At 66.0% G+C, this 57,671-nt stretch carries 48 protein-coding genes (2 of these 48 running past the window's edge); 19 read left to right on the top strand and 29 right to left on the bottom strand.

The window, feature by feature from the left end; all coding sequences use genetic code 11:
* The 5 genes from phnC to NA2_RS05015 form a co-directional block, all read right to left on the bottom strand.
* Nucleotides 1-517: the 5' portion of a phosphonate ABC transporter ATP-binding protein gene (gene phnC, locus NA2_RS05035; RefSeq protein ID WP_008594892.1), read on the bottom strand. It extends 323 nt beyond the left edge of the window; the window shows 517 of its 840 coding nt (coding positions 1-517); its start codon is at nt 515-517; the stop codon falls past the left edge of the window.
* Between the two features lie 301 nt (nt 518-818).
* Nucleotides 819-1,301: a GlcG/HbpS family heme-binding protein gene (locus NA2_RS05030; protein WP_008594890.1), complete on the bottom strand. Its 483-nt coding sequence runs from the start codon at nt 1,299-1,301 to the stop codon at nt 819-821.
* An 87-nt stretch (nt 1,302-1,388) separates the two neighbouring features.
* Nucleotides 1,389-1,997 carry a response regulator transcription factor gene (locus tag NA2_RS05025; RefSeq protein WP_008594888.1) on the bottom strand — a complete coding sequence of 203 codons (609 nt, stop codon included), beginning with the start codon at nt 1,995-1,997 and terminating at the stop codon, nt 1,389-1,391.
* Nucleotides 1,994-3,535: a sensor histidine kinase gene (locus NA2_RS05020; protein ID WP_008594886.1), complete on the bottom strand. Its 1,542-nt coding sequence runs from the start codon at nt 3,533-3,535 to the stop codon at nt 1,994-1,996. The genes NA2_RS05025 and NA2_RS05020 overlap by 4 nt, the downstream gene beginning before the upstream one ends.
* A gap of 107 nt (nt 3,536-3,642) precedes the next feature.
* The gene (locus NA2_RS05015; RefSeq protein WP_008594885.1) at nt 3,643-4,593 is read right to left on the bottom strand and encodes an NAD(P)H-dependent flavin oxidoreductase; all 951 of its coding nucleotides are present in this window, start codon (nt 4,591-4,593) and stop codon (nt 3,643-3,645) included.
* A gap of 460 nt (nt 4,594-5,053) precedes the next feature.
* Here NA2_RS05015 and NA2_RS05010 point away from each other — a divergent pair, with 460 nt between their 5' ends.
* The gene (locus NA2_RS05010; RefSeq protein ID WP_008594883.1) at nt 5,054-6,031 is read left to right on the top strand and encodes an IS1595 family transposase; all 978 of its coding nucleotides are present in this window, start codon (nt 5,054-5,056) and stop codon (nt 6,029-6,031) included.
* 181 nt (nt 6,032-6,212) lie between these two features.
* Here the strand turns inward: NA2_RS05010 and NA2_RS05005 are convergent, their stop codons facing one another.
* On the bottom strand, nt 6,213-6,959 hold the full coding sequence (locus NA2_RS05005) for a DUF3800 domain-containing protein (RefSeq protein ID WP_081582610.1): 747 nt from the start codon (nt 6,957-6,959) through the stop codon (nt 6,213-6,215).
* On the opposite strand from NA2_RS05005, the gene NA2_RS22125 reads away from it, so the two are divergent.
* Complete coding sequence (locus NA2_RS22125; protein WP_192814161.1) at nt 6,958-7,116, top strand: hypothetical protein; 159 nt, start codon at nt 6,958-6,960, stop codon at nt 7,114-7,116. The two genes, NA2_RS05005 and NA2_RS22125, sit on opposite strands and share 2 nt — an antisense overlap.
* Nucleotides 7,117-7,434: 318 nt before the next feature.
* Here the strand turns inward: NA2_RS22125 and NA2_RS21880 are convergent, their stop codons facing one another.
* Entirely contained in the window at nt 7,435-7,704 is a 270-nt protein-coding gene (locus NA2_RS21880; protein ID WP_008594878.1) for a hypothetical protein, read from the bottom strand.
* A 211-nt stretch (nt 7,705-7,915) separates the two neighbouring features.
* Here NA2_RS21880 and NA2_RS04995 point away from each other — a divergent pair, with 211 nt between their 5' ends.
* Nucleotides 7,916-8,134 (top strand): DUF6500 family protein, encoded by a 219-nt coding sequence (locus NA2_RS04995; RefSeq protein WP_008594876.1) that lies wholly within the window; start codon nt 7,916-7,918, stop codon nt 8,132-8,134.
* Nucleotides 8,135-8,174: 40 nt separating this feature from the next.
* On the opposite strand, the gene NA2_RS04990 is transcribed toward NA2_RS04995, so the two are convergent.
* Nucleotides 8,175-9,317, bottom strand: coding sequence for an aminotransferase class I/II-fold pyridoxal phosphate-dependent enzyme (locus NA2_RS04990; protein ID WP_008594874.1), 1,143 nt, complete (start codon nt 9,315-9,317; stop codon nt 8,175-8,177).
* Between the two features lie 125 nt (nt 9,318-9,442).
* On the opposite strand from NA2_RS04990, the gene NA2_RS04985 reads away from it, so the two are divergent.
* Nucleotides 9,443-10,534 carry a hypothetical protein gene (locus tag NA2_RS04985; RefSeq protein ID WP_008594872.1) on the top strand — a complete coding sequence of 364 codons (1,092 nt, stop codon included), beginning with the start codon at nt 9,443-9,445 and terminating at the stop codon, nt 10,532-10,534.
* A 16-nt stretch (nt 10,535-10,550) separates the two neighbouring features.
* Here the strand turns inward: NA2_RS04985 and NA2_RS04980 are convergent, their stop codons facing one another.
* On the bottom strand, nt 10,551-12,152 hold the full coding sequence (locus NA2_RS04980) for a cisplatin damage response ATP-dependent DNA ligase (protein ID WP_008594870.1): 1,602 nt from the start codon (nt 12,150-12,152) through the stop codon (nt 10,551-10,553).
* Nucleotides 12,152-13,162 carry a ligase-associated DNA damage response exonuclease gene (locus NA2_RS04975; RefSeq protein WP_008594867.1) on the bottom strand — a complete coding sequence of 337 codons (1,011 nt, stop codon included), beginning with the start codon at nt 13,160-13,162 and terminating at the stop codon, nt 12,152-12,154. Before NA2_RS04975 ends, NA2_RS04980 begins: the two co-directional genes overlap by 1 nt.
* A gap of 113 nt (nt 13,163-13,275) precedes the next feature.
* On the opposite strand from NA2_RS04975, the gene NA2_RS04970 reads away from it, so the two are divergent.
* The 3 genes from NA2_RS04970 to pdeM all read left to right on the top strand — a co-directional run bounded on the left by NA2_RS04970 (nt 13,276) and on the right by pdeM (nt 17,652).
* The gene (locus NA2_RS04970; RefSeq protein ID WP_008594865.1) at nt 13,276-14,250 is read left to right on the top strand and encodes a methyltransferase domain-containing protein; all 975 of its coding nucleotides are present in this window, start codon (nt 13,276-13,278) and stop codon (nt 14,248-14,250) included.
* Nucleotides 14,251-14,416: 166 nt separating this feature from the next.
* Nucleotides 14,417-16,948, top strand: coding sequence for a ligase-associated DNA damage response DEXH box helicase (locus tag NA2_RS04965; RefSeq protein ID WP_008594864.1), 2,532 nt, complete (start codon nt 14,417-14,419; stop codon nt 16,946-16,948).
* Nucleotides 16,945-17,652, top strand: coding sequence for a ligase-associated DNA damage response endonuclease PdeM (gene pdeM, locus NA2_RS04960; protein ID WP_008594862.1), 708 nt, complete (start codon nt 16,945-16,947; stop codon nt 17,650-17,652). Before NA2_RS04965 ends, pdeM begins: the two co-directional genes overlap by 4 nt.
* Here pdeM and NA2_RS04955 read toward each other — a convergent pair.
* Entirely contained in the window at nt 17,649-18,191 is a 543-nt protein-coding gene (locus tag NA2_RS04955; RefSeq protein WP_008594861.1) for a CGNR zinc finger domain-containing protein, read from the bottom strand. The two genes, pdeM and NA2_RS04955, sit on opposite strands and share 4 nt — an antisense overlap.
* 97 nt (nt 18,192-18,288) lie before the next feature.
* Between NA2_RS04955 and NA2_RS04950 the strand changes: the two genes are divergently transcribed.
* Nucleotides 18,289-19,467, top strand: a complete 1,179-nt coding sequence (locus NA2_RS04950; protein WP_008594859.1) for an MFS transporter — start codon at nt 18,289-18,291, stop codon at nt 19,465-19,467.
* Between the two features lie 37 nt (nt 19,468-19,504).
* On the opposite strand, the gene NA2_RS04945 is transcribed toward NA2_RS04950, so the two are convergent.
* Nucleotides 19,505-20,056, bottom strand: a complete 552-nt coding sequence (locus NA2_RS04945) for a TetR/AcrR family transcriptional regulator (RefSeq protein ID WP_008594857.1) — start codon at nt 20,054-20,056, stop codon at nt 19,505-19,507.
* A 145-nt stretch (nt 20,057-20,201) separates the two neighbouring features.
* On the opposite strand from NA2_RS04945, the gene NA2_RS04940 reads away from it, so the two are divergent.
* A complete protein-coding gene (locus NA2_RS04940; protein ID WP_157188131.1) occupies nt 20,202-21,308 on the top strand; it encodes a hypothetical protein in 1,107 nt (368 codons plus the stop codon).
* Nucleotides 21,309-21,324: 16 nt separating this feature from the next.
* Here the strand turns inward: NA2_RS04940 and NA2_RS04935 are convergent, their stop codons facing one another.
* The 3 genes from NA2_RS04935 to NA2_RS04925 form a co-directional block, all read right to left on the bottom strand.
* Nucleotides 21,325-22,113 (bottom strand): TIGR02186 family protein, encoded by a 789-nt coding sequence (locus tag NA2_RS04935; protein ID WP_008594852.1) that lies wholly within the window; start codon nt 22,111-22,113, stop codon nt 21,325-21,327.
* A 1-nt stretch (nt 22,114) separates the two neighbouring features.
* Complete coding sequence (locus NA2_RS04930; RefSeq protein ID WP_008594850.1) at nt 22,115-23,035, bottom strand: sulfite exporter TauE/SafE family protein; 921 nt, start codon at nt 23,033-23,035, stop codon at nt 22,115-22,117.
* A 270-nt stretch (nt 23,036-23,305) separates the two neighbouring features.
* Nucleotides 23,306-27,040: a peptidoglycan-binding protein gene (locus NA2_RS04925; RefSeq protein ID WP_008594847.1), complete on the bottom strand. Its 3,735-nt coding sequence runs from the start codon at nt 27,038-27,040 to the stop codon at nt 23,306-23,308.
* Between the two features lie 434 nt (nt 27,041-27,474).
* On the opposite strand from NA2_RS04925, the gene NA2_RS04920 reads away from it, so the two are divergent.
* The 7 genes from NA2_RS04920 to NA2_RS04890 all read left to right on the top strand — a co-directional run bounded on the left by NA2_RS04920 (nt 27,475) and on the right by NA2_RS04890 (nt 35,899).
* Nucleotides 27,475-27,930 carry a MerR family transcriptional regulator gene (locus NA2_RS04920; RefSeq protein WP_008594844.1) on the top strand — a complete coding sequence of 152 codons (456 nt, stop codon included), beginning with the start codon at nt 27,475-27,477 and terminating at the stop codon, nt 27,928-27,930.
* A gap of 200 nt (nt 27,931-28,130) precedes the next feature.
* Nucleotides 28,131-29,927, top strand: a complete 1,797-nt coding sequence (locus NA2_RS04915) for an acyl-CoA dehydrogenase C-terminal domain-containing protein (protein WP_008594842.1) — start codon at nt 28,131-28,133, stop codon at nt 29,925-29,927.
* A gap of 70 nt (nt 29,928-29,997) precedes the next feature.
* Complete coding sequence (locus tag NA2_RS04910; protein WP_086005952.1) at nt 29,998-31,167, top strand: acyl-CoA dehydrogenase family protein; 1,170 nt, start codon at nt 29,998-30,000, stop codon at nt 31,165-31,167.
* Nucleotides 31,168-31,213: 46 nt separating this feature from the next.
* Nucleotides 31,214-32,422 (top strand): acetyl-CoA C-acetyltransferase, encoded by a 1,209-nt coding sequence (locus NA2_RS04905; RefSeq protein ID WP_008594838.1) that lies wholly within the window; start codon nt 31,214-31,216, stop codon nt 32,420-32,422.
* 23 nt (nt 32,423-32,445) lie between these two features.
* The gene (locus NA2_RS04900) at nt 32,446-34,668 is read left to right on the top strand and encodes an FAD-dependent oxidoreductase (protein WP_008594837.1); all 2,223 of its coding nucleotides are present in this window, start codon (nt 32,446-32,448) and stop codon (nt 34,666-34,668) included.
* Between the two features lie 6 nt (nt 34,669-34,674).
* Nucleotides 34,675-35,220 carry a thioesterase family protein gene (locus tag NA2_RS04895; RefSeq protein ID WP_008594835.1) on the top strand — a complete coding sequence of 182 codons (546 nt, stop codon included), beginning with the start codon at nt 34,675-34,677 and terminating at the stop codon, nt 35,218-35,220.
* A 61-nt stretch (nt 35,221-35,281) separates the two neighbouring features.
* Nucleotides 35,282-35,899: a 2-hydroxychromene-2-carboxylate isomerase gene (locus NA2_RS04890; RefSeq protein ID WP_008594832.1), complete on the top strand. Its 618-nt coding sequence runs from the start codon at nt 35,282-35,284 to the stop codon at nt 35,897-35,899.
* Nucleotides 35,900-35,902: 3 nt separating this feature from the next.
* Here the strand turns inward: NA2_RS04890 and NA2_RS04885 are convergent, their stop codons facing one another.
* Both NA2_RS04885 and cueR read right to left on the bottom strand, forming a co-directional pair.
* Nucleotides 35,903-36,403, bottom strand: a complete 501-nt coding sequence (locus NA2_RS04885; RefSeq protein WP_008594830.1) for an MmcB family DNA repair protein — start codon at nt 36,401-36,403, stop codon at nt 35,903-35,905.
* Nucleotides 36,404-36,474: 71 nt separating this feature from the next.
* Complete coding sequence (cueR, locus tag NA2_RS04880; RefSeq protein WP_008594827.1) at nt 36,475-36,870, bottom strand: Cu(I)-responsive transcriptional regulator; 396 nt, start codon at nt 36,868-36,870, stop codon at nt 36,475-36,477.
* A gap of 198 nt (nt 36,871-37,068) precedes the next feature.
* Here cueR and NA2_RS04875 point away from each other — a divergent pair, with 198 nt between their 5' ends.
* A complete protein-coding gene (locus NA2_RS04875; RefSeq protein WP_008594825.1) occupies nt 37,069-37,692 on the top strand; it encodes a L,D-transpeptidase in 624 nt (207 codons plus the stop codon).
* Between the two features lie 95 nt (nt 37,693-37,787).
* Here NA2_RS04875 and NA2_RS04870 read toward each other — a convergent pair whose 3' ends face one another.
* The 6 genes from NA2_RS04870 to NA2_RS04845 form a co-directional block, all read right to left on the bottom strand.
* Nucleotides 37,788-38,360 (bottom strand): NifU family protein, encoded by a 573-nt coding sequence (locus NA2_RS04870; protein WP_008594823.1) that lies wholly within the window; start codon nt 38,358-38,360, stop codon nt 37,788-37,790.
* Between the two features lie 126 nt (nt 38,361-38,486).
* Nucleotides 38,487-38,978, bottom strand: a complete 492-nt coding sequence (locus NA2_RS04865) for a universal stress protein (RefSeq protein WP_008594821.1) — start codon at nt 38,976-38,978, stop codon at nt 38,487-38,489.
* 94 nt (nt 38,979-39,072) lie between these two features.
* Nucleotides 39,073-40,140 carry a tryptophan--tRNA ligase gene (gene trpS, locus NA2_RS04860; RefSeq protein WP_008594818.1) on the bottom strand — a complete coding sequence of 356 codons (1,068 nt, stop codon included), beginning with the start codon at nt 40,138-40,140 and terminating at the stop codon, nt 39,073-39,075.
* A gap of 92 nt (nt 40,141-40,232) precedes the next feature.
* On the bottom strand, nt 40,233-41,432 hold the full coding sequence (locus NA2_RS04855; RefSeq protein ID WP_008594816.1) for an acyltransferase family protein: 1,200 nt from the start codon (nt 41,430-41,432) through the stop codon (nt 40,233-40,235).
* Between the two features lie 51 nt (nt 41,433-41,483).
* Nucleotides 41,484-43,058: a murein biosynthesis integral membrane protein MurJ gene (murJ, locus tag NA2_RS04850; protein ID WP_008594814.1), complete on the bottom strand. Its 1,575-nt coding sequence runs from the start codon at nt 43,056-43,058 to the stop codon at nt 41,484-41,486.
* 223 nt (nt 43,059-43,281) lie between these two features.
* Nucleotides 43,282-46,086, bottom strand: coding sequence for a [protein-PII] uridylyltransferase (locus NA2_RS04845; RefSeq protein ID WP_008594812.1), 2,805 nt, complete (start codon nt 46,084-46,086; stop codon nt 43,282-43,284).
* 167 nt (nt 46,087-46,253) lie between these two features.
* Here NA2_RS04845 and NA2_RS04840 point away from each other — a divergent pair, with 167 nt between their 5' ends.
* Nucleotides 46,254-47,219: a small ribosomal subunit Rsm22 family protein gene (locus NA2_RS04840; RefSeq protein ID WP_008594811.1), complete on the top strand. Its 966-nt coding sequence runs from the start codon at nt 46,254-46,256 to the stop codon at nt 47,217-47,219.
* A 167-nt stretch (nt 47,220-47,386) separates the two neighbouring features.
* Here NA2_RS04840 and mutS read toward each other — a convergent pair whose 3' ends face one another.
* Complete coding sequence (gene mutS, locus NA2_RS04835; RefSeq protein ID WP_051011546.1) at nt 47,387-50,077, bottom strand: DNA mismatch repair protein MutS; 2,691 nt, start codon at nt 50,075-50,077, stop codon at nt 47,387-47,389.
* Between the two features lie 174 nt (nt 50,078-50,251).
* Here mutS and NA2_RS04830 point away from each other — a divergent pair, with 174 nt between their 5' ends.
* The gene (locus tag NA2_RS04830) at nt 50,252-52,537 is read left to right on the top strand and encodes an NADP-dependent malic enzyme (RefSeq protein ID WP_008594807.1); all 2,286 of its coding nucleotides are present in this window, start codon (nt 50,252-50,254) and stop codon (nt 52,535-52,537) included.
* A gap of 69 nt (nt 52,538-52,606) precedes the next feature.
* Here the strand turns inward: NA2_RS04830 and olsB are convergent, their stop codons facing one another.
* The 5 genes from olsB to NA2_RS04805 form a co-directional block, all read right to left on the bottom strand.
* The gene (olsB, locus tag NA2_RS04825) at nt 52,607-53,494 is read right to left on the bottom strand and encodes a l-ornithine N(alpha)-acyltransferase (RefSeq protein ID WP_008594805.1); all 888 of its coding nucleotides are present in this window, start codon (nt 53,492-53,494) and stop codon (nt 52,607-52,609) included.
* A 98-nt stretch (nt 53,495-53,592) separates the two neighbouring features.
* Nucleotides 53,593-55,884, bottom strand: a complete 2,292-nt coding sequence (locus tag NA2_RS04820; RefSeq protein WP_008594803.1) for a PAS domain-containing hybrid sensor histidine kinase/response regulator — start codon at nt 55,882-55,884, stop codon at nt 53,593-53,595.
* 70 nt (nt 55,885-55,954) lie between these two features.
* Entirely contained in the window at nt 55,955-56,947 is a 993-nt protein-coding gene (gene acuI / locus NA2_RS04815) for an acrylyl-CoA reductase (NADPH) (protein WP_008594801.1), read from the bottom strand.
* A 62-nt stretch (nt 56,948-57,009) separates the two neighbouring features.
* On the bottom strand, nt 57,010-57,507 hold the full coding sequence (gene lspA, locus NA2_RS04810) for a signal peptidase II (RefSeq protein WP_008594798.1): 498 nt from the start codon (nt 57,505-57,507) through the stop codon (nt 57,010-57,012).
* Nucleotides 57,504-57,671: the 3' portion of a TrmH family RNA methyltransferase gene (locus tag NA2_RS04805; protein ID WP_040676773.1), read on the bottom strand. It continues 693 nt past the right edge of the window; 168 of the gene's 861 nt are visible here — the last part of the coding sequence; the start codon falls outside the window, past its right edge — the gene reads right to left on this strand; it ends in the stop codon at nt 57,504-57,506. Before NA2_RS04805 ends, lspA begins: the two co-directional genes overlap by 4 nt.

Here is a 57,671-nt window from a genome sequence, read left to right as displayed (position 1 = left end):
CGATCGGCTCGTCGGCGAGGATCACCTTCGGCTCCTGCATCAGGGCGCGGGCGATGGCGACGCGCTGCTGCTGGCCGCCGGACAGCGTGCCGGCACGCTGGAGCGCGGTCTGGGCGATGTCGAGCCGCTCCAGCGCGGCGATGGCGCCGATGCGCTCCTCGCGCGTGAACATGCTCATCAGGTTGAGGACGGTGGAGCGGCGGTTCAGCCGGCCGAGCAGGACGTTGGTCAACACGTCGAGGCGGGGCACGAGGTTGAACTGCTGGAAGATCATGGCGCAGTCGCGCTGCCAGCGGCGCAGCGGCGCGCCGCGCAGCGCGGACACCTCCTGGCCATGGAAGGAGATCGATCCCTCCGAGGGGTCGATCAGGCGGTTGATCATGCGCAGAAGCGTCGACTTGCCGGCGCCGGACCGTCCGATCACGCCGACCATTTCACCCTGTTCGATTTCCAGCGTCACATCGCGCACGGCCGTGTTCGGCCCGAAGCGTCGGGTGACTTGGCGGATTTCCAGCATCTGGCTTCCCCGTTAGACGCCATTTTTGGCTCACCAGGGCTTTGCGCCCTTCTCGCCAAACCGCCTAACGGGTGTGCATGAAGGCCAGATGTCGTTCACATGTCAGATTTCTGACAGTCCACAGAAGCGCCCCGACTTTCATCGTCCAGGAAACGGCCGATGGCGCCTCATGGCGCCCGGTGCGCGGGCGGCTTTACCTCACCGGGGACACCGCCGGAAGCGGGACCGGCCAGACACGAAAAGGGCCGGCTCGTGGCCGGCCCCTGTCGCGGGAGGAACTGACTTGCGCTTACTCGGCCGCTTACTCGGCGCCGATCTCGTCGAGACCGGCCCGGGCGCAGCCTGCGTCGATGTCGCCCGAGGGGGCGCCGCCGACGCCGATGCCGCCCACCAGCGCGCCGCCGATCCGGATCGGCAGGCCGCCGGCCTGGATGACGAGGCGCGGATCCATGTCGCGCAGGCCGGCATTCTGCTGGTTGTCGGTGATGAACTGGGCAAGCCCGGCCGTGTCGCGGCCCATGGCGGCAGAGGTGAAGGCCTTGCCCTCGGCGCTGCTCGCGGTGTGCGGTCCGGAATTGTCGGCCTTGAGCAGAACCTTGGTGGCGCCGTCGCGCCCAACGATGGCGACACTGACATTGTGGCTCGACGCGGCGCAGGACCGGAGCGCGGTCTGGGCCGCGGTCACGGCCATTTCCAGCGGCAGGTAGGGCGCCGACGGAAGCTCCTGAGCGGAAGCGGCGGCAGGCGCTGCGATGGACGCGGCAAGAATGAAGTTGCGGATCATTGCGGGTCTCCTTTTCTGTGATGAAAAGAAGCTAGCGCCGGCCGGGCGCGGGCGACATTCGTAGCGGTTGCGCGCCGATCCGTAGTTCTACGGAGCCTCGCGGCCCTCGAGCCAGATGCGGGTCAGCTCGGCCTGCGAGGTGGTGCCGAGCTTGGCGCCGATGGCGGCGCGGTGGCTTTCCACGGTGCGCGGCGAGAGGCCCAGCCCTTCGGCGATCTGGCGTGTGGTGAAACCCTCGCTGATGCGGTCGAGCACCTCGCGCTCGCGCGCCGTCAGCTTTTCGAGCAGGCCCAGCGCCTCCGCCTTCTCGGCGCGCAAACGCAACGTCTTCTCAAGGGCCTCCTGTCCCTTCTGGATCGCGTCGATCAGGTCCTGCTCGTCGACGGGCTTGGACAGGAAGTCCAGCGCGCCGTTGCGGAACGCCCGGCGGCAGGCTTCGATGTCGCCATGGCCGGAGATGACGATGGTCGGCCAGTCTATGCCGCGCTCGCCCAGCCGCTCCTGGAGCTTCAGGCCGGAGATCGCCGGCATGCGGATGTCGAGGATCAGGCAGCCGGGTTCGAGCTGGTCCACCCGCGCCAGGAACGCCTGCGGATCGGCAAAAGCCGTCGCCTCGATGCCCACGGTCGACAGGAGCAGGCAGAGCGCGCCGCGCACCGCCTCGTCGTCGTCCACCAGATAGACCGGCGCGCTCACTGGGCCGCCTCCCGCATCGCGCCGGCAAGCGGCAGGACGACGCGAAACGTCGCGCCGGCCGTGCCGTCCAGCAGGGATATCTCGCCGCCGGCCCGCTCAACGAGGCGCTGGCTGAGCGCGAGGCCGAGCCCGGTGCCGCCCGGCCGCGTCGTGGTGAAGGGCGCGAACAGACGCTCGCGCAGCGCCTGCGGCACGCCGGGACCGTTGTCGGCGATGTCCAGCGTCGCGATGGCAACGTCACAGGTCAGGCCAACCGTCACCCGGCGCGCGCCGTCCCGACCTTCCAGCGCCTCGATGGCGTTGCGCATGAGGTTGAAGACCACCTGCTCCATCTCCACCGCATCGGCGCTGACGATGACCGGCGCGTCCGGCAGATGCAGGTCGAAGCGGACCGCCTGCGCGGCACTTGCCTGTTCCAGAAGCGCGCGGACATTGCGGATCGCATCGCGCAGGTCGAACGGCGCCGCGGGCGCCTGCTGCGGGCGCGACCAGTCGCGGAAGCGCCGGAGGATATCGGAGGCGCGACGCGCCTGCGTCACCGTGTCGTCGAGCACGGGAACCAGCGCCGCATGATCGCCGCGCGACAGGAACCGGCGGCCGGCCTGCGCCTGCGCGAGGATCGCGGTCAGCGGCTGGGTCAGCTCGTGCACGAGACCGCTCGCCAGCTCGCCGAGCGCATTGACGCGCGAGGCATGGGTGAGGCGCGTCTCCATGGCGCTCAGCCGCACCTGCTGCATGGCGCTGCGCGCCCGCGCCCGCTGGCGCATCACGGCCAGCCCCGCCAGAAAGAGAAGGCTGACGCCGAGCAGCGTCAGCAAGACGCGCGGTGCCGGGAGGAGATCGGCGAGGCCGATGTCCATGCCCGTCTGCAGAAGAAGCGGCTGCGAGGCGCTGCCCAGCGTGTTCTCGTAGCGCGCCGAAACCGGCAGCGTCTCGGATCCGACGAGAATCCCGCCTTCCGGCAGCAGGAGGCGCATGTCGACCCCCGGCTGCGACCAGAACGGCCCGGCATCCGCCACCAGTTTTCCCGCATCGATCCGCAGGGTCAGGCCATAGCGCGCCGCGTCGTTGTTGGGGCTGCGCTTGATCATCCGGTAGTGATCGGGGAGGTCGCGGTCGGGCAGAAGGACGATGCCGCCATCGGCGGCACCCGCCGCCGCGCGGATCTCCTCGGCCAGCGCCGGGGCGAGCGGCCCGGTGCCGACCGTTTCGCTCTGCCCGTCCAGGGAGACGAGCTGCACCGCGACGATGCGCGGATAGAAGCGGGTGATCGTGGCCGCGACTTCCAGAAACAGATCGAAACTGCGTCCGTCACCGGCCACGGCAATGGCCGAAAGCGCGGTCATGTGGGCGTCGTGCTGGTCGGCCTGCTGCGAGGCAAGGCGATGCAGGGTCGCGCTCTGCCGCTCCAGCTCGGCGACCAGAACCATGCGCTGGTAAGCCGCCAGCGCCGCGCCGGCCAGAACCACCAGAACGCACCAGACCAGAAACGGTCTCAGCCAGCCATTGCCCCCGGATTTTGCGTCGCCGTTCGTCATGACCGGAAACTAGCAGGTTGACGGAGCATGACGATAGATGGCGCGCATTCGTGAGTGAGGAGCGAGATGCAGGCTGGAAACCGCTTCACGCCCAGCCTCAAGCGGGTCTAGCCGCAGAGCCTCTCCCTCGCCGCCGCATACTCGGCCGCGAGCCTGTCCACCAGCGCTCCGGTGCCGGTGATCTCGCTCACCGCGCCGACCCCCTGGCCGCTGCCCCAGATGTCGCGCCAGGCCTTGGCGTCGGCGCTGGCGAAATTCATCTTCGATGGATCGGCCTCCGGCAGGTTGTTCGGGTCCATGCCGGCCTTCTCGATGGAACCCTTCAGGTAATTGCCGTGCACGCCGGTGAAGAGGTTCGAATAGACGATGTCGGCGGCACGCGAGGAGACGATCATCTCCTTGTAGGCGTCGGGCGCGCGCGCCTCGTTCGTGGCGATGAAGGGCGAGCCGATATAGGCGAGGTCCGCGCCCATGGCTTCGGCCGCCAGCACCGCACCGCCATTGGCGATGGCGCCGGACAGAAGCAGCGGGCCATCGAACCACTGGCGAATTTCCTGAACCAGGGCGAAAGGCGACAGCGTGCCGGCATGGCCGCCCGCCCCAGCGGCGACCGCGATCAGTCCGTCCGCCCCCTTCTCGATCGCCTTGCGCGCATGGCGGTCGTGGATGATGTCGTGCAGCACGATGCCGCCATAGGAGTGCACGGCCTGATTGACCTCCTCCACCGCGCCCAGCGAGGTGATGACGATCGGCACCTTGTGCTTCACGCAGACGGCGAGATCGTGCTCCAGCCGGTCGTTCGAGCGGTGCACGATCTGGTTGACGGCGAAGGGAGCGGCGGGACGCCCGGGATTGGCGGCGTCGTGCGCGGCCAATCCCTCGGAGATTTCCGACAGCCAGTCGTCGAGCTGTTCCTTCGGTCGCGCGTTGAGCGCCGGAAACGATCCGACGACGCCCGCCTTGCACTGGGCCATGACCAGCGGAGGATGCGAGATGATGAAGAGCGGAGCCGCCACCACGGGCAGGCGCAAGCCATTCAGAACTGCCGGAAGCGCCATGGGACGGCCTTTCTTTCAATTGACGTTCTCGTAAACGTCAAACCTTCTACAGCAAGTGCCACCAAGGAGGAAAGCTCTCCCGTCATTTTTCGGCAATGCGCGGGCGAGCCTCGAGGCGTTCTGCCGTCAAGCGGCTCCATCCGGCATCCACGGTAATGCGGAAGACAACAAGATGGAACGGTCGGTTTATCGAAGGTTCAACCGCGCCAGGCCATGGCTTCATTAGCGCGGATTCACTGCCAAGCAGACCGGTTCATCTCCCTGTTTTTCGCGCTTACGCCGGTGCCGGATGAAGCGCCAGACTGCAAGATGCACTGCCGGCGCATCTGACGAATGCCGGATGTCGGCAAACACGATTGCCCAAATCATTTGTTCCCTTTATGTTCATACTAAAGTTCGGCGATTGTATATTTGACAAACCCACCCGAGATTCCTATATTGGGATCAAGGAGATGGGAAAATGTCTGTTCTGAACCGCCCTTATTTTTATGATGAAGCCGCAGCATTCGAGCATGTGGAGTCTATCCTGTGGCCCCAGGGTCCGGTTTGCCCGCATTGCGGTGGAATGGACAAGCACTACAAACTGGTAGGCGTTCGCACGAAGCCCTCCAAGAAGAACCCGGAAGGCATCGAACGCCACGGCCTGTACAAGTGTGGTGAGTGCCGCAAGCAGTACACCGTGCGCATTGGCACGATCTTCGAGGAAAGCCACCTGCCGCTCCACAAGTGGTTGCAGGCAATCCACCTGATGTGTTCCAGCAAGAAGGGCATCAGCGCCCATCAGCTCCACCGCACTCTGGAGGTGACCTACAAGACCGCTTGGTTTCTGGCGCACCGCATTCGTGAAGCCATGCGCTCGGATGATTTCACGCCTATGGGCGGCAATGGCATGACGGTAGAGGCTGATGAGACCTATATTGGTCGCCTAGCCGGCGTACCGAAGCAGATGGCTTCTGGCGCTCATAAGAACATCGTCATGACGCTGGTGGAGCGTGGTGGCCGTGCCCGTTCGTTCCATATCGACGCAACCACGGTTGCCCGCGTCATTCCTATCGTGCGCGAGAACATCGCCAAGGAAAGCCAGCTAATGACTGACGAGGCGGTCCACTACAAGCGCGTCGGCAAGGAATTCGCGTTTCATGGTCGCGTCGAGCATTCGGCTAAAGAATATGGCCGCACAGAATACGGCCACGATGGCGAACGCATCTTCTCCGTGAACATCAACACGAACACGGTGGAAGGCTACTACAGCATCTTCAAGCGTGGCATGAAGGGCGTATATCAGCATTGCGCCGAACACCACCTGCACCGCTATCTGGCGGAATTCGATTTCCGCTATTCCAACCGCTCTGCCCTTGGAGTTGAAGATAGCGCCCGCGCGGCTAAAGCACTGGAGGGCTTCCAGGGCCGCCGCCTCACCTATAGGCAACCTCATTGATGCGAAGAATGAGCACTATCGGAAGCCTGTTCAGATGAAGCTACCACTTTGGAGAGGGTTGTTTCGGAGGCGGAATGAACCTTGATTCTAAAGGGGAAACCCACTATATTTCTAATGGGTGGGAGTAGCCGAAAGGGATCATGCTTACTGGTCCTGAATCCTTCGGGATAGGTGCTCCTGCTCAAAGTCTGAAGTGCCAGATGTGAAAACCGAACTCAGGCCAAACTGTTTCGGCGCTCCAGTCTGGCCACGCGAAAACATGTTTCATATATCGATAAACCTCTGCTCGCGGCGTGCTTGGCTCGGACTCGAACTTCCCATTGCAGGCGTAGCCAACAGCACCGATGAGCAAATCTGCAACCTGCATACACCTCGTTTGTTTGACCGGCAGGAAGTCAACTTGGATGTAGGGTCGCCGCATCACCGGCAACGTTATCTTGATTGAATTGTTGAGGCACTTGTGGAGTTCGCTCAGATCGTATCCAGTTTCCATGTTGCCATGGAAGCAGCGAAACTTCGCTGACTTCCCATAGTGTCGCGACCACTTGAGATGATGCTGATATAGAAACTTGAAGAAGCCCTTCTCTGGGTCACTCTCGTTGTATTTGTCGTGGTCGATTTTTCGGCTATCGAAAACTATGCACCCGAAATCCAGGCGGCGCGCATAGCGCCACTCGGCAACCAGATCGATCACCGCTTTATAGGCCTCTACCTTGGCTTTGCTCGTAGACTTCCACTGGATCGATTCCGGCCACCGATACGGTTTGTAAATTTCGGAAACGGCGGATGAGAATTTGTGCGCATCGGCGCTGCGCAGTAGAATGCCGCCAATGACCATGTATGTGTTGCTACCATCGCTGTGGCTTTCGTCAGAGAAAGCCGCATAGTCGTGGCAACGGTCATCGCTAACAAGGGGTCCAGAAGGCATGTCAGCGAAGCTAGCCGATAAACCTAAAGAACAGATAGACAAATTCCGTGAAGCCGCCCGCGAACTGGAAACGGACGAGTCCGAGGAAGCCTTTGACCGGATCGTGAAGAAGGTCGCGAAGAAGCCGTCCGAAAATGACGGTAAGTCGAAGCAGTGAATGTTTGTGACGGCCCTACCAGCGCGTGGGGCTAAATCGGCTGCTCATCATCGCCTACGTCTACCGCAAACCATGGTGAATTGATGCCAAGGCGTCGGTCTAAATAACCCACCATCGACGGCACAAGGTACTCTGTCTGTTCAACGCCGACGACGACAACTGAATTGCCGGTGTCAGGGATTGTGATCTTCGTAACGGAGTGCGACTTGCCCGACTGGTCGGGGGCGCTACCACTTTGTGCGGTAGCGCCATGGTCTTTGCGAGCCTGTCCTATATAATCCGCGAGACGCGGGTGACCGCCAAACGGATATGCCATGTCTACGCAGCCAGCGCCATTTCGTAGTGGTCGCTATTTGCTGACATAGGTGTGTAGCTCCCCGCCTTTTTATCCCACATGCGCTGGAAGTGAGCGGGCGCAGGCGCGATATTGTCAAGGCCGCCACTCTCGCTCTCAAGGCGAACGGCAACTTCAAGACGACCATAAAGATCGTCAAGACTATCGGCCTGAACGCAGATATCGTGTTCGAGTGCCTGCGCAAGCCATACACCGTGATCCTGATAGCAGATCACGCGCAGTTTTTCACTCATGGCAAAACTCCAGTAAATTAGGACGGGTTAAGTCCAACATCACCATATATGCGAAATTCGCGAAGGCGCAATACGATCCATATCAAACGCGCCTTTCCCAACGCTTACCTGAAAGCGCAATCACCGATCCGCATGCCATGTCAGATAGGGTGTTCGGGTTTGTCAAATATACAATCGCCTAAAGTTCTGCAGCAGCAACCGATGGGGCAGCATGAGAGACAGCTTGAGAACAAAGGCCCTTGCAACCTGCGAGGAGAAGATCGCGAGGAAGGGAGAGGGCGTAGGTCTTTCCTTTTACGCGTTCTTCGCCAACAAGAACGATGATCCCGAACTGCTTATGGAAGCGGCGGAATGGTGGATCAGGACGCACACGTTGGATCACTTCGAGAAAGCCGCCAAAATTCGGGACATGATCCGATCGGGCGCCTAGGGTCAGGACACTGGTTGCGCAGCATCCATGAGCCCGCGCGCTAGGCAGCGGCAATGTCGTTGTGGTGGCGCTGCAGGAAACGGCGCATCGCCGCGAGCCCATCCTCGACGCCACGCCTGCCGAAGCCGATGCGGAAGCGATCCGCCGGCGCGGCGATCAGTTCGGAGCGATAGACGGAGGCGGGCAGCAGAAGGACACCCTCCTCCTCGACAATCTCGCGGCAGAATGCCTCCACACCATTGCGGCCCCGGTAGCGCGGATAGGCGATGCAGCCGCCGTCGGGATGCGCCCAGTCGAACAGGTGCGGGTAGTCGGCGAAGAACGCGTCGAGCCTCGCGAGGTTCTCCGTCATCAGCGCGCGGTTCCGGGCAAGGATCCGGTCGCGCACCGAAAGCGCCATGACGGCAAGCCGCTCGCTCGGCGCGGCGTTGCAGATCGAGAGGTAGTGCTTGTAGCGCTCGAGTTTCTGCAGCACGGCCCTGTCACGGCAGGCGATCCAGCCGATGCGCAGGCCCGGCAGGCCGTAGGCCTTCGACATGACGTTGAGCGACAGCGCCTTCTCATAGGCGTCGGCCGCCTGCGGCAGGCGCTTTTGCGGATCCTGCTCGAGCAGGTGGTAGACCTCGTCCGAGAACAGGTAGAGGCCATGCCCGCGGCAGATGGCGATCAGCGCGTCGAAATCGGCGCGCGGCATCAACGCGCCGGTGGGATTGTTGGGCAGGTTGATCGAGACAAGCCTGGTGTTCGGCCGGATCGCCGCCTGCAGCGCGTCGAGATCGAGCCGCCAGCGGTCGTCCTCCAGCAGGGGCACGCCGGTGACGGCGCAGATGCCGAGCGGAACGGTTTCCGCCGCCTGGTAGTTCGGCACGGCGACGATGGCGTGGTCGTCGGGACCGAGCAGGATGCGCATCGCCGCGTAGAGCCCCTCCTCCGCTCCCGCGAAGCAGAGAATATCGCCTGCCTCCAGCGTCTCGTATGTGCCGGCAATCGCGGCGCGCAGGTCCGGCGCCCCCCAGGTTTCCGTGTAGCCGAGCCACAGATCGTCAAGGCCGGCGCGCACATCGCCGCCCGCCATCGCCGCCAGTTCGCCCAGCGTCATGCTTTCCGCATCCGAGGCGGTCATGTGGTGTCTGGCGTTGAATTCCCAGCGCGAGAAATGGACTTCCAGGGCGAAATCGCGCATCGCGCTTCTCCTTGCGGCCGGCCCGGCACGGCAACGGCTTGTTCACAGCTTGTTATGACCGTTGATTGCATACTCACCAACGGTTAACCATGGAGCGGGGTTATGCGTAAAGAGGGCCGCCAGCCTTGGACGCGATAGAAAAAGCGATCAGAAGCGCGTTCGGCAAGGGCAATGCCCGGGATCGGGCCTTCCGCGAGAAAGTGTACCGTTCCGCCTTTGCGGCGCTGGAGCGTACGCTGCAAAGCCGCGACGACCTGCCGGAAGCGACGAAGCGCGCCCGGCGCGAGGCGCTGAAGGCGAAGATCACGGAGATCGAGACCGAGTTCATGCCGGCAGCGCGCGCTGCCGCGCCGCGGCCTGAAACCCGGCCGCAGCCCACTTCCGCCCCTGCCCGGCAGGAGCCCGCCGCGCCGCCCGTGGAGCCGGCCGCCCCCGCCCGGCAGCAACAGGGTCCGGGTAGCGGCCGCAACGTCGATGCCGCGCCGCGCATCGAGCGTGAGGACCGCAGATCGCCCGCCGCATCCGAGAGCGCACGGGAAACCGCGCGACGCATCCGGGAAGCCCTGCCCAGGCGCCGGCGGCCATTTGCCATGCTCTTCCTCGTCACGACGCTCGTCGCGTTTGTCGGAATCGGCATCTGGTGGACGATGAGCAGCGGCATCCTGATGTCCAGCGAGGAGCGCGACACGAGCGTCCGCAATCCGCCGATGCGGCTGCAGGAAGAAGACTTCAGCGCGGGCGAGAACGCCGACGGCGCGCAGCCCGGCAGCCGCGCCACGGAAAACTGGCTTACCGTGTTCACGCCGTCCGACCCGACGACCGTCGCCGCGCCGGGCAGCGCCAGCGCCGAGGTGATGCAGGACGACGAAAGACAGTTCCTGCGCATCAGCAGCAGCGCCGACGCCGGGGTCGTCTTCGATGTGGGCCGCGGCGTCCTCGAGGAACTTGCCGGACGGCGCGCCATCTTCGCCGTGGATGCGCGCACCGACGACGGCGCCGACACGCAGATTGCCATCTCCTGTCATTTCGGCACGCTGGGCGATTGTGGACGCAAGCGCTATGTGGTCGGCCCGTCGCAAACGGAATATCTGTTCGAGGTGGACTTCCCGGCGGCCACGCCCACTGGCGGCGGCACCATCGCCATCATCCCGGATGTCAGCGGCGAAGGCCGCGTGCTCGACGTCCTCTCCATCAGGGCCGCGGTCGCCGACCAGTAACCTCCGGCGCAGCGCTTCATTCTGCAAGAAGCGCCGTCAGCGTCTCGATGCGGTCGGCCTCGGCAGCGGGCTTATCCCAGCGCAGCCGGGAAATGCGCGGAAAGCGCATGGCGACGCCCGACTTGTGGCGTGTCGAACGGTTCAGACCCTCGAAGGCGACTTCGAGCACCAGCCCGTGGCCGGGTTCGGCGCGCACAGAACGGACCGGGCCGAAGCGCTCCACCGTGTTGTCGCGCACATATTTGTCGATCAGCTTCAACTCCTCGTCGGTGAAGCCGAAATAGGCCTTGCCGACCGGCACGAGCTGAAGATCGTCTTCCGCTCCCGCCCAGACGCCGAACGTGTAGTCGGAGTAGTAACTCGACCGCTTGCCGTGGCCGCGCTGCGCATACATCAGCACGGCATCGACGATGAACGGGTCGCGCTTCCACTTGAACCAAGGGCCTTTCGGCCGGCCCGGAGAATAGACGGCGTCGCGGCGCTTCAGCATGACGCCCTCGATGACCGGATGCGGCGGGTCGCGGCGCAGGCCGTCGAGCTCATCCCAGCGCGAGAAGGCGACCAGGGGCGAGAGGTCGAAGCGATGCCGATCGAGCGCCGGCACGACCTTCTCCAGGACCGCACGACGTTCCTCGAAGGCGCGCTGGCGCAGGTCCTCACCCTCCCAGTGCAGCAGATCGTAGCAGCGCATGAAGACGGGGTAGTCGGCCAGCATCCTCTTCGAAACGGTCTTCCGGTTCAGGCGCTGTTGCAGGTCGGAGAAGCTGCCGGTGCGCACGATGGGATCGCCGACAAGCAGTTCGCCGTCCAGCGCGACGTCGCCGCCAAAGGCGGCCACCAGATCGGGAAAGGCGCCGGAGATGTCATCGCCGGTGCGCGAATAGAGGCGCTTCACACCGCCTTCGCTAACGGCCTGGACGCGGATGCCGTCCCACTTCCACTCGGCCACGTATTCGGCGGGATCGAGCCTCTCCAGATCGCCCTCTCCCACCGGATGCGCCAGCATGACCGGGCGGAACAGCGCCCTCGCCGCGCTCTCGGGCTTTCCGGCGCGACCTTCCAGCCAGGCGAACAGCGTCTCGTAAGGCTGTTCCAGACCGTGCCAGAGTTCCTCGATTTCGCCGACATCCCTGCCGCCCAGCGCCGCGAGCGCCTGCTTGGCGAGCCGCGCCGAGACGCCGATCCGCATGCCGCCGGTGGCGAGCTTAATCAGCGCGAAGCGCGCCGACGGGTCCAGCCGGTCGAGAAGGCCGGCGATGACCGTCGGCGCATCGGAACGGCTGACCCGGCTCAAAGTCTCGACCACATGGCCGAGTGCCGGCGCCTCCACCTCATCCACGCTCTCCGGCGCGGGCCAGACCAGCGAGATGGTTTCGGCCAGGTCGCCGACATAGTCGTAGGAATAGGCGAACAGCACCTCGTCCATCCGCTCCATCACCAGCGCGCGCAGCATGGCGGGTTTCACGGAGGGGAAATCGAGCCCGCCGGTCAGCGCGGCCAGCGCATGGCCCCGGTCGGGATCGGGAACGCCTGCGAAATAATCCGTGAGGAGGCGCAGCTTCCCGTTGCGCGACGGGGTGAGAACCAGCCTGTCGAGGAGTTCGGAGAAGCGGCGCATCACTCCGCCTCGTCTTCGTAGCCGATCAGGTTGAGCGGACGCGCGGCGATGCCGTTCAGCTCGCACCAGCGCACCAGCGCTTCCTCGCGGCCATGCGTCACCCAGACCTCGCCGGCGCCGGTCTCGCGGATGGTCGCCGTCAGCTCGTTCCAGTCGGCATGGTCGGACAGGATCAGCGGCAGCTCGACGCCGCGCTGCCGGGCGCGCTGGCGGATGCGCATCCAGCCCGAGGCGAACACGCTGAGCGGGTCGGCGAAGCGACGTGTCCAGCGGTCGCCGAGCACGGAGGGAGGCGCAACGACGATCTGCCCCGCCGCGCGCGTCCCCGCGCCCTCTTCGACGGTTGCCGGCTCCAGCCGGCCGAGCCTGATGCCCTGCCCCTGATAATAGCGGCTGATCTTCGCCAGCGCGCCATGGATGAGGATCGGCGCGTCGTGCCCGCCGGCGCGCAGCAGGCTGATGATGCGCTGCGCCTTGCCCAGCGAATAGGCCCCGACGATGTGCGCGCGTTCGGGAAACTGCGCAAGCGAGGCGATCAGGCGCGCCGTCTCGGCCTCCGGCGCGGGATGCACGAAGACCGGCAGGCCGAACGTCGCCTCGGTGATGAAGACATCGCAGCGGACCGGCTCGAACGGCGCGCAGGTGGCGTCCAGATGCCGCTTGTAGTCGCCCGAGGCGACGATGCGCAGACCGTTCGCCTCGACGGCGATCTGCGCCGAGCCGAGCACATGCCCGGCCGGGTGAAACGACACGACCACACCGCCCAGATCGATCGTCTCGCCATAGGCGGCGGTCTGCCTGCTCTCGGCAAAGTCCTTGCCGTAGCGCAGGCGCATGATGTCGAGGGTTTCCCTGGTCGCCAGCACGGAGCTATGGCCGGCGCGGGCGTGATCGGCATGGGCATGGGTGATCAGCGCCCGGTCGACGGGGCGCACCGGGTCGATGAAGAAGTCGCCCGGCGGACAGTACAGGCCCTCGGGGCGCGGGTGGAGCAGGTCCTGCGGCTTCATGCGTCTGAAGGATAGGCTTTTTTTCCCGCTGCGAAAGACACGCTTGTCAGGAGTGTCGTTCTCGATCATAAGCCGCGAACGCCCGCCGAAGGGCTTTCCGGAAAACATGCTGCATGAACCTGCTTTCCTTCTCCTCGGGGAATCTCCTGGCCGACCGCCGGGCCGAATACGCCTGGATGCTGTTCGAAGCCGGTGACCTGAAGGCCGCCGCCGAGCTGATGGGCGAAGCGCTGGCGCTGACCCCGTCCTGGACGGCCGGGCATTTCTGCCTCGGCGAGATGCTGGCGGAGGCCGGCGAACATGCGGCCGCGATCGACGCCTGGCGTGCCGCGCTGCGCCTCGACCCGGAAGACCGGCTGGGCGCCAGCCTCAAGCTCGAACTCCACGGCGCGCTCGATGGCATGGAGGCCGCGCCCTCGGCCTTCGTCGAGACCTTGTTCGACCAGTATGCCGAGACGTTCGATACGGCGCTGGTGGAGAAGCTCGCCTACCGGGTTCCAGAACTGCTCACCGAGGCCATCGGGCGCCAGGCGCGCGACCGCTTCGCCCATGCGGTCGACCTCGGCTGCGGCACCGGCCTGATGGGCGAGCGCCTGCGCGCGTCGGTCAGCTTTCTCGAAGGCATGGACATCTCGGCCGAAATGCTGAAGCGCGCCGAGGCGAAGCATGTCTACGACCGGCTGGCGCGCGCCGACCTGATGACCCTGCCCGACCTGCCGCGCCAGGCCGATCTGGTCACGGCGGCCGACGTGTTCATGTATCTGGGGGCGCTGGAGCAATTGTTCGCGGTGATCGCCGCGGCGCTCGGCCCCGGTTCCCTGTTTGCCTTCTCCGTGGAGCATCATGCCGGGCCGGAGCCCATGGTGCTGCGCGATTCGCGCCGCTACGCCCACAGCGAGCCGCATCTGCGCGCGGCCCTCGCCGCCGCCGGTTTCGAAACCGCGTCGCTCGACAGGGCGGTGATCCGCATGGATCGCGGCGACCCGATCGAGGGGCTGATCGTCGTTGCCGTGCGGAAAGGCGCGGAAGCCGGCGTCGGGGATGCGGCCCCGACGGCTGCGAGCAAGGACAGGCCGCCGGCGCATTGACGCTGGACCCGTTCAACATTTCACAGGAACGCTGAACGGGGCCAGCTCCGAGTCCTTCCGCGCTTTGCGGGCATCAGGTGATTCCGCCCGACCGCAAAACACCAGGCGCCGTTTGCGGCTTCCGGCCCTTGGCGGACCGTCTGTTCTGGTTTAGTTCTAGCCGATCTTGGAACATCGGACGCCCCCTATCAGCGGCTTCGCCGCCCCCGACCTGCCCGCGCCCTTCGGCGAATGGTTCGCCACGCGCGGATGGCAGCCGCGCGCGCACCAGCTCGACCTCCTGGCGCGCACCCGGGCAGGCCGGTCGGCCCTGCTCATCGCGCCGACCGGTGCCGGCAAGACGCTGGCCGGCTTCCTGCCGGCCCTGACGGATCTCGCCGGACGGCCGAAGGCGAAACCGGGCGAAGCCAGGCGCGGCGTCCACACGCTCTACATCTCGCCGCTGAAGGCGCTGGCCGTCGACATCCAGCGCAATCTGGCCATGCCCGTCGCCGAGATGAGCCTGCCGATCACCATCGAGACGCGCACCGGCGACACGCCGTCCCACAAGCGCCAGCGGCAGAAACATGCGCCGCCGGACATCCTTTTGACGACGCCGGAACAGCTCGCCCTGCTGATCGCCTCCCCCGATGCCGACCGCTTCTTTTCCGACCTGCGTTTCGTCGTGCTCGACGAGCTTCATTCGCTGGTGATCTCCAAGCGGGGACATCTCCTGTCGCTCGGCCTGGCGCGGCTGCGCGCCCTGCGCCCGGCGCTGCAGGCCATCGGCCTCTCGGCGACCGTCGCGGAACCGGAAGCGCTGCGCCGCTGGCTGGTGCCGCAGGATCCGCCCGGGGCGATGGCCGACATCGTCACCGTCGCCGGCGGCGCCAAGCCGGACATCAGCATCCTCGAAACGGACGACCGGGTGCCCTGGTCCGGTCATTCGGCGCGCTATGCGATCCCCAAGGTCTACGAGGCGATCCGCGCGCATCGCACGACGCTCCTGTTCGTGAACACGCGCAGCCAGGCGGAGCTTCTGTTTCGCGAGCTGTGGCGGATCAACGACGACAATCTGCCGATCGCCCTGCACCATGGCTCGCTCGATGTCGGCCAGCGCCGCAAGGTGGAGAAGGCGATGGAGACGAACAGTCTCCGAGCCATCGTCGCCACCTCGACGCTTGATCTCGGCATTGACTGGGGCGACGTGGATCTGGTCGTGCATGTGGGCGCGCCGAAGGGGGCGAGCCGGCTCGCCCAGCGTATCGGCCGCTCGAACCACCGCATGGACGAGCCCAGCCGGGCGATCCTCGTGCCGGCCAACCGATTCGAGGTGATGGAGTGCCGGGCCGCGCTGGAAGCCAATTATCTCGGCGCGCAGGACACGCCGCCGCTGGTCGAGGGGGCGCTCGACGTGCTGGCGCAGCATGTGCTGGGGGCTGCCTGCGCCGCGCCCTTCGACGCCGACCGGCTGCACGCGGAGATCGTCAGCGCCGCGCCCTATGCGGCGCTCGACCGACCGACCTTCGACCGCATTGTCGATTTCGTCGCCACCGGCGGCTATGCGCTGAAAAGCTACGAGCGGTATGCGCGCATCCGCAGGACGAAGGAGGGGTTGTGGCGCGTCTCCAATCCGCGGGTCGCCCAGCAATACCGGCTCAATGTCGGCACCATCGTCGAGGCGCCTATGCTGAACATCCGCATGACGCGGCGCGGGCGCGGTGGCGCGGCGCGCGGCGGGCCGGTGCTCGGCAAGGTCGAGGAGTATTTTCTGGAAACGCTCAGCCCCGGCGACACGTTCCTGTTCTCCGGCCGGGTGCTGCGCTTCGAGGGCATCCGCGAGAACGAGTGCTACGTCTCGACCGGCACGGGCGAGGACGCGATGGTGCCTTCCTATGCCGGCGGCAAGTTTCCGCTCTCCACCTATCTGGCGGGCGAGGTCCGCGCCATGCTCGCCGATCCGAAGCGCTGGAAGACGCTGCCCTCGCAGGTCTCGGAATGGCTGGCGCTGCAGCGCGACAAATCCGTCCTGCCGCGCCGCGAGGACCTGCTGGTCGAGACGTTTCCGCGCGGCAACCGGCACTACATGGTGCTCTACCCGTTCGAGGGCCGGCTGGCGCACCAGACGCTCGGCATGCTCCTGACGCGGCGGCTCGAGCGCGCCGGAACGCACCCGCTGGGCTTCGTCGCCTCCGACTACGCCATCGCGGTCTGGAGCCTCAACGACATGAGCGCCATGCTGCGGGACGGCAGCCTCGGCCTCGCCGCACTGCTCGACGAGGACATGCTGGGCGACGACCTCGAAGCCTGGATCGCCGACAGCTGGCTCCTGAAACGCACCTTCCGCAACTGTGCGCTGATCTCCGGCCTGGTGGAGAAACGCCATCCCGGCCAGGAGAAATCGGGCCGGCAGGTGACCGTTTCCGCCGACCTGATCTACGATGTCCTGCGCGCCCACGAGCCGGACCACATCCTGCTGCGGGCCACCTGGGCGGACGCGGCGCTCGGCCTGCTCGATGTCAGGAGACTGGGCGAGATGCTGTCGCGCGTGCGGGGGCGAATCGTGCATAAATCGCTCGACCGGATCTCGCCGCTCGCCGTGCCGATCATGCTGGAGATCGGCAAGGAAGCGGTCGCCGGCGATGCGAACGAGGCGCTGCTCGGCGAGGCTTCGCGGCTTTCGGGCGAGGAACTGATGCAGGAGGCGATGGACGGATGAACAGCCTTGCGCCAGCAAACGACGCCAGCACCGCGCTGACCATCGCGTTCGGCGGCGCTCAGGCCGTGTGCGACCGGCGCGGCGTCCTGTTCTTTGCGGCCCTCGATCTTCTCGTCGTCTCGGACCTGCATCTGGAAAAGGGCGCGGCCTTCGCCCGGCGCGGACGCCTCCTGCCGCCTTACGACACCGCCGCCACGCTGAAGCGTCTCGCCGGCGTGATCGCCGATTACGATCCCGGCATCGTCATCAGCCTCGGCGACAGTTTCCACGATCATGACGGCGCGGCGGAGATGCCGGCGCCCTTCCGCGAAACGCTGGCCGGGCTGATGGCGAAACGCGACTGGTACTGGATCGCCGGCAATCACGACCCGGCGCCGCCCGCCGACCTGCCGGGGCATTCGGCGCAGGAGATCGCCATCGACGGCCTTGTCTTCCGGCACGAGCCCGTGCCCGGCGCGGCGCCGGGCGAGATCGCCGGGCACCTGCATCCCGGCGCGCGCATCGTGCGGCGCGGCCGGAGCGTGCGGCGCGCCTGTTTCGCCTGCGACGGCGACCGGCTGATCATGCCGGCCTTCGGCAGCCTGACCGGCACGCTGAACGTTCTGGACCGCGCCTTTGCGGGGCTGTTCGACCGCGAGCGGCTGACCGCCTACATGCTCGGCGGAAAGGGCATCTACGCCATCGCCGGCGGCATGCTGCGTTAGAGCGTCTTACGCTTCCCGCGCGACCGTGCGCGATACTCGGCCATCTTCATGCGCGCGGAGCAGGCGTCGGAACAATAGAGCCTCGACCCGTTGCGCGTGACGTCGACATAGACGCGATCACACGTCCTGGCGTGGCAGACCCCGAAGCGGCGGCGCGCGAAGGCATCCATCAGGAGCGCCAGGGACACGGCGAGCTCCGCCGCAAGCGCCTCCACATCGGTTTCGCCATCCCCAAGGAAGTGGAGATGATAGGGCTGCCCCGAATCCACGAAGAGACAGGGGCGGGCGGCATAGTCGCACATCAGCCGGTTGAGGATCGCCGCCGCCGCGCCGTCATCGTCGGCTTCGAAGACCGGGCGGAGCGCCCCTGCCACGGCAAAGAGCCGCGCGCCTGCGTCCTTCACCGAGAGAAGCCGCCGCCGCATGCCGTCTGAAAGATCGACGCAGAACGCTTCCGCGAGCGCATCGTCGCGGAGGCCCGCATAGGGACGCCCTCCCGCGCTGCCCTCCATCGCAAGGTTGACGAGGACGGCAGCCAAACCGGCTTGCCTCTGTGAGTTACTTTCAATTTGCATTTGACAGGTAACCAACCCCTCTTGCACTGTTACCACTTAAATCACAAACGAGGGTAATTCCATGGGTATCGGGGGAAGTTATGTCGCCGTGCTGCGCAACGATGGGGTCGTTCGTCTTGTCGGCGCGATGGCCACGAGCCGGCTGACGACGTCCATGCTGAGCCTCTCGCTCCTGCTGGCTGTCTCCGAGAGCAGGGATTCGTATGCCGAGGCCGGCGCCGTCCTGTTCGCGCACGCGCTGGCGCTTGCGGTCACCGCTCCGCTCGGCGGCCGGCTCGCGGACCGATACGGTGCGCGGCGGGTGCTCCTCGCGTTCATCGGCCTTCACGCGCTCGCCTATGCGGCGATGCTGGCCGCGCTCCTGCAGGACCTGCCGGCGGCGAGCCTCCTCGCGGCGGCGGCCCTGCTGGGCGGCTCGACACCGCCATCGGGCGCGATCGTGCGCAGCACATGGCCACGCCTCGTGCCGGAAAGAACGCTGCCCAGCGCCTACGCGCTGGACACGGCGATCAATTCCGGAACCTTCATCATCGGCCCCGCGCTTGTGGGCGGTCTCATCCTGATCATGCCGGCAGACATGGTCATCGGCCTCTGCGCGGTCGCGAAGATCGCCGGAGACCTGCTGATCGCGACCGGGCCCTCCGCGGCGAAGGTGCCGGAAGGGCATCGCGGGACGATGTGGGGAGCGCTCGCAAACCCCGCATTGATCCTGCTGTTCGCGATCATCGCCATCGACACGTTCACCATTGGAGCCCTGCAGGTCGGCGCGGCGGCAAGCACCGGGGCCGCGGCGACGGGCCTGCTGTTCAGCGCCTTCGCCATGGGAGAGGTTGCCGGCGGTCTGCTCTACGGAGCGCGCAAGGGACCGGCCAGCGTCAAGCCGCACATGATCTCCCTCCATCTGGTGACGGCCTGCTTCCTTCTCCTGATGAGCCAGGTGACGGGTCTCTGGGCGCTGCTTGCCCTTTATCTCGCGGCAGGCCTTTTCGGCGGCGCGCGCGACACGCTCGGCCAGCTCGCGGTCGGCCTCGGCGCCCAACCCGGGCACAGGACGGAAGCGTTCGGATGGCTCGCCAGCTTCATGTGGGCCGGCTACGGCCTCGGGACGCTCGTTTCCGGCCGTGTGGATGCGGAATGGGGCAGGGACAGCCTCTATCTCGTGGCCGGGGCCCTCTCCGTACTGGCGGCAGTGGCCGCCCTTGGCTTGCGGACGAGACGCGCACAGAGCCTTCCCGCCTGAAGCCGCACAGAGGATCGGACCGAACAGCGAATCCGGGTCAGCGGGGTTCGACCGCCCGCGTGAAAGTCTCCAGGAACATTCCGAGCGCCTCGTGCTTCGACATCCGGCTGGACGCGTTCATCAGCCAGGCCGCATAGAACAGGCTCCACAGAACCTGGGCGACCCATGCCGCCGGAAGCTCGCGGGCGATCGACCCATCACCCTGCCCCTTCAGGATCAGCGCGTTCAGAGCAGGGTCGGCGTTCTGCCCGTCCGCGATCTCGGTCTCCCGGCCAGGGTTTCCGTATGCCGCCACCAGAAGGTCACTCTTCTCGAAGAGTTCCTGGCCGAAGCGCAGGAGTGCGTCCAGAGCGGTTCCGCCGGCCGACGCGCTGCGCTCATGCGCCGAGACCAGTTCGCTGTTCGCATAATCCTCCAGCGCATCGACGAGATCGCCCCGCTCGGGAAAGTGGCGATGCACCGTGCTGCGGGCGACGCCTGCCGCGTCGGCCACCTCGGCCATGGTCGCATTCGCCTTTCGGGCAACCAGATGCGCCGCGGCGTCGAGAATGGCCAGCTTCGTCCGTCTACCGGCTGCGCCGCGGCTCATCTTCAATCCCCCAAGCCAGAAAGACCCGATTATAAATAGGACATCAATGTCCTATTTTAGGTCTATTGTGACCTGTCTGTGTCCGCCTGACAACCGGCTTGGCGCAGCGGGCCGACGCTTTCGAGAAGACAACGGGATCGGGACCATGGGTCAACCAACACGTCGCGGGGTGCTGAGCGGTGCGGCGGCACTTCTGCTTGCTCCATCGCTGCCCGCTTCCGCCACGCCACGGCGGAAGCCGATCGAGAACCATGGCGTCACCTACGACACCGGGACCGACTACGGGTCAATGATGTCGCGGGATTCCTGGCACGAGACCCAGGTCGCAGAAGAACTCCGGGCGCTGCGCGAGACCCTGAAATGCAACGCCGTCATCGTGACAGGCACGATCGAGAGCCGGCTCGAACATGCGGCACGCACGGCGCATTCCCTCGGCATGCGTCTGTGGCTCCAGCCCCGTCTCTATGAAGCCACCGCGGCGGAGCAGATCGAGCACATCGGAAGGGTGGCGAGGCTGGCGGAACGGCTGAGCGGGGAAGGGATCGACCTGACCTTCGTGGCCGGTTGCGAGGTCTCTCTTTTCCAGCGCGGACTGGTTCCGGGCACCGGCTTCGAGGATCGTCTGGGCGTGATCTTCGGCGGGGAGCGCGGCGGCCCGGGTCAGTACATGGCGGAGGTCAACGCGTTCCTGCGGCGGTGCCTCGCCGAGGTGCGGCGCCATTTCGGCGGGCGCGCCACCTATGCGGCCGGCGCCTGGGAGACGATCGACTGGGACATCTTCGACATCGTCGGGATCAATCTCTATCGCGACCGGAACAATCACGCCGTCTTCGGGGAAGAGCTGCGCCGCTACAAGGCGACCGGCAAACCCGTCGCGATAACGGAGTTCGGCTGCAGCACCTTCCGGGGTGCCGGAGCCTATGGCGGCGGCGGCTTCACCGTCGTGGACTATTCGGACGGAAGGGGTCGCATTCCCGAGGCATTCGAGCGCGACGAGGCCGAACAGGCGCGAGAGCTCACGGAGCAGCTCGCCATCTTCGAGAACGAGGGCGTTTTCGGCGCCTTCGTCTACACCTTCCTCTCCCAGTATCTCTGGCACGACGGGCAGGACCCGTCGCGCGATCTCGACATCGCCAGTCATGCCCTGGTCAAGGTTCAGCCTACCCGGGAGGGGACGGCCCCCCTTCGCTGGGCGCCCAAGCAGTCCTTTACGGCCGTGGCCGAGGTGTTCTCGCGCCTGTCCTCGACGTAAGGCGCGCCAGCGCCGGTCAGTCCTTGCGGAAGATCAGCCGTCCCAGCCATCCCGTGACGATCGCCACCAGGACGGCGAGGATGCCGTAGATCAGCCCGTGCCGCTGGGCGAACTCGAACAGGCGCTGTTCCAGGCCGGCCTTGCGGATGGTCAGCTGGGCGGAGGTTTCGCGCAGGAAGCTGCCGTTGCGGAACAGGAAGGCGCGGGCGCGGTGCGTGCCGACCGCCACGTTCGGCGCCAGGGTGAGCGTCGCCCGGAACAGGTTCTGCGACAGGAACCGCACGCCGCCGACGCGGGTCGAGTACAGGCCGGTGGCCTCCTTGCGATCGCGCAGCGCGGCGGTGAATTCCTCGATGGTCTTGGGATCGCCGTCGGCATCGAGCGGCTGGAGATGGATGTTCTCCGTGCCGAGCGCCAGCCGCCGGTAACCGTCGGGATCGGTGATGTCCTGCGGAGCCCGGGTCAGGGCCATCGAGTAGGAAGCGGGAACATCCCTGAAGACCTCCGACTGGGTGTTGATCCACATGCCGAGGACGCGGGTCTTCTTGCGCACCACGACCGGGCGCGCCGGTCCCTCCAGCACCACCACCACGTCGTAGCGCCCCTGCCGGCTGATCAGCGGATCGGCATTGTCGAGCGCGCCGAAGATCGTCAGCTCGGCGCCGGCGAAGTCGGACGTGATCGAAACCCGGTCCGTCGACAGGCCGATCTGGATGCCTTCGGGAATGCCGTTCTGCGCGGACGCGCCGAGGGGCAGGAATGCGGAGAGGAACGACACGAGACCGATGCAGCGCTTGAACCGCATGCTAAACGCCTCCCATCGACAGGGAGTAGACGCTCGCCGGCCTGACGAAGAGGTCGAACGCCAGGCGCAGCGCGACGGCGAGCACCAGAAGGGCGAGGAGGGCGCGCAACTGCTCGCCGCGCAGGCGCTGCCCGACGCGGGCACCGTACTGGGCGCCGGCCACGCCGCCAACCATCAGCAGGAAGGCCAGCACGACGTCCACCGTCTGGTTGGCGGTGGAATGGATGATGGTGGTAAAGGCGGCGACGAAGATGATCTGGAACAGCGAGGTGCCGATGACCACGTTGGTCGGCACCTTCAGGAGATAGATCAGCGCCGGCACCATGATGAAGCCGCCGCCGACGCCCATGATCGACGCCAGAAAGCCGATGAAGGCGCCGAGCACCAGGATGGGGATGACGCTGACGAACAGCTTCGACGCGCGAAAGCGCATCTTGAGCGGCAGGCGATGGATCCAGTTGTGCTGGCCGGGCTTTCTCAGCGAGACGGTCTGGCCGCTGCGCGCGCGGCGCAGGGCGCGGACGCTTTCCAGGAGCATCAGGCCGCCGACCACGCCGAGGAACAGCACGTAGAGCAGCGAGACGATCAGGTCGAGCTGACCGAGGCGGCGCAGATAGGCGAACGCCATCGCGCCCAGCGACGCGCCGACGATGCCGCCGGCCAGCAGCACCGTCCCCAGCTTGACGTCGAGCGTCTTGCGCTTGAAGTGCACCAGCGCGCCGGAGAAAGAAGAGGCGATCACCTGATTGGCGCCGGTCGCGACGGCGATGGCCGGCGGGATGTTGTAGAAGATCAGGAGTGGTGTAATCAGGAAGCCGCCGCCGACGCCGAACATTCCGGAGAGGAACCCGACCGCGCCGCCCATGGCAAGCAGCACGAACACGTTGACGGACATTTCGGCGATGGGGAGATAAATACCCACCCGCGGCACCCGAGTACTTGTAAGCTCCGCGGCGAGCGCGCCGAGCCATGTGTGGAAGCATTATGCGTCGTTTCGTTCTGCTCCCTGACGCAGGCGAAGTCAAACCGAGTCGGGGCAAAATACGGAAAACAATGAACGACTTGACGGAACAATCGCGTCCCGGACCGTGATTGTTCTGATGGCTGCGCCGCAACGCCGGAAATGGCGGCGGCGTCCGGCCGAACCTGTATCCTGGCTCAGGCCCTCAGTCGAGCGCCCAGGCCGGCCGTCTCAGTCGGCGGCCTTGGCGCTCTTGTTGCGCTCGAGCAGCGCCCGCACCAGAACCTCGTCCACCTCGCCCGTGGGCTGCATGCCATTGGCTTTCTGGAATGCGGCGATGGCGGTCTTGGTCTTCTGGCCCATCACGCCGTCCGCCGCGCCTGCATCGAACCCCTGCTGGTTGAGGATGAGCTGGATGTTGGTGATCGCCTTCTTCATGTCGATGCTCGCGGTGACCTCACCGCTCTCGCGCCAGCTTTCGGGGATGTCCACCAGGTTCGCTTCCGGATTGACGGGCTTCGCCTTCCACAGCTCGGTCTTGTCCTGCGCCTGCTTGAGCTGGTCCGGGCCGAGCGTCGCCGCGATCTCGTCGCGCTTGCCGAGCGCGTCCTTGTCGCCCGTCCTGGCGACCAGCGCGAACCACTTGTAGGCCTCGACCAGATCCTGCGGCATGCCCATACCCTTGGCCGTCAGGATGCCGAGATTGAACTGGCTGTCCTTGACACCGTGCTCGGCAGCCTTGATGAACCAGCGCGCCGCCGATTCATTGTCCGCGGGGCCGTCGGCGCCCATGGCGTAGAGCACGCCCAGATTGTGCATCGCGCTGGCATTGCCCTGCTGCGCGGCGAGCTGGAACCACATCTTCGCCTTCGCCGCGTCGCGCTCGACACCGCTGCCCTTCTGGTAGAGATCACCGATGCGGAACTGCGCGGGCGCGAAGCCTGTCTCTGCGGCCTTCATGTACCATGTCATCGCCTTCTCGGGATCGGCACTGGTGCCGCGGCCCTCGGCATAGCGGCTGCCGATCTCGTAGACCGCCTTCACCTCTCCGGCAGCGGCCGCTTCGCGCAGCGGCAGCGGACCCGCATCGAGCGGAATATCGTCGATCACGATCTCGGAAGACAGCGCTTCCGGTGTCGCGGAAGCTGCAGGTTCATCGCTGGCGCCCGGCAGCGTCTGCGCCAGCGGCGCGTCGTCCTTCGAGATGCCGCCCGTGACGATCTCGTCGCGCGCGTCGGGAATTGCCGCCAGCGTATCGACTGCCGCGTCGCTCACCGGATCGTTATCCACCACCCGCACGGGTCGGTTCGTCTGCGGTGCCGCGGCGGGGACGTCCTCGGGCACGACCTGTGCGAGCTTGGGCGCGGACACGATGGTCTGGCTGCTCTGCTGCGGCGGTATGGCGGTCGTTTCGGCGAGGTAGATCTTGCTTGCCTCAAGTCCGCCGACGACCAGAAGGCCGGCGCCGAGCGTCAGTGCCAGCGGCTTCCGCGCACGCTTGAAAATCTTGCCGATGCCGAAGCGCCCTGCCGTCTCCGCGGTATCGGACTGCCGCTTCTTCAGGATCTCCGCCTCGGCCGCGGCCGCTTGCGCGGCGCGGCGGGCGGCCGCGATGAAGTCCGATTTGGCGGCGTCGTTGCTCTCGCGGACGGGCGCCTTCTTCTCGTCGCGCACGCGGCGCATGATGGCGTTCAGATCGGGAGCGCCGGTGCCCGGCTCGAGCGGTTCGTTGATGCGCTCGGCATCGATCTCGACCGCCTCGGTGCTGAGGGCGACCTCCGGCTCGTCGCGCTCGTCGGCAACCACGTGCCGGTCGCGGCGGCTGGTGAGGGCGCGCGACAGACCGCCCAGCAGCGATGTCCTCGCGCCCTTGGCCTGCGCCTCCTCATTGTCCTCGTCGAGCGCCGCACGGGCTGCCGCTGCGGCGGCCTCGGCGGGCGAGCGGTTCTGCTGAACGTCGTCGGCCCCGTCATCCGCCAGCATCCCGCTGTCGTCGCCCGGCTCGATCGAAGGCGCCGCTTCGACGGCGATCTTTCCCGCGCGCATCTGCGGGGCGGACGTGGCCTTCGCGGTGCTCTCGACGGTTCCCAGACGGTCGACGATCTTCAGCAGCGTGTCGTGGATCGCCTCGAAGGTCTTGGTGTTGCGCTCGTCGGATTTGCGGGTCAGAACCTCGAGCGCCTTCAGTTCGTCGCGCAGGCCCTGGTCCGGCGCGTCGGAAGCGGTTTTGGCAAACGCGCCGATCGCCTGCTCGGCGGCCTGGCGGGCGGCGTCGAGCACGGCGGTGCGGTTCTCGCGCAGCGAGCGTTCGATGTTCTCCAGACGCGGCGTGATGTCCTCGAACTCAGGCACCTCGGCCGTCGGCCGGGCCAGGTGTTCGGACAGGCTGCGCACCTGTGCTTCCAGATTGTGAAGCACGTCCGGATCGATCGAGGATGCCTGCTGCGCGGTCGTCTGCAAGCGCCCCGAGATGTCGTCGAGGCGCATTTCGAGCGCGCGCAGCGTGCCGGCTTCCGCCGGCTCGCCAATGCTTGCCTGGAGGCGCGCGGCCAGTTCGTTGAACCGCGCATCGATGGTGGCCATGATTCCGTCGCCGGCCTGCATCGCATCGGCACGTTGGTCGATGCGCGCGGTGATCTCCTGCAGGCGCTGCTCCAGGTCGTGAACCAGGTTGCGGCCCTGCTCCAGCGCGTCGCCCTGCCGCTGCTCGATGAGTCGCGACAGATGCGCGAAACGGTCCTCCATGCCGCGCAGCACGACATCGGCTGCCTGCGGCGCGGGCACGGTATCCAGCTTCTGCGCAATGCCGGCGATCTGGTGCGCCAGACGCTCGACCATCTGGTCCGGGATGTCGATGCGGTTGGCGATCTCATCGACCCGCAGCGACAGGGAGCTCATCTGCTGGCTGAGATGATCGACCGCCTGCTCGCCGGAACGATCGGCCAGCACCTCGGCGACCTGATTGGCGAGCGACGAGATGCGCGCCTCGATGCGCTCGAACGGCTGGGGGTCGAAGTTCGCCACCGGGCTCTTCGGCGTGGATGCGACGATGGCCCGCGAGATCTCGTCGAGCCGCTCGTCGATCGCCGCGTAGAGTTCCGGATTGGCGGTCTTGCGGTTGACCAGCTGGTCGAGCGCCGATGCGAGCGAGCGCACCCGCTCCTCCAGCGAGCGCAATGACAGGGACTCGGGAAGCCGGTTGACAGCCTGGCCGATCTCCTCGATCCGCTGATGCAGGAGGTCGAGCGCTGGATCGGGGGCGCGCATGTCGCTCGACAGCCGGTCCTCGAAAGCGGTCCAGCGGGTGTCGAACGTGTCCCAGCGCCGATCGACCGCGCGCAGGGTTTCCTCCCGCGCCAGCGAAGCGATGGACGATTTCAGCTCCTCCATCTCGAGCCGCAGCATCTTGACGTTCTTGTCGTCGCTGCGGTCGGCAAGCTGCGCGATCGCATCGGACAGGCGCTCGAACTCCATCACCAGCTCGCCGTTCAGCGCCGAATTGGGCACCTCCGCGAGGATCGACGCCAGCTCGCGCCGCAGCATCTCGAACTCGTCATTCATTCCGGCGCGCATCGCATCGCGCAGCTCTTCGCGGAGGATCTTCAACTCAGCCGCGATCCCGCCGATCGACGAGACTTCGTGCTCCTGGCGCCGCGCGCGCTCCAGCTCGAAGGCGGCGCGCTCGAGCGAGGCGCGCGAGGACGAGGGGCGGACGGCTGGCTCCGCCCAGCGTCCCGCCTGACTGTCCGGCCGCTCATGCGGCCGGGAGACGGATTGCGAGAGCTTCTCGATGCGCCGGGTGATCTCGTTCTCATCGGATTTCGGCGCGCCCCGCTCGATGGCGCGGCCAAGCCGGCTTTCCAGCCGGTCGAGCGTCTTGCTGATCTCATCCAGCGAGGTGTCAGGCTCGGGACGGCGGCGTCGACCTTCATTGATGTTATCCAGATAAGAACGCTTGTTTTCCATCGGAACGCCCGCCTCTCCACCGTTTCCGGTTGGCCGTCGAGATTGCATGTAGCGCGGGGCCTGGCCTGCACCTGCCGAAGGGTGGCAAAGCAACGCCGAAGGGCGCCCGCTGCCAGAACCCCGTCGCCGGAAGAATTCCGCGAAAGCACGGTGCACTGACGGACTTACAATTCACCGTTCATGGTAAACAAGCGGTTAATAATGGTTATCTATGATTAAGCAGCGGAACGTAATTTCACGACAACCCTGTTGATGGAATGTTCACAATTCACTGCCTTGCCCTTGTAATGCCGCATTGTGCGCCTCATAAGCCGACCTTCAGCGAATCGTCCGGACCGGGCCGCCTCTTGCCGGGCAAGACTGACGGCCGCCGGACCCAACGTCCTGCCCTGGTCCCGTAGCCGGGGCGGACTATCCGATACGGAACAGTGATCATGATGAACATTGCTATGGCTGCTCGGCGAGCCGCCGCGGGAGATGATTTACCCGATGCCTCCGAAGACTACACGCGCATCGGCGACATGGCGCGGGAATTCAACGTCACGCTGCGCGCCCTGCGCTTCTACGAGGACAAGGGCCTGCTGACGCCGGCCCGCATGGGCACGACGCGGCTCTATGCCGCAAACGACAAGCGACGCCTCCAGCAGATCCTGCTCGGACGCAAGATCGGCTTCTCCCTGAGCGACATCAAGGAAGTGCTCGACCTGCAGGACCCGCGCGGCGCGAACGAACAGCAGCTCCGCCTGGTGCTGAAGAAGTCGCAGCGGCAGATGACGCGCCTCGAGAAGCAGCGGCAGGCCATCGGCGAAGCGATCGCCGACCTGAAGCAGCTCATGGCAACCGTGTCCGCCAAGCTCGACACCCTGCGCCCGGTCGGCAACGAGGGCTGACGCGCGCGTCGACGCAGCGCCGCTACGCCGCCTCCTCCCGTCACATGATTGAAACCCGGTCCGGCGATCACCGGACCGGCGATTTCGCGCGCCCAGCGTCAATTTTGACGTTTACGCAAACGTCAAAATTTGCTAGAGGCCGTTCGACACGGTGCGGCACCGGATGGCCGCGCCCCTGATCAGGGAATTGGAGGATCCTCATGCCGAGCTATCGGGCACCCGTACGCGACACGCTGTTCGTGCTGAATGACGTGATCGGCTATGGCAATCACGACAATCTGCCGGGCTTTGCCGACGCCTCCCCCGACATCATCGAGGCGATCCTGACGGAAGGCGCGAAGCTTGCCGAGAACGTCATGCAGCCGCTCAACCGCGTCGGCGACCAGCAGGGCTGCACGCGCCATGCGGATGGTTCGGTGACGACGCCGAAGGGCTTCGACGACGCCTACCGGCAATATTGCGAGGGCGGCTGGATGGGCCTTGCCGTTCCCGCCGAATTTGGCGGCCAGGGCCTGCCCTACACCGTGCATTCGGCGGTCGGCGAATATCTGGTCTCGGCCAATATGGCGCTGATGATGTATCCCGGCCTGACGCAGGGGGCGATCGCCGCGATCCTCGCCCACGGCACCGACGCGCAGAAGCGGAAATGGCTGCCGAAGATGGTCGAGGGCGCGTGGACTGGCACGATGAACCTGACGGAGCCGCATTGCGGCACCGATCTCGGCCTGCTCACCTCGAAGGCCGTGCCGAACGGCGACGGCAGCTACAAGATCTCCGGCCAGAAGATCTTCATCTCCGCCGGCGAACACGATCTCTCGGAAAACATCATCCATCTGGTTCTGGCACGCATCGAGGGGGCGCCGGCCGGCGTCAAGGGCATCTCGCTCTTCATCGTGCCAAAGGTCGCGGTCGACGATGACGGGGCACTCGGCGAGAGCAACGCCGTCTCCTGCGGCGCCATCGAGGAGAAGATGGGCATTCACGGCAACGCCACCTGCGTCATGAACTATGATGAGGCGACGGGCTATCTGCTCGGCGAGGAGAATGGCGGGCTGAAGGCCATGTTCACGATGATGAACGAGGCGCGCCTCGGTGTCGGCCTGCAGGGTCACGCCATGGGCGAGGCCGCCTATCAGGGTGCGGTGGACTATGCCCGCGAACGGCTGCAGGGCCGCTCCCTCTCCGGCCCCAAGGCGCCGGAGAAGAAGGCCGACCCGATCATCGTCCACCCGGACATCCGCCGCAATCTGATGAGCATGCGCGCCTTCAACGAGGGAGGCCGGGCGCTGATCCTGCTGACGGCGCTCAAGTCGGACATCGCGCATCTCTCCGAGGACGCGGCCGAGCGGCAGGCGGCCGAGGACCATCTGGCGCTGATGACGCCGGTGATCAAGGGCGTGCTGACGGACAAGGGTTTCGAGCATGCGGTGATGGCACAGCAGGTGTTCGGCGGCCATGGCTATGTCGAGGAACATGGCATGAGCCAGTTCGTGCGCGACGCGCGCATCGCCATGATCTACGAGGGCGCCAACGGCATCCAGGCGCTCGATCTCGTCGGGCGCAAGCTGCCGGCCAATGGCGGGCGGGCCGCGCAGGCCTTCTTCAGGGACGTGGCGGAGTTCTGCGAGGCGCATCGCGCCGACGAACAGATGGCGCCCTATACCAAGGCGCTGAAGAAGGGACTGAACGACCTGCAGGCCGCATCGCTGTGGCTGATGCAGAATGCGGTCCAGAAACCGGACAATGCGGGCGCGGCCTCCTACGACTACATGCATCTGTTCGGCCTGGTGGCGCTCGGACTGATGTGGGGCCGCATGATCAAGGCGGCGCAGGACAGGCTTGCCGGAGACGCCGATGGCGATGCATCCTTCCTCGAGGCGAAGATCGTCACAGGGCGGTATTTCATGGAGCGCATCATGCCGGAGACCGTGGCCCATCTGGCGCGCATTTCCACCGGCGCCGACACGATGATGGCGCTGCCAGCAGAAGCGTTTTGATTGGCGGAAGGGATCGGCCTGTTCTAGCTTGAACAAACTTTCCCATGGACGCCGGTGAGGAGACGTACAGGTGGCAGACCCTCAATCCATACTCGGTCTTCCCCGCCCCGACTGGGCGGGCGACGACGTGGCCATGCTCTACGACATGGCGAGCCGCTTCCTCGCAGAGGAGATCGGTCCGCGCTACGAGGAATTCGAGAAAGCGGAGATGTTCGACCGCGCGAGCTGGGAGAAGGCCGGCGCGGCCGGCCTGCTGTGCGCCTCGATGCCGGAAGAGTATGGCGGGGCCGGCGGCACCTTCGCCCATGAGAGCGCCATCGCCGAGGCGATCAGCCATGTCGGCGTCGACGGTTTCGGCATCGCACTGCACAACTCCATCGTCGCGCCCTACATCCTCCATTACGGTTCGGAGGAACAGAAGAAGCGCTGGCTGCCGAGGCTTGCGACGGGCGAGCTGATCGGCGCCATCGCCATGAGCGAGCCGGGCGCGGGATCCGACCTGCAGGGCGTGAAAACCCGCGCCGAGAAGGACGGCAACCAGTACCGGCTGAACGGCTCGAAGACCTTCATCACCAACGGGCAGCTCGCCAATCTCGTCATTGTCGTCGCCAAGACCGATCCCGCGCAGGGCGCCAAGGGCACGTCGCTGATCGTCGTCGAGACCGATGATGCCGAGGGTTTCGAGCGCGGGCGCAACCTCGACAAGATCGGGTTGAAGTCGAACGACACCTCGGAGCTCTTCTTCAACGATGTGCTTGTGCCGACGGCGAACCTCATCGGCCACGAGGAAGGCCAGGGCTTCGTCCAGCTCATGCAGCAATTGCCGCAGGAGCGGTTGCTGATCGCCGCCCAGGCGATCGCCATGATCGAGCGGGCGCTGGCGGTGACGATCGACTACGTGAAGGAGCGCAAGGCGTTCGGCGCGAAGGTGATCGACTTCCAGAACACGCAGTTCAAGCTCGCGGAGCTGAAAACCGAAGCCACCATCGGCCGCGTGTTCTATAATGACTGCGTTGCCCGTCACATTGCCGGCGGGCTCGACACCGTCACGGCCTCAATGGCCAAGTGCTGGCTGACGGACCTGCAATGCAAGCTGGTGGACGAGTGCCTGCAGCTGCATGGCGGCTACGGCTACATGAACGAATATCCGATTGCCCGTATGTATCGCGATGCCCGCGTGCAGCGCATCTATGGCGGCACCAACGAGATCATGAAGCTGGTGATCGCCAGAAGCCTTTGAACAAACCGCTCGGCCCGACGTTGGGTCGGGAAACAGGGAGACCGATATGGCTGACGCTTATGTTTACGACGCCGTGCGCACGCCGCGCGGCCGCGGCAAGAAGGACGGATCGCTGCACGAAGTGCCGGCGGTGCGCCTCGGCGCGAAGGTGCTGGAAGCCCTGCGCGACCGCAACGGGCTGGACACCGCGAAGGTCGACGACATCATCTTCGGCTGCGTCGATCCGGTCGGCGAGGCCGGCTCGGTGATCCCGCGCTCCTCGGCTTTCGAAGCGGGCTACCGGAACGAGGCGCCGGGCATGCAGATCTCGCGCTTCTGCGCCTCGGGCCTCGACGCCATCAATCTCGGCGCGGCGAAGATCGCCGGCGGCTCGGACGAGATCGTCATCGCCGGCGGCGTCGAATCCATGTCGCGCGTCGGCATGGGCATGTCGGGCGGTGCCTGGTTCATGGACCCCTCGGTCGGCCTGCCGTCCTATTTCATGCCGCAGGGCGTCTCCGCCGACCTGATCGCCACCAAATACGGCTTCTCGCGCGACGACGTGGACGCCTACGCCGTCGAGAGCCAGAAGCGCGCCAAGCATGCCTGGGACAAGGGCTACTTCAAGAACTCGGTCATCCCCGTCGAGGACCAGAACGGTCTCACCATCCTCGACCATGACGAACATATGCGCCCGGGCACCGACATGCAGTCTCTCGCCGCCCTCAACGCCTCCTTCGTCATGCCGGGCGAGATGGGCGGGTTCGACGCGGTCGCCGTGCAGCGCTATCCGGAGCTGGAAGGCGTCAACCACGTCCACCACGCCGGCAATTCGTCGGGCATCGTCGACGGCGCTTCGGCCGTCCTGCTCGGCTCGCGCAAGGCCGGCAAGTCGATGGACCTGAAGCCCCGCGCGCGCATCCACACCTTCACCAATATCGGCTCGGAACCGGCGATCATGCTGACGGGACCGGTGGACGTGACGGAGAAGCTTCTGAAGAAGGCGAAGATGAAGCTGTCGGACATCGACCTGTTCGAGCTCAACGAGGCCTTCGCCTCGGTGGTGCTGCGCTACATGCAGGCCTTCGACATCGACCATTCGAAGATCAACGCGAACGGCGGCGCCATAGCCATGGGGCATCCGCTGGGTGCCACCGGCGCGATGATCTTCGGCACGGTGCTGGACGAACTGGAACGGCGCGACCTCAACACCGCGCTCGTGACGCTGTGCATCGGCGCCGGCATGGGCACCGCCACCATCATCGAACGCGTCTGAACCGCCGGGAGAGGATCTGAACCATGACCGACTACAAGAACTTCACCGTCGACGTGGACAAGGACGGCATCGCGCTCGTCACCTGGGACATGCCCGACCGCTCGATGAACGTCTTCACCGAGGCGGTGATGGACGAGATCGAGGCGATCGTCGACCATGTGGCGGCGACCGACGGCATCAAGGGCGCGGTCTTCACCTCCGGCAAGGAGACCTTCTCCGGCGGCGCGGACCTGACCATGCTGCAGAAGATGCTGGGCCTGTTCGAGAAGGAGAAGGCCCGGGACCGCAAGAAGGCGGTCAAGCTGCTGTTCGACAATGCCGGTCGCATGAGCTGGCTGTGGCGCAAGCTCGAGACCTGCGGCAAGCCGTGGGTCTCGGCCATCAACGGCACCTGCATGGGCGGCGCGTTCGAGATCTCGCTCGCCTGCCATGGGCGCGTCGTCGCCGACAGCCCCTCCGTCAAGATGGCGCTGCCCGAGGTCAAGGTCGGCATCTTCCCGGGCGCCGGCGGCACCCAGCGCGTGCCGCGGCTCGCCAACACGCAGGAAGCGCTGCAGATGCTGACCACCGGCCAGACGCTCTCGCCGCAGAAGGCGAAGGCGATGGGCCTGGTGCATCACGTCGTGCCGCCGAAGAAGCTGATCGACGCCGCGAAGAAGATGATCCTCGACGGGCTGAAGCCCGTGCAGCCCTGGGACGAGAAGGGTTTCAAGCTGCCGGGCGGCCCGGTCTATTCGGCGGCGGGCGCCAATCTCTTCCCGCCGGCGATCGCCATCCTGCGCCGCGAGACCTACGGCAACTACCCGGCGGCGACGGCGATCGTGAAATGCGTCTATGAGGGCCTGCTGGTGCCGTTCGACACGGCGCTCACCATCGAGCAGCGCTACTTCACCGAGATCATGCAGACGACCGAAGCGAAGATGATGATCCGCTCGCTGTTCGTCTCTCTGCAGGAGCTCAACAAGGGCGCGCGCCGTCCCGAGGGCGTGCCGGCCAAGAAGTTCCGGAAGATCGGCGTCGTCGGCGCCGGCTTCATGGGCGCGGGCATCGCCTATGTGACGGCCAAGGCCGGCATCCCGGTGGTGCTGGTCGATCGCGACATGCCGGCGGCGGAGAAGGGCAAGGCCCATTCGGCGGGGCTGATGGATGGCCTCATCAAGAAGGGCCGCGCCAGCGCGGAGGACAAGGACGCGCTCCTGTCGCTGATCACGCCGGCCGACGACTACGCCGCTCTCGAGGGCTGCGACCTCGTGATCGAGGCGGTGTTCGAGGATTCGGCGATCAAGAAGGATGTGACGGAGAAGGTGGAGGCGGTGCTGAAGCCCTCCGCGGTCTTCGCCTCCAACACCTCGACCATCCCGATCACCGGCCTGGCCAAGAACTCGAAGCGCCCGAAGAACTTCATCGGCATCCATTTCTTCTCGCCGGTCGACAAGATGATGCTGGTCGAGATCATCATGGGCAGGAAGACCGAGGACAAGGCACTCGCCGTCGCCATGGACTATGTGCGCGCCATCAAGAAGACGCCCATCGTCGTCAACGACACGCGCGGCTTCTACGTCAACCGCTGCGTGCTGCGCTACATGCAGGAAGCCTTCTCGATGCTGATCGAGGGCGTGCCGGCACCGATGATCGAGAATGCGGCGAAGATGGCCGGCATGCCGGTCGGCCCGCTGGCGCTGACCGACGAGACGGCCATCGACCTGGCGCAAAAGATCATGAAGCAGACGATCCGCGATCTCGGCCCGAAGGCCGTCGAGCCGCGCCATGTGGAACTGATCGACACGCTGGTCGACAAGCACGGGCGGCTCGGGCGCAAAAACGGCAAGGGTTTTTACGACTATCCGGCGAAGCCAGCGAAGAAGCATCTCTGGGCCGGGCTGAAGGATCTCTATCCGCAGAAGAAGCCCGAGAAGGTGGATGTCGAGGAACTGAAGCAGCGCCTGCTCTCGACCATCGCCCTGGAAGCGGCGCGCGTGATGGAGGAAGGCATCGTCACCGACCCGCGCGAGGCGGATGTCGGCTCGATCCTCGCCTTCGGCTTCGCGCCGTATACGGGCGGCGCCCTGTCCTACATAGACGGGATGGGCGCGGAAAAATTCGTCGCCATGACCAGAGGCCTCGCCAAGAAATACGGCAAGCAGTTCAAGGCGCCAAAACTCCTGCTGGAGATGGCCGAGAGCGGCGAGACCTTCTACCAGCGCTTCGCGCCGGAGCGGGCAGCCGGAGCGAAGAAAGCCGCCTGAACCGCCATGTATGTCTGGATGCGCCTGTTACGCGTCGCGGCGACCCGCAGTCGCCGCGGCCCCTATCGGCTCGGCGAGGAAAGCCGGCTCGGCTTCCGCTGCCTGCCGACCGACATCGACATGAACATCCACCTGAACAACGCCCGCTACATGATGCTGGCGGATATGGGGCGGATCGACATCTTCCTGCGCTCGGGTCTGGTGAGCGCGGCCCGCAAGCGCGGCTGGGCGCCCATGCTGGGCGGCCTGCAGACCGTCTATGTCCGCGAGGTGCGGCTGTGGCAGCGCTTCGAGGTGGTCTCCACCATAGAGACCTGGAACGAGACGCAGATCCTCGGCAGGCATCGCTTCATGCTGGAGGACGGGCGCGTCGCGGCGATCATCCTGACGACGGGCGGCATCTACGATTCCCGCGGCAGGCGCTTCATCCAGGTGGACGAGGTGATGGGCGCGCTCGGCCATCAGGCCGCCCCGCGCCCGCTGGACCCCGAGGAAAGCGCCTTCATCGCCTCGCACCAGGGGCTGAGGGCTCGCGCAAAAGTGTTGTCCTGACGTCTTTGCCCGGCGGGCGCCTGCCGCTACGGTCCCGGTTCGATCCAGTCCGGAGAACCGCATGCCCGCCACCATCGACTACTATTTCACCTCCGCCTCGCCTTTCGTCTATCTCGGCCATCAGGCCCTGCGTGCCGCGGTTGCCCGCCATGGTGCGGTGGTCCGCGTGAAGCCGATCAACCTGATGGGTGTCTGGGAGGTTTCCGGGGCGGTGCCGCCGGCGAAACGTCCGCCCGTGCGCCAGCGCCTGCGGCTGGTCGAGATGCAGCGCATCGCCGACTACCGTGGCCTGCCGATCAACACGCAGCCAAAACACTGGCCAGTCGATCCGCAGCTTTCCGATCATGTCGCCGCCGCGCTGGTCGCCGCCGGACACGATCCGATGGGGTATATGGGCCGCGCCTTCGCGTCGGTCTGGGCGAACGAGGAAGACATCGCCGATCCGGCCACCCTGGCGCGGCATCTGGCGGCGGAAGGGTTTGACGCCGACGCCATTCTCGAAACCGCCGGGACCGATGCGATTGCCGAGATCCGCGCAGAGAATACGCGCGACGCTGTGGCCGCCGACGCGGTCGGCGTTCCGACCTATGTGCTCAACGGGGAAGCCTTTTTCGGCCAGGACCGCATCGAGTATCTGGAGCATGCGCTTGCCACGGGGCGCAAGCCGATCAGCGCGTAATCGTCAGGGCGCTTCGTCGTTTGCCAGCGGAACCTCGATGCCGGCCAGTTCGGCGGCGGTGATGCGTGCCGCGCCGGCGCGGGCGAAGCGCAGCATCATCGCCTTGCGCGTAGCGGCGGCCAGGCGATGCTCGTCCGCCTCGCGCAGGATTTCCGCGCCGTAGCCGTCCGACAGGATGAACCCGCACTCTTCCGGAAAGATCTCCGCCGGCACGTCCGGATGGGTGGCGAAGAAGAACCGGTCCGAATGCAGGCGGTATTCCGGCCATTTGCGGTCGACGCGGAAATCCTCCACCGAGGACTTGATCTCGATGATCCAGATGTCGCCCTTGCCCGTCAGCGCCACCAGATCGGCGCGCCGTCCCGTGGAAAGGGTCAGTTCCGGCAGCACCACCGCCCCCATCTGGAGGAGCAGGCGCTGCACGCCGCGGCGAATGACCATGGCGCGCTCGGACTGACGGCCATCGGCCAGGGGATTGATGGGAATCGGTGAGATGATCGGCATCGCGGGACTATGCCATCAACGGAACGAAACGTGAAGATCGCCCCGAAGTTGAGCCTCGGGAAAAAGCCCGTTCAAGCCTTCCGCGCGCCGGCGATGTCATCGAGGATCGGGCAATCGGGCCGCTGATCGCCGTGACAGGCGTCGATCAGATGGCTCAGCGTCGCGCGCATCGCCTCCAGCTCGGCGATCTTCGCATCGATGGCGGCCACATGAGACACGGTAATCTCGCGCACGTCCTGGCTGGCGCGCTGCTTGTCGCGATAGAGCGCCATCAGCTGGCGGCATTCCTCGATGGCGAAACCCAGCCCGCGCGCGCGGCGCAGGAAGATCAGGAAATGCACGTCGTCGTCGCTGTAGCTGCGATAGCCGTTGGCGCTGCGGTCGGGCGCGATCAGCCCGATCTCCTCATAATAGCGAATCGTCTTCGCCGGCAGGCCCGAGCGACGGGCCGCGTCTCCTACGTTCATGGCTCCCTCACAGGCGCATACATCAATTGTTGAATTGATATTCCTGTTGCCGTTTTGCAATGTTCAGGGTGAATAACAGCGGGAAACGACGGGCGACAAGGTCGAAGTCTTGGCAATTTGTTAACCAACAATTTAAGAATGATGACCAAAGTGTGGCGCAGTTCAGGAAGCGTCAAGCAATTGGGGGAACGAGACAGCATGAAATTCAGATCTTTTGTCATCGCCGCGGCATTGGGGCTTGCGACGGCTCTGGCAGGCTGTACCGCCGGAGGCCCCCTCAAGGTCTTCACCTCCGACTACGGAACGGTGAGAGACGCGGGCTACCAGCTGCCGCGCATTCCGATCAACCAGGTTCCCCGGCAGTATCACCGCCAGATCGTGACCTACGACACCAAGGAGAAGCCGGGCACCATCATCGTCGATACGGGGGCCAAGTTCCTGTATTTCGTGATGGAAGGCGGCAAGGCCATGCGCTACGGCATCGGCGTCGGCCGCGAGGGCTTCGAATGGGCGGGCACGGCGCGCGTCGCAATGAAGCGCGAATGGCCCACCTGGACGCCGCCGGCAGCAATGATCGGCCGCCAGCCCGAGCTTGCCAAGTGGCGCGGCGGCATGCCCCCCGGGCTGAAGAACCCGCTCGGCGCCCGCGCGCTCTACCTGTTCAACAAGGGTGGCGACACCGGCTACCGCCTGCACGGCACGCCCGAATGGGCTTCGATCGGCAAGGCGATGTCGTCCGGCTGCATCAGAATGATGAACCAGGACGTCATCGATCTTTACAACCGGACCGAGATCGGTGCTAAAGTGATCGTCAAGCGGTAGAACCGTCTCAGGAATATGCGCTGCGCAACGGCGCAACAAAAAACCGGGCCACCAGCCCGGTTTTTTTGTTGCTCTCTCCGCTGATGCGAAGGCCGTCAGGTGATCTGCTCGACCTGCTGGACCTCGGGCACGAAATGATGCAGCAGGTTCTGGATGCCATGCTTCAGCGTTGCCGTCGATGAGGGGCAGCCGGCGCAGGCGCCCTTCATGTGCAGGAAGACCGTGCCCTTCTCGTAACCGCGGAAGGTGATGTCGCCGCCATCCTGCGCGACGGCCGGACGAACGCGCGTCTCCAGAAGCTCCTTGATCGTCGACACGATCTCCTCGTCGGCCGCATCGTAGAATTCACCATCCTCGGAAGCGGGAACGGTGTTTCCAGCCGACGCCATGACCGGCTGGCCGGACATGAAATGCTCCATGATCGTACCGAGGATCGCCGGTTTCAGATGCTGCCAGTCCGGCCCGCCATCCTTGGTGACCGTGATGAAATCATATCCGAAGAAAACGCCGGTCACGCCCTGCACCTCGAACAGGCGCCCGGCGAGCGGCGAGGCCGCGCCGGCAGCTTCCGCATCACGGAAATCGGCGGTCCCGTCTTGCAGCACAACGCGGCCGGGCAGGAATTTCAGCGTCGCGGGATTGGGGGTCGCTTCGGTCTGAATGAACATCTTGGGCTTCCGTGTTGGCTTCGTAAGGCGTGTTTCTTGGAATAATTCTAAAATAGGCGGAAAGCGGCTGCTGTTCAAGCGGCGTTGTGCAGCCTTCCGCCGCGACATATGGGGGCGGCGGAGCCGCTATGCCAGGGTTTCGATCTCTTCGTCGCTGAGATTCTGAGGCACCACGGTGACGGGAATCGGAAAGGCGGCGCTCTTGCCGGCGATGGAGGACACGAGCGGACCCGGCCCCTCCTTGGCGTTGCCAGCCGCCAGCACCAGGATGGCGATGTCCTGGTCCTCCTCGATCAGCTTGTGGATTTCCTCGGCGGGCTTGCCCTCGCGCACCACTAGTTCCGGCTCGATGCCGATGGTTTCGCGGATCCTGGCTGCATGGGTGTCGAGCGTGGCGTTCGCCGTGGCGAGCGCCTCCTCGCGCATGATCTGCTCGACGCCCAGCCAGTGCTGGAAATCGCCCGGCTCGATCACGAACAGCAGGACCAGGCCGCCATTGGTCGCCTGCACGCGCCGCGCGGCATAGGCCGCAGCCCGCTCGCATTCGGGCGTGTCGTCCATGATGGCGAGGAATTTTCGGCGGTGCCCCGCTTCGCGGATCAGTCGCTTGGAAACCATTCAGACGTCCTGTTTCGCAGGCGAAGGAGCCGCCCCATCCGCTCGCAATCTGCCATCGCCGATGGCTTTGGGCAAGACGGGCGGCATCAAGCCATCAGCCGTTGATCAGCCCGATGATCTCGCGCACCATCTTCATGGTCGCCTCGGCCTTCTCCCGCGCGCGGCCCGCGCCATCGCGCAGGACGCCGTCGATATAGGCCGGATCGGCCGAGATGCGGCGCATCTCGCCGGCGATGGGCGAAAGCTTCTCGACGGCGAGTTCGGCGAGCGCCGGCTTGAAGTCGGAGAACTGGCGGCCGCCGAAATCGGCGAGCACCTCGGCGCGCGTGACCCCGGCCAGCGCCGAATAGATGCCGACGAGGTTCTGCGCCTCGGGCCGTCCCTCGAGACCGGCAACCTCGGAAGGCAGCGCCTCGGGATCGGTCTTCGCCTTCTTGATCTTGCGGGAGATCGCGTCGGCGTCGTCGGTCAGATTGATGCGCGACAGGTCGGAGGGATCCGATTTCGACATCTTCTTCGAACCGTCGCGCAGGCTCATGACGCGCGTCACGGGTCCTTCGATCAGCGGCTCGGTCAGCGGGAAGAAGCCGCTTACCTTCTCCTCGCCCACCTGCATGTCGATGCCGTGGCCGAGCGCGGCGATACGCCCGGAGAAGTCGTTGTTGAATTTCTGCGCGATGTCCCGCGTCAGCTCTAGATGCTGCTTCTGGTCGTCGCCGACCGGCACATGGGTGGCGCGGTAGACGAGGATGTCCGCGGCCATCAGGCTGGGATAGGCAAGCAGGCCGAGCGACGCGTTCTCGCGGTCCTTGCCGGCCTTGTCTTTGAACTGCGTCATGCGGTTCATCCAGCCGATGCGGGCGACGCAGTTGAACACCCACGCGAGTTCCGCGTGCTGCATCACCTGGCTCTGGTTGAACACGATGTGCTTCTTCGGGTCGATGCCGCTCGCCAGGAAGGCGGCGGTGATCGACCGCGTCTGCTCCGCCAGGTCGTCATGCACCAGTGTCGCCGTCAGCGAATGCAGGTCGACGACGCAGTAGATGCATTCATGGCTTTCCTGCAGCGCGACGAATTTCTGCAGCGCGCCCAGATAGTTGCCGAGGTGGAGATTGCCCGTCGGCTGGACGCCGGAGAAGACGAGCTCCTTGAATTCGCTCATGGATCATTCCCGAGTAATGGCCAGTCGGCCGGCGCGACGCCGGCCCGCGCGGTGCCGCGCGCCTTGGCTTATGAACGACGCGAAACCGGCAATCAAGCCCCATGGGGCGCGCGGGTTGCGACGCCCTCGTCGTCCGCCCGCGACCTGTGCCGTGGTGCGAGCCCCAGCAGGAGGCCGGCCCTGCCCGGCAAGAGCTCTGCGGCGATGGCGAACAGCAGCGAACCGGCGAAGGTGGCGAACAGCACCAGCGCGTATTCCTGCCAGACGCCGAGGCCGAGCGGCAGCACGTAATATAGGGCCGCGACGACGACGGTCTGATGCACGATGTAGAGCGGAAAGACCTTGCGGTTGAGCCAGGAAACGGTGGCGCTGGGAGCGTTCACATGGCGCGCGGCAAAGCCGGTCAGCGCCAGGATCATCATCCATGCAAGAGCAAGGATGCATGCCTTGAACAGCGGCGTCATGCGGTCGTAATCCCCGAGCGAGAACCCGCCGCGATCCGTCCACGAGAAGAGATAGAGCGCCGCCGACAGCGCGAGGGCGAGTGCCGCGCTCATCCAGCGCCGGGCGACGATGCCGTCGATCAGGGCGCGATGATGGCGGGCGAAGAGAAAGCCCAGGCCGAACCAGCTTGCCCAGACGGCGAACCATGCGCCGTCATTGTAGAGCGCATTGGTCTGGCGCGGAAAGAACGGCGAGAACACGAGATTGAGCACCAGCGGCAGGAGAAAGAAGAGGTAGACCCAGGAGGAGGAGGCCGTCCGCTCGAACCAGTCCGTCACGGGCTTCATGCGCGACTGGTTGAGCAGGGCGAACACCGGGTAGCAGACGAAGGTCATCACCAGGAGATAGGCGACGAACCACATATGCGCCCAGGTGAAGTTGCCGTCCGGGTATTTTCCTTCCGTGAAGTAGCGGGTGAGCCAGAAGGTGAGAAACGACCCCTGATAACCGTCCTCGAACATGCGCTCGTACCAGACCTGCGGCACGACGATGACGCACATGGCGAAGATGAGTGGCGGGAACAGGCGCATGAAGCGCCCCTTCAGGAAGGCGTAGCCGGAAACCCGGCGGAAGACGAACCATGTGCCCATGCCCGAGACGAAGAACAGCAATGCCAGCCGCCAGGCGCGCGGATGTTTCATCAGCAGCGACAGGGTGGCACTCCCCTCCGGCGCCTCGATCAGCCACTTCATGTCAGGGAAGAAGGCGACCGACGCGTGATAGGCGATCAGCAGGAGAAACGCCGAAACGCGCAGGAAATCGATGTAGTAAAGCCGTTGCCGTTGCATGCCGCTGCCCCCATCCACGGCGCAGTGTAGGTGCAACGGCTTCGCGATCGGTTAATCCGCAGCCGGTTTTTTCCCGCGGCGCATCGAACGGGTCAGTTCCCGGCGATCCACGGCGCCTGTGATCAAGACCGTCGCGAAATAGGCGCCCGCCGCCAGGGCGATGATCGCCATCACCCACAGGATCCGGACGACCAGCAGCGGGTGGGCGACGAGGCCGGCGGAGACCGAGAGCAGTGCCCAGACGACCAGCCCCATGACCATGCTCGCCAGCAGCATGAACAGGATGCGCCGCAGGGTCAGCGCCGAGGGGCGGAAGTCGCCGCGCCGCCACAGCGTCGAGGCGAGCAGCAGGACGTTGACCCAGGCAGAAAGCGCGGTCGCGCCTGCGATCGCCACATGGCCGTAGAGCGGGAACAGCGCCAGGCTGGCCGCTATGTTGACGATGACGGTGACCAGCGAGAACCACATCGGCGTCTTCATGTCCTCGCGGGCGAAGAAGCCCGGCTGGAAGACCTTGGTCAGCACATAGGCGGGCAGGCCGGAAGCGAAGGCGGCCAGCGCCGCCGCCGTCAGCGCGGTGTCCTGCGCCGTGAACTGGCCACGCTCATAGAGGATGGCGACGATGGGGGCCGGCATGATCATCAGGCCGACCGCAGCCGGCAAAGTCAGGCCGAGCGCGAACTCAAGCGAGCGATTCTGCAGGTGCTGCGCGTCGACGAAATCGCCCGCCTTCAACGCGCGCGACAGTTCCGGCAGCAGCACCACACCGACGGCGATGCCGATGACGCCGAGCGGGAGCTGGTTGATGCGGTCGGCGAAATTCAGGAGGCCGATGGCATTGTCCTGCGTCGAGGCGATGATCTGCCCGACCAGCAGGTTGATCTGCATGATGCCGCCCGTGACGAGGGCCGGCCCCATCAGGATCAGGAGACGCCTGACGCCCGGCGTCAGGCGCGGCCGGCGGATGCGCATCGAGAAGCCTTCGCGCCCCGCCCCGCGGATCAGGAAGAAAAGCTGCGCCAGGCCCGAGACGAAGACGCCCCAGGCAAGCCAGACGCCGGTTTCGCGCGGGTCGAGCCGGAGATGGAGCGCGGCCAGCAGGACGCCGATCAGGACGACATTCAGCAGGGTCGGCACCAGCGCCGCCAGGAAATAGCGCCGCATGGCGTTCAGGATGCCCGAGAACATCGCCACCAGCGACATGCAGAACAGGTAGGGGAACATGATGCGCGTCATGACCACGGTCAGGTCGAACTTCTCCGGAGAATCGGAGAAGCCAGGCGCGATGATGGTCGCGACCAGGACGGGCATGGCGATCATGGCAAGCGCCGACAGCGCCAGCAGCGCCGTCATGAGCACGGCCAGCACATCCTCGCCGAAGCGGCGCGCCGCGTCCACCCCGCCCGCCTCCAGTTCCTTGGAGAACAGCGGGATGAATGCCGTGTTGAAGGCGCCCTCCGCAAACAGCCTGCGGAACAGGTTCGGAAAGCGGAAGGCGGCGTAGAAGGCGTCCGTCACCGGCCCGACGCCGAGCGCCGCCGCGATCAGAGCCTCGCGCGCGAAGCCCAGGATGCGGCTTGCCATGGTGGCGCTGCCGACGCTGGCGAACTTTTTGATGAGGCTCATGGGTGACTAAGTCCAGATTTGCGGTGGCGCCCGGCATCACCCCCCTCTGCCCTGCCGGGCATCTCCCCCTCAAGGGGGGAGATTGGCCGAGACCGAGGTTTTCGCCAGTTCTCAACAAAAGAGGAAGCACAGGACATCGACGAAAGCCGATCTCCCCCCCTGAGGGGGAGATGCCCGGCAGGGCAGAGGGGGGCAGTCCCGCCGAAAGCGAATGGGCTGCCCCTCATTCCGCGGCCACCCTGGCCTTGGTCTTGCCCTTGGCGGGCCGCTCGACGCCGCTTTCCAGCGTTTGCAGCAGGGTCTTGCGGATGGTCTCCAGCCGGTCCGGACTGACGATCTTCTGGCCGGTCAGGTCGGTCACGTAGAACGTATCGATAACCTTCTCGCCGAAGGTGGTGATGTGCGCCGAGGCGATGTCGAGCGACAGGTCGGAAAGGGTCTCGGTCAGCTCCGAGAGCAGTCCTGGGCGATCCAGCCCGCGCACCTCGACGACCGAGAAACGGTTCGACAACGTGTTGCCGATCTCGACGCGCGGCACGACCCGGAAGGCCTTGGTGCCGCGGCGCGGCTTGGCGCGCTTCTCGATCATCTCCGGCAGGTAGGATTTGCCGGACAGGACGTCCTCGATCAGCTTGCCGATGCGCTCGGCGCGGCGGCGCTCGTCGGCGTCGAAGTCGAACTCGCGGCTGATCAGGATCGTGTCGAGCGCGCGGCCATGCGTGGTGGTGAAGATCTGCGCATCGACGATGTTCGCGCCGGCCGCCGAACAGGCCCCCGCGATGATCGACAGCAGGCGCGGGTGGTCGGGCGCGAAGACGGTGATCTCCGTCACTGCCTCGAAGGTGTGCGGTTTGACCATGGTGGCGAGCGCGCGGTCCTGCCCGTCCGCCTCGCGGATGAATTCGGCGTGGCGGAGCTGGTCCTCCAGATCGACGGCCAGCAGATAGGCGGTGTAGTGCAGGTCGAGATAGGCGTCGATGTCGGCCTGCGGCCACTGACGCTCGGCAAGCGCCTGCGCCAGCCGCTGGCGCGCCTCGTCGGCGCGGATCGCGCGCGAGGCTTCCGAGAAGCCGCCCGTCAGGAGAACTTCTGTTTCATAGTAGAGGGTTCGCAGGAGCTGCCCCTTCCAGCCGTTCCATACGCCCGGGCCGACGCCGCGAATGTCGCAGACCGTCAGCACCAGCAGCAGCTTCAGCCGCTCGACCGATTGCGCCGTGTCGGCGAAGTCCTGGATGGTCTTGCGGTCATTCAGGTCGCGGGTCTGGGCCACCATCGACATGTCGAGATGGTGCTCGACCAGCCAGGCGATCATCTCGGTTTCCTTGGCGTCGAAGCCCATGTGCGGGCACAGCCTGCGGGCGATCCTCGCGCCGGCGGTGGAATGATCCTCCGGCCGGCCCTTGGCGATGTCGTGCAGCAGGATCGCCGTGTAGAGCACGGGCCGCCATGCCTTCAGCGACGGCATCAGCGAATGCGACAGGGGATGCAGCTTCTCGCCGTCGCCGTGTTCGATCTCCGACAGGATGCCGATGCAGCGGATCAGGTGCTCGTCCACCGTGTAGTGGTGGTACATGTTGAACTGCATCATCGCCACGATCTTGTTGAAGTCGGGGATGAGCTTGCCGAGCACGCCGGCCTCGTTCATGCGGCGCATGTTGAGCGCCGGGTCGCGGTCGGACGTCAGGATGTCCATGAAGAGGCGGTTCGCCTCCCTGTCGCGGCGCAGATTGCGGTCGATCAGCTTCAGCGAGCGCGTGAGCAGCTTGAGCGCCTCGGGATGATATTCCAGCCCGTGCCTGTCGGCGAACCAGAACAGCCGGAGCAGGTTGACCGGATCGCGCTCGAAGACGCCCTCGTCGGCGACGTTGATGCGGTGGTTGTCGACGATGAAGTCGCTGGTGCCGGCAAGCTTCCTGCGGCGGCGCGAGAAGGTCATGAAGAAGCGGTTGAAGCCGGGCACGTGCTTGCCCTGCTCCTCCTCCAGCGCCGCGCAGAAAATGCGCGTCAGGTCGCCGACGGCCTTAGCGGTCAGGAAGTAGTGCTTCATGAAGCGCTCGACCGCTGAAAGGCCCGGATGGCTGGTGTAGCCTAGGCGCTCGGCGATGTCGCGCTGGATGTCGAAATGCAGGCGTTCCTCGGGCTTTCCGGTGAGGAAATGCATGTGGCAGCGCACCGCCCAGAGGAAATCCTCCGCCTTGCGGAACTGCAGATATTCCTTGCGGGTGAAGACACCCTTGCCGACCAGCTCGTCGGCCTCGCGCACGCGGTAGAAATACTTGCCGATCCAGAACAGCGTGTGCAGGTCGCGCAGGCCCCCCTTGCCGTCCTTGACGTTCGGCTCGACCAGATAGCGGCTCTCGCCCGCCTTGGCGTGGCGCAGGTCGCGCTCGGCGAGCTTCGCCTGGCTGTATTCGGCGCCCGTGTCCTTGACCACCTCCTCGTCGAAGCGCTCGACCAGCTCGTCGTACAGCGCCTCCTCGCCGCAGACGAAGCGGGCTTCCAGCACCGCCGTGCGGATCGTCATGTCGGTGCGCGCCTGGCGAATGCACTCGTCGATGTTGCGGGTGGCGTGGCCGACCTTCAGCCCCATGTCCCACAGCATGTAGAGCGCATATTCGACGATCTGCTCGCCCCAGGGGGTCTGTTTGTAGGGCAGCAGGAACAGGAGATCGATGTCGGAACCGGGCGCCAGCGTGCCGCGGCCATAGCCGCCGACCGCGACGATCGCCATGCGCTCGGCCGAGGAGGGGTTCTGCGAGGGATAGATATGGGTGGCGGCGAAGTGATGGAGGGCTCCGATCACCTCGTCCATCAGGTGCGACAGGCGCGCCGCGCAGGCCGTGCCGCCGCCATCGGCCATCAGCATGACCTCGGCGGCTTTGCGCCCCTCGGCGATGCGCGCCTTCAGAGCCGCCATCACCGCTTTGCGCAGCTCCGCACCGCTCACCTGTCCGGCCAGGGCGCCGAGCTCGGCACGCAGCGCCGCCCCGTCGATGATCTGGTCGAGCTTGAGAGGAATCTTGGCCATGTATTTCCCGTTCCGGCCGGCAAGCCTGCGGAGTGAACAGGGTCGCCGGCGGCGCTGTATAGCGTGTTTTGCCACGTCGCGGAACGGCTGCAAAGCACTCAGTGTTGCGCCGCACCCGCCTTGCGGTTAAGCCGGCGCGATCTCACACGGCAGGACACCGGTTTCCGATGGAGCTTCCCGCAACCCTTCGCCAGGCGGTCGACGCGATGCTTGAGGGAGCGCCGCTCGCCGACATCCAGCGCGCAGCCGACATCCTGTCGCGCCGCTATCGCAGCGAAACGCGCGACGGGCGGCTGCATGTGGGGGATGCGCTGGCGGCGAAAGCCTATCTGGCGACGCGCCTGCCCGCCACCTATGCAGCGGTACGCCGGGCGATGGACGATCTGGCAGAGCGCCGCGCTTCGTTCGCACCGCAGCGTCTGCTCGACATCGGTGCAGGCCCCGGCACCGCTTTCTGGGCCGCGCTCGACCGGTGGCCGGACCTGCGCGCGGCGGAAATGGTCGAGGCAAGCCCCGCCATGCGGCAGGCCGGCCAGAACCTCGCCGCCAGTGCGGGAGCAGCGCTTTCCTGGCGGGACGCCAGCGTCGAGGACGGGTTGCCGGGCGCCGGCGAGGCCGATCTCGTAACTCTGTGCTACGTGCTCGACGAACTCGCGCCGGCCACGCGCGCGGCACTGATCGACCGGCTCTGGCACTTGACCGGGGACACGCTGCTGATCGTCGAACCGGGCACGCCGACCGGCTGGCAACGGATCCTGGCGGCGCGCAGCCGCCTGATCGCGCTTGGCGCCCATGTCGTCGCGCCCTGCCCGCATCATGCCCCCTGCCCCGTCAGCCCACCCGACTGGTGCCACTTCTCACGCCGCGTCGCCCGCTCGCGCCTGCACCGCAGGGCGAAGGGCGGCGAGGTGCCATGGGAGGACGAGAAGTTCAGCTACATCGCGGTCTCGCGCCATCCTTCCGGGGGTGTCTACGCCCGGGTTCTCGCCCCGCCGAAGGCAGCGAGCGGCATGGTGCGGCTGAAGCTTTGCCGTGCGGACGGCAGCCTTGAGGATAGGCTGGTGACGCGGCGCGAAGGATCGGTGTTCAAGGCGGCACGCAAGGCTGATTGGGGGGATGCGCTGAACGATTGACGGGGCGCGCACGCCCCTCACCCTTACCCAACCGGGGTCGAGCCACGGGTCTCGACCCGTCCTTCGGACCCCCGCCTGTGGGGAGAGGGGGGCCTCGGCGTTGCGGTCATCCTCCTTCTCCCCGCGAGCGGGGAGAAGGTGCCGGCAGGCGGATGAGGGGCGTGGCGCTACCCCTTCGAAGCGATCCCCTTCAACCGGTAGAGCATGTCCAGCGCCTCGCGCGGGGTCAGCTCGTCCGGATTGACGGTCGCAAGTTCCTCGCCGAGCCGGTCCGGCGCCTTTGCTTTCGCCGGCTCCTTCTTCATCGCGATGGAGAACAGGGGCAGGTCGTCGATCAGCTTCGAGGCCTTGCCGGACATCTCGCCTTCCTCGAGCTGGTGCAGCACCTCGCGGGCGCGCTCAACGACCGCGTGCGGCAGGCCGGCAAGGCGCGCCACCTGCACGCCGTAGGAGCGATCCGCCGCGCCGCGTCCCACCTCGTGCAGGAACACCACCTCGCCGTCAAACTCCTTCACCCGCATGGTGACGTTGGCAAGGCGCGGCAGCTTCTCAGAAAGCGCCGTCATCTCGTGGAAATGCGTGGCGAACAGCGCGCGGCAACGGTTCTGCTCGTGCAGATACTCGACAGCCGCCCAGGCGATGGAGAGGCCGTCGAAGGTCGCCGTGCCGCGGCCGATCTCGTCGAGGATGACCAGCGCCCGCTCGCCGGCCTGATTGAGAATGGCGGCGGTCTCGACCATCTCGACCATGAAGGTCGAGCGGCCGCGCGCCAGATCGTCGGACGCGCCGACGCGGCTGAACAGCCGATCGACCATGCCGATGCGGGCCTCCGCCGCCGGCACGAAGGACCCCATCTGCGCCATCACGACGATCAACGCGTTCTGGCGCAGGAAGGTCGACTTACCACCCATGTTGGGGCCGGTGAGCAGCCAGATCGCGCCGGATTTCTCGTCCCCGACGGGCGAGAGGTCGCAGTCATTCGCAACGAAAGGCTCGGCAAGCTGCTTGCGCAGCGCCTGTTCCACCACCGGATGCCTGCCGCCCTCGATGTGGAAATCTAGGCTCTCGTCCACCTGCGGGCGGCAGTAATTTTCCGCCTCGGCGAGTGTGGCGAGCGCCGTCGACACATCGGCCATCGCCAGCGCATCGGCCGCGGCGCGGATGGCCGCGGCGGCATCGACCGCTTCCTTCTGCAGCGCGTCGAAGACCGCCAGCTCGATGGTCAGAGCGCGGGCGGCGGCGTTGGCGATCTTGGTCTCCATCTCCGCCAATTCGGTCGTCGTGAAGCGCATGGCGTTGGCCATGGTCTGGCGGTGGATGAAACGGGCCTTGGCCTCGTCGCTGCCGTTCAGCGCCTGGGCGTTGTTGGCCGTCACCTCGATGTAGTAGCCGAGCACGTTGTTATGGCGGATCTTCAGGGAGCGGATGCCCGTCTCCTCGATCAGGTCGCGCTCCATTCCAGCGATCACCCGTCGCGACTGGTCGCGCAGGGCGCGCATCTCGTCCAGCTCGGCATCGTAGCCCGCGCGGACGAAGCCGCCGTCGCGCTTGAGCAGCGGCAGCTCGTCGGCCAGCGCCCGCTCCAGATGCGCCGCGATCCCGTAGGGCAGCGCGCGCACCACGTCGCGAATCCCCGCAACCTCGGCGGGCAGGTCAGGCGTCTCGAAAAGATCGGCAATGCCGGCGGCAGCGGAGAAGCCCGCCGCCAGCGCGCCCAGGTCGCGCGGACCGCCACGGTTGAGCGCCAGGCGCGAGAGGGCACGGGCGAAATCGGGAACACCCTTCAGGAGCGCGCGCGCGGCCTCGCGCAGCGAAGGATCGGCGAGGAAGAAGGACACCGCGTCGAGCCGTTCCCGGATATGGCCCGGATCGGTCAGGGGCGACATCAGCCGTTCGGCCAGCAGGCGCTTGCCCGCGCCGGTGACGGTCCGGTCGATCGCCTTCAGGAGGCTGCCCTCGCGGTTGCCGGACAGCGTGCGGGCAAGCTCCAGATTGGCGCGCGTCGCAGCGTCGATGAAAAGGCTCGCCCCTTCCGCGTCGCGCTCTGGGCGGCCGAGCGGCGGGCGCTCCGCCTTCTGGGTCTTCTCCACATAGGCGATGATGCCCGAAACGGCCGACAGTTCGGCGCGCGAGAAATGGCCGAACCCTTCGAGGGTGGCGACCTCGTAGAAGCGCGTCAGGCGCATCTCCGCCGAGGCGGAATCGAACAGATTGGCCGGCTGCGGGCTGGCGGTGCGGCCAAGAACGTCGAAGACGGGACGCAGTCCGGCCTCATGATAGACCGGCTCGGCGACGATCAGTTCGCGCGGGTCGATGCGCAGTATGTCGGCCAGCAGGCGATCGGCGCCGGTCGCGGCGACACGGAAGGCGCCCGTGGAGATGTCGATCCAGGCGAGTGCCAGGCTTTCGCCCTCGCCGCCCTTCACGCGGCCGAGCGCCATAAGATAGTTGCTCTCGGCGGGATCGAGGAGCTTCTCCTCGGTGATGGTGCCCGGCGTGACGAGGCGGATCACGTCGCGCCGCACCACGGATTTGGAGCCGCGCTTCTTGGCTTCCGCCGGGTCCTCCATCTGCTCGCAGACGGCGACGCGATGGCCGAGACCGATCAGCTTCTGCAGATAGTCGTCGGCGGCATGCACCGGCACGCCGCACATGGGAATGTCGTCGCCCTGGTGCTTGCCGCGCTTGGTCAGGGTGATGCCGAGCGCGCGGCTCGCCACCTCTGCGTCGTCGAAGAACAGTTCGTAGAAATCGCCCATCCGGTAGAACAAGAGCGAATCGGGATTGGCCGTCTTGATCTCGATGTACTGCGCCATCATCGGCGTCGCGGCGGCGGCCTGCATTTCAGGACGGCGCATCGGCGTTTCGTCGTTCAAGGAGAGCTCCCGCCTGGTTGAATTCCTGCATCGAAGCAGCTTCAAACTGCTTGGCCATTTACTGGGCGAAAGTGTAGCGTTATGCACCGCTCACTTGCAAAACTCCACAGAAAGCACGAGCCACGCGCCGATCCCCGGGAGGAACGAGACAAAATCATGGCCGCCAAAGAAAAGTCCGAACGACAGGGTCCGTCCGTCAGCCCGCAGGAAGCGCTGGATTTCCATTCGATGGGCCGTCCCGGCAAGCTGGAGATCACGCCCACCAAGCCGATGGCGACGCAGCGCGATCTCTCGCTCGCCTATTCGCCCGGCGTCGCGGTGCCAGTCGTGGCCATTTCCGAGGATCCCAGCCGCGCCTTCGACTACACGACGCGCGGCAACATGGTGGCCGTCATCACCAACGGCACGGCGATCCTCGGCCTCGGCAATCTCGGCGCGCTGGCCTCCAAACCGGTGATGGAAGGCAAGTCGGTTCTGTTCAAGCGCTTCGCTGACGTGGATTCGATTGACCTCGAGGTCGATACCGAAGATGCCGACGCCTTCGTCGACTGCGTCAAGCTGCTCGGCCCGTCCTTCGGCGGCATCAATCTGGAAGACATCAAGGCGCCCGAGTGCTTCATCATCGAAAGCCGGCTGCGCGAGCTGATGGACATCCCCGTCTTCCATGACGACCAGCACGGCACGGCGATCATCGCCGTGGCCGGCTTGATCAACGCGCTGCACCTGACCGACCGCGACATGAAGACGGCGCGGCTCGTCTGCAACGGCGCGGGCGCCGCCGGCATCGCCTGTATCGAGCTTGCCAAGTCGCTCGGCTTCTCGCCGCAGAACGTCATCCTGTGCGACACCAAGGGCGTCGTCTACAAGGGCCGCAAGGAAGGGATGAACCAGTGGAAGTCGGCGCATGCGGTGGAGACCAAGCTGCGCACGCTGGCCGAGGCGCTGGACGGCGCGGACATCTTCTTCGGCCTTTCGGCCAAGGGGGCGCTGACGCCCGCCATGGTGCAGTCCATGGCCAAGAACCCGATCATCTTCGCCATGGCCAATCCCGATCCGGAGATCACGCCGGAGGAGGTGGCGGATATCCGCACCGACGCCATCATGGCGACCGGCCGCTCGGATTATCCGAACCAGGTCAACAACGTGCTCGGTTTCCCCTACATCTTCCGCGGCGCGCTCGACGTGCGCGCCACCACGATCAATGATGCGATGAAGGTGGCGGCCGCCGAGGCGCTCGCCGAACTCGCCCGCCAGGACGTGCCGGACGACGTGGCGGCGGCCTATCAGGGCAACCGGCCGAAATACGGTCCCAACTACATCATTCCCGTGCCGTTCGATCCGCGGCTGATCTCGGCGATCCCGGTGGCGGTTGCCAGGGCGGCGATGGATTCCGGCGTGGCGCGGCGGCCGATCCTCGACATGGAGAAATACGCCAACGAGCTTTCGGCCCGGCGCGACCCCATCGCCTCGACCCTGCAGCGCATCTACGACCGGGTGCGCCGCCAGCCGAAGCGCGTCGTCTTCGCCGAGGGCGAGGAAGAACAGGTGATGCGCGCGGCGGCATCCTATGTGAACCAGAAGCTCGGCACGGCGATCCTGCTCGGCCGCGAGGAGCAGATCAAGGAAACGGCGCGCAATGCCGGCGTCGACCTCTCCAAGCCCGGCATCGAGATCATCAATGCCCGCCTGTCGCGGCGCAACGGCATCTATGCCGACTATCTCTACGAACGCCTCCAGCGGAAGGGCTATCTCTTCCGCGACGCCCAGCGGCTGATCAACAACGACCGCAATCACTTCGCCGCAACCATGGTGGCGCTGGGCGATGCGGATGCGATGGTCAGCGGCGTGACGCGCAATTATTCGACCGTGCTCGACGACGTGTGCCGGGTGATTGACGCCAAGCCAGGGCACCGGGTGATCGGCGTTTCGCTGGCGCTGTGCCGGGGACGCACGGTTCTGGTCGCGGACACTGCCGTCCACGACATGCCCAATGCGGAGGAACTGGCCGACATCGCCGAGGAGGCCGCCGGCCAGGCGCGTCGCATGGGCTACGAGCCGCGCGTCGCCATGCTCGCCTACTCGACCTTCGGCCATCCGCCCGGCGAGCGCTCCGAGCGCGTCCAGGAAGCGGTGAAGATCCTCGACAAGCGGCGTGTCGATTTCGAGTATGACGGCGAGATGGCGGCGGACGTGGCGCTGAACGCGCGGCTGATGCAGCAATACCCGTTCTGCCGCCTGTCGGGACCGGCCAACGTGCTCGTCATGCCGGCGTTCCATTCGGCGTCGATCTCGACCAAGATGCTGCAGGAATTGGGCGGCTCGACCGTTATCGGGCCACTGCTCGTCGGCCTGAACAAGCCGGTGCAGATCGTCTCGCTGAACGCCAAGGATTCCGACATCGTCAACATGGCCGCCATCGCAGCCTACAACGCGGGGGCGTAAGGGCGACGTCGCCCACGCCTCATCCACCTGCCGGCATCTTCTCCCCGCAGGCGGGGAGAAGGAGGCTGATCACGCAGCGAAGCGCTGCGCGTCAGCACCGTAATAGTTGATATAGCGATCCGAGATCGCCTCCACCGGAAGCACGACGAACACATCCGTGGTGCCGAAGTCGTGGTCGATCACGCAGCCCTCGCCGAAGCGCGCGCCGAGCCGCAGATAGCCTTTCACCAGCGGGGGCATGGCCGTGAGGGCCGAGCGCGCCTGGACCGCCTCCTTCGGCATCAGGTCCATGGGCGCGAAGCGACTGGCGACCGCGCGCACGTGCCAGTCGCCCTCGGCCTGGCAGAAATGGCCCAGAAACGACAGGGCCTCCGCATGCGCCGCCGGCACAATTCCGGGGAAAGAAGCGCAGCCCATCATCACGTCGATACGCATCCGACGGCAATACGCCCAGATTCCCTGCCAGAGCAATTCGATGGTCCGCTTGGTGCGGTAGGGCGGCAGGACGCAGGAGCGCCCGAGTTCGAGGAACCGCCGTCCGGCATGCCTGGCCATCAGGCCCTCGATGGCGAATTCATCCTGGGAATAGAAGCGCCCCATCCGGCCGGCCCCTTCCGGCGTCAGCAGGCGGTAGGTGCCGACGATGCGGTCCATATCGTCGCCGGGAAGCGTGCTGTCGATCACGAGAAGATGGTCGCAGACGCTGTCGAAACCGTCCGAATCACGATCCTGCAGCGCGGCCTCGCCCGAGGGGCGCGCGCCCATCTCGTCGTAGAACACGCGGAAGCGAATCGTCTGGGCCGCGGCGATCTCGCGTTCGTCACGCGCCAGCCGCACCTGCAGCGGGCCGATGCGCCCCAGCAGACCATCCTCGGCGATTTCGCCGGGATTGCCGGAAAGCGGCGGCTGGCCGACATCTTCGAGGAAGGCGGTACCGTTCAGCGCCATGCCTTGCATTGCTGATTCTCCTCCGCATCAAACTGCCGCTGGAATAGTGGCCTGTTGCGACAGAACTATGACACTACAGGCGCCGGTCCCGAGCGGCAACTGCCGGCTCAACCGGCCGCGTGCATCTCCAGCGCGGAGAGAAGCTTGTCCGGGTCGAGCGGCTTGGTGACGAAGCCGTTCGCGCCGTGCGCGAGAACGCCGTGCCGGGTCTTTTCCTGGCCGTCGGCGGACAGGACGAGGATCGGAACGGGGGCGAGGCCTGTCTCCTCCTCATGCCGGCGGATGGCGTTGATCGCGTCCAGCCCATCCATCACGGGCATGTGCAGATCCATCAGCACCACGTCGTAGCGATGGCCGGCATCGCTCACCGCTTCCACGGCCGCACGCCCGTTCGATACCAGATCGACCCTGTGCCCGCCCTTGGTGAGCGCGGCGCGCGCCAGCATCGCGTTGATCTCGTTGTCCTCGGCGACCAGCACCCGAAGCCCCGCCTTGTCCTGCACCGGCGGAGCTTCCGGGACCGATCCGGCCTTGTCCGCTCCGACCACCGGAAGCGCGATCTCGCCATGTTCGCTCAGAAGCTGCCGCAGCAGGGTCTTGCCGCGCACCGGGCGCGCCAGGAAGGCGCCGTAGCCGCTGGCGCGAAACGCGGCGAGGCGACCGCGCTCCGACGGCGTGATCAGCGTCAGGGCGCGGCCCGCGCTGACGCCGGACTGATGCAGGCGCGCAATCAGGCTGCCATCGTCGCTCTCGAGCGCCGCATCGATCAGCATCGTGTCGAACGGCCTGCCTGCTTCCTCCGCCAGGCGCGCCGCGTCCTCGGCATTGGCGGCGATCGCCGCGCGCCCGCCATAAACACGGATGGTCATGGCGATGGTCTCGGCCTCCTCCACGTGCGGCGACAGGATGACGGCGTTCACATGGGCGAGGATCGGCTCGACCACGGCGCGCTCCGGCGCGCTTTCGAGCGGCAACAGGACGGCGAACTCGGATCCCTCGCCGGGCGTGCTGGCCACGGTGATCGATCCCTGCATGGCATCGACGATGCGCTTGGTGATGGCGAGGCCGAGTCCGGCGCCGCCGTGGCGGCGGGTGGAACTGCCGTCCACCTGCTCGAAATCCTTGAAGATGCGGGTGATGTCTTCCTTCTCGAGGCCCGGCCCCGAATCGGCAACGGCGATGCGCAGCGCGGGTGCGCCGTTCTTCTCGCCGCGCGTCAGCGACACGGCAACACCGCCCGCATCCGTGAACTTGACCGCATTGCCCAGAAGGTTCATCAGAACCTGGCGCAAGCGGCCCGGATCGGCGGTGATCGTCGACGGCACGTCGGGCGCGATATAGCAGCCGAGGCCGATGTTCTTGGCGAAGGCGCGCGCCGCCAGCAGCTCCACCACGTTCTCGGCCATGTCGTGCACGGATATCTGCTGCTGCTCGAGCTCGAGGCGTCCCGCCTCGATCTTCGAATAGTCGAGCAGGTCCTCGATCAGCGCCACCAGCGCGCTCGCCGAGGTCGAGACCGCGCCGACATAGGTGCGCTGCTCGGCGGTCAGGTTGGTGTCCGCCAGCAATGTCGCCATCCCCATGATGCCGTTCATGGGCGTGCGGATCTCGTGGCTGACAGTGGCGAGAAAACTGGATTTGGCGCGGCTTGCCTGCTCGGCGCGTTCGCGGGCGTTGATCAGCGCCGTTTCGGCGCGCTTGCGGGCGGTGATGTCGCGGGCAATGGCGCGATGCGAAACGGAACCCGCCTTCTCGTCGCGCACGGAATGCTCGATCCAGGAATACCAGCGCATGCCGTTACGGGTGTGGATCGCCACATCCGTAGAACTCAAACACTCGCCGCCCGAGAAGGCCGCATCCGGCACCAGGCCGATATCGATGCCGAGCTGGCTGAGCGTGCGGCCGATGAGCGTGTCGGATTCGCGGTCGAGAAGTTCGGCGAAGATCCGGTTCACATAGACGATGCGCCCGTTGCGGTCGCGGTGGACGATCAGGTCGCCGAGCGCATCGACCAGACCGTGAAAGCGCTCCTCGCTCTCGCGCAGCTCCCACATGCGGTCGGCGAGGTCTTCCAGCTCGCCCCGGCTGTCCGCTTCCTTGCGGGCGAGCGTGGTCACGAGGTGTTCGTCGGCGGCCGCCGTGTGCAGCGCGATGGCCAGGCCGATGGCGCCAAGCGCCGCCAGAAACAGGCTGATCAGCGGGGCAGCGCCCGTCAGATGGGCAAGACCCGCGATCAGCATGACCGCGATCCCGACGATCATTTCGGCGTAGCGGCGCGGCGGGCGGACGAGCTGCGGCACCAGCGCCGGCGGATCGATGCGCAGCCGTTCGCTCCGATGCGCCTTTGGCGCAGCCGTATCGCCGTCCGTTTCCAGAAGTTGGTGTTCCGCCCCGTTCATGACGAAGACGATAACGGACGAGAATTACAGAAGCTTTTGGCGGGTCTCTACAATTTTAACGACCCGCCACTCAGGGCATCTCGACCACGACGCGGCCGCGAATCCTGCCTTCCACGATGTCGGCCGCAGCGGAAATGACGTCCCCGAAGGGCACGAGCGTAGACAGGGCCGCGAGCTTGGCATGGTCGAGTTCCGTGGCGATCCGACGCCAGGCCTCCAGCCGCAGTTCCTTCGGCGCCATGACGGAATCGACGCCGAGCAGCGAGACGCCGCGCAGGATGAACGGGGCGACGCTCGCCGGCAGGTCCATGCCCTGCGCCAGGCCGCAGGCCGCCACAGCCCCGCCATAGGAGGTCATCGACAGCACGTTCGCCAGCGTGTGGCTGCCCACCGCGTCGACGCCGCCCGCCCAGCGCTCCTTGCCGAGCGGCTTCGCCGGACCGGACAGCTCGTCGCGGGCGATGATCTCGGCCGCGCCCAGCCCCTTCAGATAGTCGGCCTCGGCGGGACGGCCGGTCGAGGCGATGACGTGATGGCCGAGGCCGGCGAGCAGGGCCACCGCCACGGAGCCGACGCCGCCGGCGGCTCCGGTGACCACGACGGGTCCGCGTGCCGACGTAATGCCGTGGCGCTCGAGCGCCATGACGCACAGCATGGCCGTGTAGCCCGCCGTGCCGACCGCCATTGCATCGCGCGCGCTCATGCCCTCGGGCAGCGGCACCAGCCAGTCGCCATTGACCCGGGCGCGGGCCGCATAGGCGCCGTAATGGGTCTCGCCGACGCCCCAGCCATTGAGGATGACCCTGTCGCCTTCCTTCCAGCCCGCATGGCTGGTGCGGGTGACCGTGCCGGCGAAGTCGATGCCCGGAACCAGCGGGAAGCGGCGGACGACGGGCGCCTTTCCGGTGATGGCGAGCCCGTCCTTGTAGTTCACCGTGGTGGCCTCGACGGCAACGGTGACATCGCCCTCCATCAGGTCGTCCTCGGTCAGCTCGACCATGTCGACGGACTGGTTCTTGTCCTCGTCGCGCGAAATCAGAACCGCCTGAAACCTATCCGTCATCGCTTACCTCGGCTTGCCGTTGAATGATACCGGACGGACTTTGCGGCGATGGCGGCGCGCGGTCAATCCGTCTGCTTGCCGCGCGCGGCGCGGGCGCGCCGCCAGTCGAGCAGCTCGTCGAGGATCACCAGCCCCGCGCCGACCGTGATGAAGGCGTCCGCCAGGTTGAAGATGGCGAAGGACCAGACCGGCGTGTGGAAGTAGATGTAGTCGGTCACGTAGCCGTTGGTCAGCCGGTCGATCAGGTTGCCAAAGGCGCCGCCCAGGATGAGCGCGAAGCCGAGCCTGGCCCAGTGCTGCGCGGCGCCCGTGCGCATCGCCAGATAGCCGATGAAAACGATCACCCCCGCCATGACGATGCTCAGGCCGGTGCCGCTCATGCCGGAGAACATCGAGAAGGCGATGCCGGTGTTGCGCGCGTGGAGCAGCGCCAGGAAGGGCAGGACGTCGATCTTCTCGTGCAGCGGCAGCGTCGTCTCGACCAGTTCCTTGACGAGCTGGTCGGCCAGCGCGAAGGCCAGCGTCAGGAGACCGTAGAGCGCGATGGCGCGCGGGTTCATGCCTTGCTCCTGTCTTCGAGCGGCAGTGCGTGGCGGCGAATCTCGTAGAGCATCACGCCGGTGGCGACCGCCAGGTTGAGCGAATCGGCGCGCCCGGCCTGCGGGATGCGCACCAGCGTGTCGCAGGCCGACGCCAGGTTTTCGGGCAGGCCCTGCTGCTCGTT

Source organism: Nitratireductor pacificus pht-3B, assembly GCF_000300335.1.
GTDB lineage: Bacteria > Pseudomonadota > Alphaproteobacteria > Rhizobiales > Rhizobiaceae > Nitratireductor > Nitratireductor pacificus.
This window is presented reverse-complemented; position numbering and strand designations above follow the sequence as displayed.

Coding starts and splice junctions, on each gene's coding strand:
- NA2_RS05030 (WP_008594890.1), bottom strand. CDS start 1,301: ATGATCCGCAACTTCATTCTTGCCGCGTCCATCGCAGCGCCTGCCGCC.
- NA2_RS05020 (WP_008594886.1), bottom strand. CDS start 3,535: ATGACGAACGGCGACGCAAAATCCGGGGGCAATGGCTGGCTGAGACCG.
- NA2_RS05015 (WP_008594885.1), bottom strand. CDS start 4,593: ATGGCGCTTCCGGCAGTTCTGAATGGCTTGCGCCTGCCCGTGGTGGCG.
- NA2_RS05010 (WP_008594883.1), top strand. CDS start 5,054: ATGTCTGTTCTGAACCGCCCTTATTTTTATGATGAAGCCGCAGCATTC.
- NA2_RS22125 (WP_192814161.1), top strand. CDS start 6,958: ATGTCAGCGAAGCTAGCCGATAAACCTAAAGAACAGATAGACAAATTC.
- NA2_RS05005 (WP_081582610.1), bottom strand. CDS start 6,959: ATGCCTTCTGGACCCCTTGTTAGCGATGACCGTTGCCACGACTATGCG.
- NA2_RS21880 (WP_008594878.1), bottom strand. CDS start 7,704: ATGAGTGAAAAACTGCGCGTGATCTGCTATCAGGATCACGGTGTATGG.
- NA2_RS04995 (WP_008594876.1), top strand. CDS start 7,916: ATGAGAGACAGCTTGAGAACAAAGGCCCTTGCAACCTGCGAGGAGAAG.
- NA2_RS04990 (WP_008594874.1), bottom strand. CDS start 9,317: ATGCGCGATTTCGCCCTGGAAGTCCATTTCTCGCGCTGGGAATTCAAC.
- NA2_RS04980 (WP_008594870.1), bottom strand. CDS start 12,152: ATGCGCCGCTTCTCCGAACTCCTCGACAGGCTGGTTCTCACCCCGTCG.
- NA2_RS04975 (WP_008594867.1), bottom strand. CDS start 13,162: ATGAAGCCGCAGGACCTGCTCCACCCGCGCCCCGAGGGCCTGTACTGT.
- NA2_RS04970 (WP_008594865.1), top strand. CDS start 13,276: ATGAACCTGCTTTCCTTCTCCTCGGGGAATCTCCTGGCCGACCGCCGG.
- pdeM (WP_008594862.1), top strand. CDS start 16,945: ATGAACAGCCTTGCGCCAGCAAACGACGCCAGCACCGCGCTGACCATC.
- NA2_RS04950 (WP_008594859.1), top strand. CDS start 18,289: ATGGGTATCGGGGGAAGTTATGTCGCCGTGCTGCGCAACGATGGGGTC.
- NA2_RS04945 (WP_008594857.1), bottom strand. CDS start 20,056: ATGAGCCGCGGCGCAGCCGGTAGACGGACGAAGCTGGCCATTCTCGAC.
- NA2_RS04940 (WP_157188131.1), top strand. CDS start 20,202: ATGGGTCAACCAACACGTCGCGGGGTGCTGAGCGGTGCGGCGGCACTT.
- NA2_RS04935 (WP_008594852.1), bottom strand. CDS start 22,113: ATGCGGTTCAAGCGCTGCATCGGTCTCGTGTCGTTCCTCTCCGCATTC.
- NA2_RS04925 (WP_008594847.1), bottom strand. CDS start 27,040: ATGGAAAACAAGCGTTCTTATCTGGATAACATCAATGAAGGTCGACGC.
- NA2_RS04920 (WP_008594844.1), top strand. CDS start 27,475: ATGATGAACATTGCTATGGCTGCTCGGCGAGCCGCCGCGGGAGATGAT.
- NA2_RS04915 (WP_008594842.1), top strand. CDS start 28,131: ATGCCGAGCTATCGGGCACCCGTACGCGACACGCTGTTCGTGCTGAAT.
- NA2_RS04905 (WP_008594838.1), top strand. CDS start 31,214: ATGGCTGACGCTTATGTTTACGACGCCGTGCGCACGCCGCGCGGCCGC.
- NA2_RS04900 (WP_008594837.1), top strand. CDS start 32,446: ATGACCGACTACAAGAACTTCACCGTCGACGTGGACAAGGACGGCATC.
- NA2_RS04895 (WP_008594835.1), top strand. CDS start 34,675: ATGTATGTCTGGATGCGCCTGTTACGCGTCGCGGCGACCCGCAGTCGC.
- NA2_RS04890 (WP_008594832.1), top strand. CDS start 35,282: ATGCCCGCCACCATCGACTACTATTTCACCTCCGCCTCGCCTTTCGTC.
- NA2_RS04885 (WP_008594830.1), bottom strand. CDS start 36,403: ATGCCGATCATCTCACCGATTCCCATCAATCCCCTGGCCGATGGCCGT.
- cueR (WP_008594827.1), bottom strand. CDS start 36,870: ATGAACGTAGGAGACGCGGCCCGTCGCTCGGGCCTGCCGGCGAAGACG.
- NA2_RS04875 (WP_008594825.1), top strand. CDS start 37,069: ATGAAATTCAGATCTTTTGTCATCGCCGCGGCATTGGGGCTTGCGACG.
- NA2_RS04870 (WP_008594823.1), bottom strand. CDS start 38,360: ATGTTCATTCAGACCGAAGCGACCCCCAATCCCGCGACGCTGAAATTC.
- NA2_RS04865 (WP_008594821.1), bottom strand. CDS start 38,978: ATGGTTTCCAAGCGACTGATCCGCGAAGCGGGGCACCGCCGAAAATTC.
- trpS (WP_008594818.1), bottom strand. CDS start 40,140: ATGAGCGAATTCAAGGAGCTCGTCTTCTCCGGCGTCCAGCCGACGGGC.
- NA2_RS04855 (WP_008594816.1), bottom strand. CDS start 41,432: ATGCAACGGCAACGGCTTTACTACATCGATTTCCTGCGCGTTTCGGCG.
- murJ (WP_008594814.1), bottom strand. CDS start 43,058: ATGAGCCTCATCAAAAAGTTCGCCAGCGTCGGCAGCGCCACCATGGCA.
- NA2_RS04845 (WP_008594812.1), bottom strand. CDS start 46,086: ATGGCCAAGATTCCTCTCAAGCTCGACCAGATCATCGACGGGGCGGCG.
- NA2_RS04840 (WP_008594811.1), top strand. CDS start 46,254: ATGGAGCTTCCCGCAACCCTTCGCCAGGCGGTCGACGCGATGCTTGAG.
- mutS (WP_051011546.1), bottom strand. CDS start 50,077: ATGCGCCGTCCTGAAATGCAGGCCGCCGCCGCGACGCCGATGATGGCG.
- NA2_RS04830 (WP_008594807.1), top strand. CDS start 50,252: ATGGCCGCCAAAGAAAAGTCCGAACGACAGGGTCCGTCCGTCAGCCCG.
- olsB (WP_008594805.1), bottom strand. CDS start 53,494: ATGCAAGGCATGGCGCTGAACGGTACCGCCTTCCTCGAAGATGTCGGC.
- NA2_RS04820 (WP_008594803.1), bottom strand. CDS start 55,884: ATGAACGGGGCGGAACACCAACTTCTGGAAACGGACGGCGATACGGCT.
- acuI (WP_008594801.1), bottom strand. CDS start 56,947: ATGACGGATAGGTTTCAGGCGGTTCTGATTTCGCGCGACGAGGACAAG.
- lspA (WP_008594798.1), bottom strand. CDS start 57,507: ATGAACCCGCGCGCCATCGCGCTCTACGGTCTCCTGACGCTGGCCTTC.